Source organism: Bacillus sp. FSL W7-1346, assembly GCF_038593335.1.
GTDB lineage: Bacteria > Bacillota > Bacilli > Bacillales > Bacillaceae > Bacillus > Bacillus altitudinis.
Genome location: NZ_CP151988.1, coordinates 1959810 through 2017357, shown reverse-complemented (window position 1 = coordinate 2017357; position 57548 = coordinate 1959810). Strand labels below are relative to the sequence as shown.

The following is a 57548-nucleotide window of genomic DNA, read 5'->3' as shown; positions in this document are numbered from 1 at the left end:
GAATCAGCTCGCTAAAACATTTTTAAAAGAAAAAATTCAAACGATTGTTTTTGCTAGAAGTAGGGTAAGAGTTGAAGTCATCCTAAGTCATATTCAAGAACTAGTGAAAAAAGAAATTGGTCCTAAATCGATCCGTGGTTATCGCGGGGGCTATTTGCCGAAAGAGCGGCGCATGATTGAAAAAGGCTTAAGGGAAGGAGACATTCTCGGTGTTGTCAGCACAAACGCACTAGAATTAGGAGTAGATATTGGACAGCTAAAAGTCTGTATCATGACCGGATATCCTGGCAGTGTAGCGAGTACGTGGCAGCAGGCTGGACGAGCTGGAAGGCGTCATGAGGAAGCACTCATTATCATGGTCGCAAGTTCATCGCCACTTGACCAATATATTGTCAGGCACCCTGAATACTTCTTTAACAGACCACCTGAATCGGCAAGAATCAATCCTGAGAACCTTATCATCCTAGTCGATCATCTAAAATGTGCGTCCTACGAGCTACCGTTTCGAGAAGATGAACAGTTTGGCAGTATGGAAGTAGAAGAAATCTTGCAATACTTACATGAAGAAGGGGTTCTTCATTTCAGCGGGAACCGTTATTATTGGTCAGATCAATCGTTCCCGGCTCATGGCATCAGTCTGAGATCTGCAAGTCAGGAAAATGTCGTCATTGTCGATCAATCCGATGTAGCGAACGTTCGAATTATTGGGGAGATGGATCGATTCAGTGCGATGACCTTACTTCATGATGAAGCGATTTATTTACATGAAGGGGTTCAGTATCAAGTGGAAAAGCTAGATTATGAGCATCTTAAGGCTTATGTGAAACAAGTCGATGTAGAATATTATACAGATGCGAATTTAGCAGTTCAGCTCAAGGTGCTTGAAATTGATCAAACAACAGAGAAAGCGGCGGTATCTGTTCACTACGGTGATGTGACCGTCAATGCAATGCCGACCATTTTCAAAAAAATTCGATTATCAACTGGGGAAAATATTGGTTCCGGCCCGATTCACTTACCTGAAGAAGAGATTCATACGAGTGCTGCTTGGTTTGAATTACATGAAGCAGAGCGGACATTTGAAGAAAAAACACTTGAACAGCTCTTGCTCGGTATTGCCAATGTTCTTCAGCATATTGTTCCGGCGTTTGTCATGTGTGACCGTTCAGACATTCATGTTATTTCTCAAATAAAGGCAGCCCATACGGGGAAACCGACCGTATTTTTATATGATCATTACCCAGGTGGAATCGGTTTAAGTAAAGAGGTGCAGGCTCGCTTTGATGAAATTGCCCGTGCAGCCACTCAGCTGATTGAGCGATGCAGCTGCGAGAACGGCTGTCCATCTTGTATTGGCATGGAAATGAAAGAGATTGATGGAAAAAGCAGGATCATTCAATTGATGGCAGGATTTTAAGGGAAGGGGGAATAGACGTACTCATGTCATTAAAAGGAAAATTAAACAGAATGAAAAAACACCTGTCGCACAATCAGTCAGATGAAAAGCGTGTGGCAGTAAAAGAGGGACAAACGCACACTGTGACGGCTGAAACCATTCCATTTCTAAAAGAGTGGGGGGAATTAAGTGCAGCTCCTTACTACTTTGAAGACTCTTTCTGCCTCATTCGGGAAGTGACCTATCCACTTGACCATCAGCATGGGCGATATTCATTTGCAGAACTGCCGGAGATGGTGAGTGCATGGAACAAAAGTGAGATTCAGCATTCTCTTTCTGCAAAAGGCTACAAGCCTCACGAGCTATTTTTCTTCGATACAGAAACAACAGGACTATCTGGCGGAACGGGAAATATGATTTTTCTGCTTGGGCATGCGAGAGTTTATTCAGATAAAGTGGTGGTAAAACAACATCTGCTCACGAATCCAGGAAATGAAGCGGCACTTTACAAAAGCTTTCTTAGTGAGGTGGATGTCGAATCACTTGTGACATATAATGGGAAATCATTCGACTGGCCTCAAGTCAAAACGAGGCATACATTATTACGTGATCAAATACCTGCTCTACCTGAATTTGGTCATTTTGACCTTCTCCATGGGTCAAGGAGATTGTGGAAACATAAATATGAGCGTATGGCTCTTTCGGTTGTAGAAAAAGAGGAACTGCACGTCAATCGAGAGGGAGATACACCGGGGTTCCTCGCACCAATGATCTATTTTCACTTTTTAAAGGAACAAAACCCGAAACTGATTGAAGGAATTTTGACTCACAATGAACTTGATGTCTTATCGTTAATCAGTCTCTACATTCATTTGTCTAAAAAAATCTTATCCAAAGATGCGGTGAAGGAAGACGATGAGAAATATGCATTAGCTAAGTGGCATCTTGCTCACCGTGATGTGCAGGAAGCAACAAAGCACCTGCAAGAATTAACGGGAGCAGCGTTTGAGCATGCGGATCAAGCAGCTTATGATCTATCATTACAGTACAAGCGGTTAAAACAATGGGATAAAGCGGCATGCATATGGAGGCGTCTATTTGAATCAAGTGATGTTCATTTAAGATTAAAAGCGGGTGTAGAGCTAGCAAAGTATGAAGAACACCGCCAAAAAGATCCAAAAGCAGCCCTTTCCATTACCCAAACATTGTTATCACAACCGTCTTTAAGTGAACGAGACATTGTGGAACTTGACAAGCGAGAAAAGCGGCTCTTAAGAAAAGCTGGGCAATGAAATTATTGCCTGGGAAAGCGCAAAAAATGACAACGTTCGGCTCTCGGCCGAAAATAAAAATTGTTTAGCACTTTTATTGTAGAAAAGTCACGAATCCTGTAAAATAACGTTAGATATTGAATGAGGAGCGTAGAGCATGTATAAGGGTCTTTTCTACTTGTTTTTTCTTGTTGTCATATTGGTCGCGTTTGTGTTTTCAAACTATAAAGATGTTTTTCTTGCAAACTTTTAAAATAGGTTAATGCATTAGTACATGTACACCTCTTGATTCATACATTGTTAATGTAAGAAAATCAAGGAGAGGGGAATGCTACATGTACCATCATCATCATTGCAATCCAAATGTTACACAGCCAATTGTACATCCAACGAATCACTGCTGTACGCATAGTGAGTCAACTACAATTGTGCCGCACATCCACCCGCAGCATGTAACAAATGTTCATCACCAAAATTTCCAACATGTTCACTACTTCCCGCATACGTTTTCTCAGGTGGACCCGGCAACACATCAACACTTTAACTGCGGTGGACCTTGCTGTAACAGATAAAGTGAAATGGGACTTTTATAAGTCCCTTTTTTTAAAAGCAGGTGAAAAAATGAAAATTATTGCTGTCACAGGGTACAAGCCATTTGAGCTTGGGATCTTCAAACAAGACGAGCCTGCACTTCAATACATAAAAGCGGAACTTCGGAAAAGGCTGACGGCACTCATTGAAGACGGGCTGGAATGGGTGCTCATTTCAGGTCAGTTAGGTGCAGAAATATGGACAGCTGAAGTGGTCTTTGAGCTTCAAGAGGAGTTTCCAGATTTAAAACTTGCTGTCATTACACCATTTTATGAGCAGGAAGAGCGCTGGAATGAACAAAATAAAGAGCTGTATGAAGGCGTTCTTGCACAAGCTGATTTTGTAGAAAGTGTCACGCATAGACCGTATGAAAGTCCGGCACAATTTAAACAAAAGAACCGCTTTTTTATTGAAAAAACGGACGGCCTTCTCGTCTTATATGATCCCGAGCACGAAGGCTCGCCAAAATATATGATCAAAGAAGCTGAAACCTATACCGACTACCCAATAATGTATATCACAATGGATGATTTAAGAGCACAGGTTGAGGCGGAAGATCCGTTTTTTGACTAAAAGCAAGAGAAAATTTGACAACGTCACTTATTTCTGAAAAAATATACTATGAATTCACGATATGAGGTGAAAAAGATGCTTGCTGATAAAGTAAAGCTTTCTGCGAAAGAAATTTTAGAAAAAGAATTTAAAACAGGTGTCCGAGGGTATAAACAAGAAGAAGTCGATAAATTTCTAGATATGGTCATTAAAGACTATGAGACATTCCATCAAGAAATTGAAAAACTCCAACAAGAAAACCTTCACTTGTCAAAACAGCTTGAAGAAGCGGTTGAGCAAGGGAAAAGACAGCCTGCACAGTCCAATACAACAAACTTTGATATTTTAAAAAGACTATCTAATCTTGAGAAACACGTTTTCGGCAGCAAACTTTATGATTGAGTAATACCAAAAAAGCTTGTGTCAGATGACATTGTCGTTTATAATAACGCATGTTGATTAACGTTCGGGTAATCGCTGTAATGCTTTGACATTGCAGAGGAAAGTCCATGCTCGCACGGTGCTGAGATGCCCGTAGTGTTCGTGCCTGGCGAAAAAATAAGCCAGGGCAGCCTGGGAAAGGCTGACGGCAGGAAAAATGCCTACGTCCTTTTAGGATATGGCAAAGTATCCTTGAAAGTGCCACAGTGACGAAGTCTCACTAGAAATGGTGAGAGTGGAACGCGGTAAACCCCTCGAGCGAGAAACCCAAACTTGGTAGGGGAACTTTCTCAAAGGAACCAAACGGAGAGAAGGACAGAGAATTCTGTAGATAGATGATTACCACCTGAGTACGAGGCTTTTGCCGTTTGTAGTACGATGGAACAAAACATGGCTTACAGAACGTTATATCCGTTATCATAAACATGATGAAATCAAAGCTCTCCTATTTCTACATATGGAGAGCTTTTATCTTGATTAAGAAAAGAACGAGAAAACAGGTGATAAACAAATGAAAACCTATACACTCATCGCAACAGCGCCAATGGGAATTGAAGCGATTGTTGCAAAAGAAGTAAGAGACCTCGGGTATGAGTGCACTGTAGATAACGGAAAAGTTATTTTTCAAGGAGATGCGCTTGCCATCTGCCGTGCGAATCTATGGCTGCGTACAGCAGACCGAATCAAGGTCCAAGTTGCTGAATTTTCGGCTAGAACATTTGACGAGCTTTTTGAGCAGACAAAAGCCATTGACTGGGCCGCATTTTTACCGAAAAATAGTACATTCCCTGTCATTGGTAAATCTGTTAAATCTCAGCTTGCCAGTGTGCCGGATTGTCAGCGTATCGTCAAAAAGGCTATCGCGCAAAAACTTAGATCATCTTACAACATACAGTCTGAATGGCTAGAAGAGACGGGTCCTGAATACAAAATCGAGGTAGCACTATTAAAAGATAAAGTATTGCTGACGCTCGATACGTCTGGTGTGGGTCTTCATAAACGTGGATACCGTGCAGATCAAGGAGGCGCGCCGATTAAAGAAACCCTTGCAGCGGCGCTTGTCTTATTAACGAACTGGACACCTGACCGTCCGTTTGTCGATCCTTTTTGCGGATCAGGCACAATTGCTATTGAAGCAGCGATGATTGGACAAAATATTGCCCCTGGATTTAACCGTGAGTTCGCATCTGAATCATGGGAATGGATCGGTGAGGACGTTTGGAACAAAGCACGCCTTGAAGTAGAAGAAAAGGCGAACTATGATCAGCCGCTTCACATTATCGCGAGCGATATCGATCATCGTATGGTAGAGATTGCGAAACTGAACGCAGAAGAAGCTGGACTTAGTGAACTGATTCAATTTAAGCAAATGCAAGTGAAAGACTTCCAAACAAAAGAAGAGTATGGTGTAATTGTCGGAAATCCGCCTTACGGTGAACGTCTCAGCGATAAGCCAGCTGTGGAAAAAATGTATCAAGGCATGGGCGAAGCATTGAAGAACCTAGATACGTGGTCCATTTACATTTTAACGTCACATGAAAAATTCGAAGAGTGTTTCGGAAGAAAAGCGACGAAAAAGAGAAAACTGTTTAATGGATTTATTAAAACAGATTATTATCAATACTGGGGAAAACGCCGACCTAGAAGAGAAACAACTGAATCATAATAAATGTCCACACCACGAGAAGGTGTGGATTTTTTATGCTAAAAAGGTATAAGTCTTCTCGGGACGGAATAAACTGAACTTGATTTTAAAAAAAGAGGTGTCTTCATGATTCATTATGATCAATTTCAGTTAATTCAAAAAGCACTCGCTTCAACAGCCCGAGAAATAGAAGGGATTGAAACAGGACAATCTGCTAAACTTACGGCAGCCATCGAGGACTTAGCAATGGCTCAAAACTACATAGACCATTCAGAGCACGCGTTTTTAATGAAGGAAAGCTACCAGCATCGCCTGCGCTCTTAAAAAAAGATTGTCATACCCCAGCATAAATGGTACTATTGAATGTCTGAATGATTCAAAAGTTGGGGGTTGAAGCAGGTGACAGCGTCTCGTTTGCCTTTTTCATTAACAAAAGAACATAATTTTTACGAAGAACTGGGCAACTGGATTGGTGATGTGTTTTATGACATTTTGCCAGAAAAGGGCTTTGATCTTCGAGATGAACAAATATTCATGGCTTTTCAGTTAGAAAGAGCCTTTAAAGAAAAAAGTGTGATGTTTGCCGAAGCTGGGGTAGGCACAGGCAAAACAATCGTTTACCTTTTATTTGCGGTCACATATGCAAGATATACAGGGAAACCTGCGATCATTGCATGTGCAGACGAAACGTTAATTGAACAGCTCGTCAAACAAGAAGGTGATATCTATAAAATTGCCAATCACCTTGATATTCAAATAGATGCGAGATTAAGTAAATCGCATGATCAATATTTGTGCTTAAAGAAACTAGAGAAAACGATGCAACGTGAAGATGATGAGAAGTGGCTCGACATTTATGAATCGCTTCCTTCATTTGTTCATGAATCTCATGGGATGCAGACATTTTATCCGTACGGTGATCGAAAAGAGTATCCAGAATTAACAAATGATGAGTGGTCAAGAATTGGTTATGACTCTTTTCAGGACTGCTTAACGTGCGACATGCGGCACCGCTGTGGCTTGAATTTATCAAGAGACCATTACCGAAAAGCCACAGACCTCATCATTTGTTCTCATGACTTTTACATGGAGCATGTATGGACAAAGGAGTCACGTAAACGTGAAGGACAGCTGCCGCTCCTTCCTGAGCATAGCTCTGTTGTATTTGATGAAGGACATCTTCTTGAATTTGCAGCACAAAAAGCGCTAACATACCGAGTGAAGCAATCAACACTAGAGACGTTTTTGGAACGTCTTTTGCAAAATGATATTCGTGAAGAGTTTGCAGAACTTGTTGAAGATGCACTTGCAACAAACGATCAGTTCTTTTACCTCTTAAAAACGAATGCCAAAGAAATCAAAGGATCACACCGTCTTGAAATTGGTCGTGTAGATGAGGTGAAGCGTTCAGCAAGTGAATTATGTGATTTGCTTGAGAAGATTGGAGAAGCGCTCGTATTTGAATCAGAGATGTACACAATTGATCAATATGAATTGTCTGTTGTGGAAGAGTACATTGAACAGATGGCGTATTCTCTGTCGCTTTATCAGAAAAATGCCATTAGCTGGCTGGAGAAGCAGGAATTAGATACAACCTTTGTCGTCATGCCAAAAACGGTAGCAGAGGTGCTTGGTGAAAAGGTATTTTCACAAAAAATCCCTTATATTTTCTCATCTGCTACGTTGTCTGAAAATCAATCATTTGATTATTTAGCTGAAAGCCTTGGGATCAAAGATTATTTATCCATGAGTGTGGCTTCGCCGTATGATTATGAGGAGCAAATGCAAATGTATTTCCACGGAATTCAGCAGCCAATGACAGAGTCAGATGTAAAAGGTCAGCACGTGCTGGCTCAGGTAAAAGAAAATGGCGGTCGATCTCTTATTTTATTCCCTTCATTTGATGAACTGCATGTATTTAGAAAGCAGCTCGATGCATCAAATGAATCACTGCCTTTCCATGTGTATTTTGAAGGAGACGAGGAGATCAGTACCATTGTTCAAAAGTTCCAAGCGGATGAAACATCTGTGTTATGTTCCGTTCACCTGTGGGAAGGGCTGGATATTCCAGGACAGTCTCTAACAAATGTGGTTATTTGGGGACTTCCATATCCACCGCATGACCCAGTATTTGAAGCAAAACGGAATGAAGCGAAAGATGCATTTACTGAAGTGGACCTTCCATACATGCTGCTTCGTCTAAGGCAGGGCATTGGGAGACTGATTCGGACAAGCCAAGATGCTGGCAGCATTCATATTTACTTTGGCAGTCAGAAAGATATTGAGCTACAAAGTAAAATTGAATCCGTTCTTCCAGTGAAGCCAGTGATCTCTTAATGATAGAAAACCATTCAATAAGAGGAGGATACGATCAGCGTATCCTCCTTTTTCATTGACAAAAGAACATTTATTGAAGTAGCCTTGAAACGTACATACATATTTTATTGATTGGGGGAACGAACGCATGAGTCTTGAATCAAAAGAGAAAGCGTTTTATCAATTACTAGGAAAAATCGCCCATTATACAGAGGCGCTTCATTTACTTTATTGGGACTCTCGAACACAAGCGCCTAAAAAAAGTGCTGATTTCAGAGCAGAAACCATCGGTCAATTATCCAGCGATATCTTTAATATGAAGACTTCTGATGAAATGAGAAATCTTCTTGATGCATTAAATAAAGAGAAAGAAAAGCTTTCAAAAGACACGCAGAAGGCACTCGAATTATCGCAAAAAGAATATGATGAAAACAGCAAAATTCCAAAAGAAGAATTTAAAGAATACTCCATTCTACAATCAAAAGCAGAACATGTTTGGGTAGAAGCAAGGGAGAAATCAGATTTTTCACTCTTTGCACCCTATTTAAAACAGCTGATTGATTTTAACAAGCGTTTCATCCAGTACTGGGGCGTGAAAAAAACACCATATGATGTGCTGCTCAATAATTATGAGCCGGATATGACGGTTGAACAACTCGATCAAAAATTCGGTGCACTTCGAGACGCCATCGTTCCTCTCGTGAAAAAAATTGAAGCTTCACCAAATAAACCGGATACTTCGTTTTTATCGAAAAGCTTCCCGATCGACAAACAAAAAGAGCTGAGTCTCTTTTTCTTAAAAGAGTTAGGGTATGACTTTGACGCAGGACGACTTGATACAACGGTTCATCCATTTGCTGTGACATTAAGCAGAGGGGATGTACGTGTGACGACGCGTTATGATGAGTACGATTTTCGCATGGCGATCTTTGGCACCATTCATGAATGCGGCCATGCCATTTATGAACAAAATATTGATGAGGCACTGAGCGGAACGCTCTTATGTGACGGCACATCAATGGGTATTCATGAATCACAGTCTCTTTTCTTTGAGAACTTTATCGGCAGACATGAAGATTTCTGGAAAACGTATTATCAAAAGCTGCAAGAGGCATCTCCTGAACAATTTAAAGATGTCACTTTAGAAGAATTTGTGCATGCGGTGAATGAATCGAAGCCGACTTACATTCGAATTGAAGCAGATGAACTCACGTATCCGCTTCACATTATTATTCGCTATGAGATTGAAAAAGCCATTTTCAATGAAGATGTAGCCGTTGAAGATCTGCCAGCGTTATGGAATGAAAAATATAAAGCATATCTGGGCATTACGCCGCCTAACGATGCGCTTGGTATTTTGCAGGATGTTCACTGGTCTGATGGTAGTTTTGGTTATTTCCCTTCATATGCACTTGGTTATATGTATGCGGCGCAATTAAAGCAGCAAATGATCAAAGATTTACCAAATTTTGATGAACTGATTCAAAATGGGTCTTTTGCACCGATAAAAGAATGGCTAACTGAACATGTCCATCAGCATGGAAAACGGAAAAAGCCATCTGAAATCATTCAAGACGCAACTGGTGAAGAATTAAATGTTCAATACTTAATTGATTATTTAACAGATAAGTACACGAAACTGTATTTATCATAAATGAAAGGCACCCTTTGATCAAAAGGGTGCTTTTTTGCTGCTTGAATATTCTAAAAACGAACGTTTAAAGCTTAATGATTATTTAAGTTCGGTATTTTTCTAGAAAAGTGCTTTCCAAGCGTCTGAAATCTTGTTATAATTTGAACACTATAACACTCATATAATCGCGTGATAATGGCACGCAAGTTTCTACCGGACACCGATACCGTCCGACTATGAGTGAGCAAAATGAAACAGCTTTTGTATGAGCTGAAGATCCCGTGGATCGTTTTCGCATTGCTTGCTCCTTAATGGACAGCAATGCTTTTTTTATGCAAAAAAATGAAAGTTGCTAATATGCTGGGAGGAAGAATGATGGAATTGTTACGTCAAAAGATCGAGAACGAAGGAATCGTTCTGTCAAATCAAGTGCTAAAGGTAGATGCTTTTTTAAATCATCAAATTGACCCTGTGTTAATGCATGAGATCGGTCAAGAGTTTGCTAGATTATTTAAGCATGATGGAATTACTAAAATTATCACAATCGAATCTTCTGGTATTGCACCTGCTGTCATGGCTGGACTTGCCCTTCATGTGCCAGTTGTTTTTGCCCGAAAGCGGCAATCACTGACTTTAACGGATAACCTTTTGACAGCAAGTGTGTATTCTTTTACCAAAAAAGTAGAAAGTACGATTGCTGTCTCTAACACGCACCTTAGTGAGGATGATTGTGTGTTAATTATCGACGACTTTTTAGCAAATGGAGAAGCCGCTAAGGGACTAGCTGCAATCGCAAAGCAAGCGAAAGCAAAAGTAGCTGGTTTTGGAATTGTTATCGAGAAATCATTCCAGCCTGGAAGAAAAGAACTTGTGCAAATGGGCTATAGAGTCGAGTCACTCGCACGTATCGAATCGCTCGAGGAAGGAAAAGTCACGTTTGTACGCGAGGTACAATCATGAGTGCCGCTAAAAAAGCCAAAACCCTTTCGCTAGGGATACAGCATGTACTGGCGATGTATGCAGGTGCGGTTCTTGTCCCGCTCATTGTTGGAGATGCGCTTGGGCTCACGCCAGCCCAGCTGACGTACTTAATTTCGGCAGATATTTTCATGTGCGGTGCCGCCACACTGCTTCAAGTATGGAAAAACCGCTTTTTTGGCATCGGTTTGCCTGTTGTACTAGGCTGTACATTTACTGCGGTATCTCCTATGATTGCGATTGGCTCTAAATATGGAATTTCGTCTATATATGGAAGTATTATCGCCGCAGGGTGTATTGTCATTGCTCTTTCATTTTTCTTTGGAAAGCTTGTGAAATTCTTCCCGCCCGTTGTCACAGGTTCCGTCGTCACGATCATTGGAATTACCTTAATTCCGGTCGCCATGAACAATATGGCAGGTGGTGAAGGAAGTGCAGACTATGGTTCTTTTGAGAATCTTGGACTTGCTTTTCTAGTGTTGTTTATTATTGTCCTTCTCTATCGATTTACAAAGGGATTCATGAAAGCCATTGCCATCTTAATCGGCATTCTACTTGGGACAGCAGTAGCTGCTTTCTTAGGGAAGGTGGAGACAGCAGAAGTGGCGAATGCACAAGTTTTCCGCATCATTGAGCCTTTTTACTTTGGGCTGCCTACTTTTGAATTTGCACCAATCATGACAATGACATTAGTTGCCATTGTGTCATTAGTCGAATCAACGGGTGTATACTTTGCGCTCGGAGATTTAACGAATCGTTCATTAAAAGAGAAGGATTTAGCAAAGGGATATCGTGCAGAGGGAATTGCCGTTTTATTAGGCGGTATCTTCAACGCTTTTCCATACACAGCCTACTCCCAAAACGTTGGATTGATCCAATTAACAGGCGTGAAGAAAAATCAGGTCATTGTGGTGACAGGTGTATTATTAATGGTATTTGGCCTTTTTCCTAAAATCGCGGCATTTACAACGATTATTCCAAAATCCGTTCTAGGCGGTGCAATGGTCGCCATGTTTGGAATGGTCATTGCGTACGGGATTAAAATGCTCTCACGCGTCGATTTTGCCAAACAGGAAAACTTGCTCATTGTCGCATGCTCAGTTGGCATCGGGCTCGGAGTAACGGTTGTGCCGCAAATGTTTGAGCATTTGCCAGAATCAATTAAATTGTTAACAAGTAACGGAATTGTCGCCGGAAGCTTTACCGCTATTTTGCTTCATATTATTTATCACATGATTCCTTTTAAAAAAGAAACAGAGCAGGAGCTAATGGAAGAACCTAAGCAATCTGTTATGTAATCACTTCTCTTTGGAGAGCTGAAAGCCCGCATCCTTTGGATACGGGCTTATTGTGATTAGTGCTATTAATGTTGTACCGGAGGCATTGTTTCGTTAATGACTGCAAATGTATAGCCCCTTGCTTTTAGTTGTGTAATCAGGCTATCTAAATAGTTCGTGGTAGAGGGTTGATCATGCATTAAAATCACTTTTGGTTCCCATGGTTTATTTTTCTCAAACATTTGCAGTTGATTCAATACCTCTTGAACATATTGTGAGTTTTTATATCTCCAGTCAAGGCTATCAATCGTCCAATCCCAGTAAATGAAGCCATATTGGTTTAAGCGTACTTTTTGATCATATGTTAAATTTGGAACACTGCCATAAGGTGTTCTCACAAGACGGGTGTAAACGCCTGTAACAGAAGCAAGAATGAGCTGAGCTTCTCTCATTTCATTTGCGGGAGACTCACTGTTCTGATAAAAGCGGTTTATATCATGCGTCATGCCATGAAGCCCTAATTGATGTCCTTCTTGATAAAGTCTTTTCACAGTTGCTTGGTGAGCTTGGATTTGCGGTCCAAGCATGAAGAATGTCGCCTTCACTTGATGTGCTTTTAAGATATTTAACAGCTGATTTGATGTAGCAGAAGGGCCATCATCAAATGTTAAAAAGACCGTTTTATTCGTTGTCTGTTGGTTTGGATTGGTCTTAAATTGTTGATCCAATGTTCTTGCAGAATGATCTTTTGCTTTCAGACTGATACTTGTGTCTCGGAAGTCACTGCTAGTAACAATTGTTGCTTGCCCATTTGTCGCCTGCAAATGGGGCTTAGACATATCCCAGATAAAAAAGAGAAACAGTGTAAGAAGCACTAAACCAATTATCTTCGAGAGAAATATCGTGTTGTAGGGTGTTTGTTTTTTGGACACCTTTTTCATGACAATCACTCCAATCAATTAAATTTTGTGCCGAATCATGTAGTAGATTCTGTCTTTTTTCACTGTTTTTCATGGTGCTCATATTGATTAAGTGTACAGGAAAAAAACCCCTTTTCATATAAAATCATCAAATAAATTAGCATTTTATGGTTATTTATTTGTGTTGATCAGAAAAAAAGGTGATCCATTCATGTTTAAATGAAAGGTGGGGTTTGTCTACGGTTCTTCTCATTTGAGAGGTGTTTTTTTGCATAAAGCTATGTTAAATAACTCTATTAATAATCGGTTGAAGGGATTTTTGTTCTTTAGATATAAAACTAAGATGAGAGTGAATGGTTAAGAATCGTATTGAATGACATCAACCAAGAAATAGATCTAAACGAATAGGATGATTGTTGAAATCTGTCTGCTCTCTCCATATGGGACCTATGATAAAGTTGGTTTATTAACATTCTCCAAATGGGTGTTAAAAGGTGGGATAAGTAAATGTTGGGATTACCAAGAGGGGAAGTTTTTTTAGTGCCTTGGTCTATGGAGTGGAAAAACGAATATGAAAAAGAAAAGCGCCAGATAATAGCTGATATTGGTCCATACACAATCAATGTACATCATATTGGAAGTACGGCAGTAAAAGGTTTAAGCGCTAAGCCAATTATTGATATTGCAATTGAAATAGAACATTTTTTTGATGGAGAAAAATGTGTAATAGCGTTGGAAGGACTCGGTTACTCATATAAAGGAACAGACGTATTACCTGAAAGACACTACTTTAATAAAGGAGAAACACGAACACATCAAATCCATATGTATCAAAGACATAATAAGTATTTACTTGAACAGTTAAATTTCAGAGATTACTTGAGAAATAATGAGCAAGCTAGAAGTGAGTACCAACAGCTTAAACTTAAATTATCAAGATTACATGGAAATGACAAACACAAATACGCACATGAAAAAACTGCTTTTATTAAGTCAATCCTCGAAAAGATTTAGGTGAGGGTTTGCTCTTAAGATGTTCATAAGGGAGGTCATGTCACAGAGGAACTCCCAATTAACGGAGTTCTTTTTTTTCATTAAATCACCGAACATAAATTGCATAAAAAAAGCAGGTTCGCTTGGCTTGGAACGAACCTGTGAAGGAGGAAAACTACATCATGTTTTCACCTATATTATCCAATATTTATCAATTGTCGTCAAGACAAAAAGTTAGACGGAGGAAAATATTTTGACTGAATTGTGTCGTTTTGGCATGTATATCCTTTTTTTGATTGGGGATATTAACCGAAAAAAGAGGTGAAGCCGATGGCATACATTCTTTCAGTTGGAACAAGTCTGCCAAAACATCATGTGGATCAGCAAGCAGCTGCTCAATTTGCAAGGTCTCAATTTAAACGATCGTTTAAAGATATTGATCGGCTATTAAAAGCTTTTAATAATGGCGAAATAGAGAGCAGACAGTTTGTACAGCCTATTGATTGGTATCAAGAACATCACTCTTTTGAAGAGAAAAACAACCTCTATATCGAAAAAGCATTGGCACATGCGAAAGAAGCCGTTTTTCACTGTCTGCATGAAACAGCGTTCCTTACAAAGCCAGTTCCTTTTGATGAGATTGATGCTTTGTTTTTCATCTCCAGTACAGGGTTATCAACGCCAAGTCTTGATGCAAAGCTGATGAATGTTCTTCCATTTTCTCCTTATACGAAACGAGTGCCAATTTGGGGGTTAGGCTGCGGGGGCGGGGCGGCAGGCTTATCCCGAGCTTATGAATACATCAGGGCGTATCCAGAAGCGAAAGTGCTCGTTGTTGCCTGCGAGCTTTGCAGCCTCACTTTTCAGCCGCAAGATCAATCAAAAAGCAATTTAATTGGAACCTCGCTGTTCGGTGACGGGACTGCGGCCGTTCTTTTAACTGGAGAAAAGGCCGCCTCTAAGTATACGCGGTTAAAAACGGTTCCTAAAGTGCTTGGCACGCAGTCAGTGACCATGAAAGATTCTGAGGATGTGATGGGATGGGATTTTACCGCCGACGGATTTCGAGTCATCTTCTCACGTGACATTCCGTCCATCATTTCTGGCTGGTTAAAAGAGCAAGTGGATCACTTTTTACATCAACTAGGGTTTTCAACAGAGGATGTATCCGTATTTCTTGCTCACCCTGGAGGAAAAAAAGTGATTGATGCCTATCTTGAAAGCCTATCTTTACAAGAGCATCAGCTATTTTCTTCAAAAGAGGTTCTGAAACAGCATGGAAACATGTCCTCTGCCACCGTTTTATATGTCATGAAGCATTTTCTTGAACATCAGTCACTAGATGCAGGACAGGTGGGGCTTTGCGGAGCACTTGGTCCAGGCTTTTCATCAGAATTATTGCTCATGAAATGGGAGGGGCTCTCGTGATGATTTTCTGGATAGTGATTGGCATTTTCATTTGTCAGCGCCTCATTGAAGTGCTTGTGGCGAAAAGAAATGAAAAGAAGGTGAAGGCGATCGGAGCAATTGAATTTGGTGCAAGCCATTATCCTTATATGGTCGCTATGCATGCAGCTTTTTTCCTCTCGCTTATTGGAGAGACATGGCTGCTGCATCGTCAACCGTCTCGTTTTTTCCTATTGCTGCTTGTGTTCCTTCTTGCTACCCAGGTGATTCGGTACTGGGCACTATGTTCACTTGGGACGTATTGGAATACAAAAATCTTAGTCGTTCCAAATGCGATGATTGTGAAAAAGGGGCCGTATCGCTGGTTAAAGCATCCTAACTATGTGGTGGTGGCGATTGAACTGATGTTCATTCCGCTGCTATTTAACGCATTTATTACTGCCATTTTGTTTACGTGTTTAAATGGATGGATGATGATGGTCAGAATACAAACAGAAGAAAAAGCACTGAATCAGTATTTATTAAATTAATATTGAAAATCATTATCAATTGTGCTACACTTTCATTAATGATAAACATTCTCAATCATGAAGGATGGACGGTGATCACATGACAATGATTTTCTTACTCGGTACGGTCTGTGTATACAGCTTATTGATTGGCTTCGTATTAAAAGGTGTTTCAAAAAAATCTGCTTCCTGATTGCAGTCCATTGCGACTGATCGGGCAGCAGATTTTTTTATTTCCTCAGATCAGAAGAAAAATCTCTTTATTTTGTGTAAAATGGTACACATACATAACTGACTTTTCTAAAAACAAAGGGGTTTATCGTCATGAAAGACTTGTCTATTCGAGATTCGCTCGTTCAAACTACAGGTGCTTTATATCAAAGCCTTCTGAAAAGGGATGATCACGAGCGCGCAGCCAAACTTGCATCTATTATGAAAAAGGAAGCTGAAGAAGAAGTATATATCGCATTTACCGGCCACTATTCTGCTGGTAAGTCATCACTAGTGAATCATCTTCTTCATGATCACATCCTGCCCACAAGCCCAATTCCAACGAGTGCAAACTTGGTTGTTGTCAGGAAAGGGGTCAGTGAAGTTCAGCTCCATACGTCTGATGGACGCTTTGCAAAAATGAGCGGTTCTTATGATAAAGAAGCGGTGCAGCGTTTTTGTAAAGATGGGGAACAAATTGAGATGGTGGAAATTAGCGGTGATTATAGTGGACTTGAAGAAAAAGTGGCACTCATTGATACGCCGGGAATTGATTCAACGGATCATGCGCACTTTTTATCCGCTGCTTCGATTCTTCATCAAGCGGATGCTCTTTTTTATGTCGTTCATTATAACCATGTCCATTCTGAAGAAAACATTCGCTTCATTCGCTCGATTAAAGAGAAAGTGCCTAATCTTTATTTCATCGTCAATCAAGTGGATCGGCATGATGAACAAGAGACAACTTTTGAAAACTACAAAAAACAAGTCGTTGAGATGCTTTTAAAAGAAGGCATTGAAGAAGAACATCTATATTTTACTTCTGTGACGGATGAGGCACACCCAAAAAACGAAATGATCCGTTTAGTGAAGAAGCTACAAGAATTACAAACCATGCCTAAAGCATCACTTCGAGCCTATACAGAGCAGAAAATCGAACATGTTTTAAAAGAACATATAGACTCGTTAAAAGAAGAACTGCATGAAGAGGACCTTGATAAGCACCTTCAAGAAAAAAGGAATGAAGTGAAAGAACTAGAAGAGAAACGCCGATTTATTGAAAATGGTGCAAAGCAGGTAGAAGATGAAGTGTCTTCTGAAGTAGAGAACATCTTAAAAAATGCAAACCTCACGCCATTTAAGATGCGAGAGCTTGCAAGTGACTATATCGAATCAAAAGCACCTGGCTTTAAAGTGGGTTTACTTTTTGCCAAAAATAAAACCGAGCAGGAAAAGGAAAAAAGGGCAAGTGATTTCTTAGCAGATGTAAAAAAGAGAATGAAAGCGGAAGTTGACTGGCACATTGCCGAGCTCTTCAAAAAAGAAATAAAACAGCATCAGCTTGGGGAAGCGTTATTAGACAAAGCCATGGCATTTGAGACACCTATTGAAGAATCCCTGCTTGAAAAGGTCATTCACCAAGGGGCAACTTTTTCTAACGAATACGTTCTTCAATATGCAAAAGATGCTGGTGAAGCATTGAAAAGACAGGCAAAACAGCAAGCGCTTCAATTGATTGAACAGATGATTGAGACCTTGAAAGACCAGCTCAAGAATGAACAAGAGAAGCAAGAGGAAAAATGGAAACAAGCGAAACAAGATCTTCAGAGGCTTGAGGGGTACAACGAAAAAAATGAAAAAATAAGACTAGATATTCAGCATTTATGGGATATTTGGCAAAACGGAACGGATGAGCATATCCCAGGCGACTGGTTTTATGCGAAAAAGCAATGGATGCAGCACGACCAGCTGGAGAAGAATCGCGCATCAATTCATGTTGAAGAGAGCGATCAAGCTACTGAACGGACAGAGCGCGATCAATACCGCCAATCGCAGCATTTAACAACAGCACAATCGATTGCACAATTTAAAGAGCTTTCCCGCATTTTATCGCCTTTAGATATTCTAAAGTCTCAAAGAGATTCCTTTGAAAAACGAACAGAACGGCTGCAGGCAAAAGAATTTACACTCGCTTTATTTGGCGCTTTTAGTTCTGGAAAATCTTCTTTTGCCAATGCGCTTGTTGGACGGAAGGTGTTACCATCATCTCCTACGCCAACAACTGCAACAATTAACAAACTGACACGACCTACGGAAGATCATCCTCATGAAAGTGTCAAAGTGGTGTTTAAAACCAAGCAGGACATTCTAGAGGAACTCGATCAGATTCTTGGATTTTCGATCACAACAGAAAAAGGAGATTCGTTTAAGGCAAAGCTGGAAAGAGTACTGAAAAAACGGCAGCTCGAACAGGATCACCGAATCATTGTAGAACATTTTCTACAAGCCTATGCCAAGTTTCATGATGACATTGACAACCAAACCAATTTACATGTCACACTTCAAGAATTAAAGCCTTATGTAGCGGAAGAATCTGTTTCTTGTGTGGTGAAGGAAGTGACGGTGTATTTAAGTACACCTTTGACAGATAAAGGACTGACGATTGTCGATACACCAGGTGCAAGCAGTATGAATAAGCGTCATACAGAAATCGCCTTCCAGTATATGAAGGATGCAGACGCCCTTCTTTATTTAACGTATTATCAGCACTCTTTCTCAAAAGCTGATCGCTCATTTTTACGGAAGCTTGGACTCGTAAAAGATTCCTTTAGCATGGATAAAATGTTCTTTATCATCAATGCAGCTGATTTGGCTAAGGATCAAGCAGAGCTTGAAACCGTATTTGACTATGTACGAAGCGAGCTCACAAAAGAAGGCATCCGCAATCCAAACCTGCATCATGTGTCTAGTAAGGAAGAGATCGAAGGGAAAGAGCCGACATCTTATAATCAATATGCAACACTGAGAAAACAGCTCGACTATTTTATTGAGGAAGAATTAACGAAAGATGCCATTGAACTTTTGCATTTTGAAGCTAATACATTATGTACAACGGTCGATAGACTACGTGCGACCTTGCATCAATCAGAAGATGAGAAAGAAGCTGAAAAGAAAAACATCAAGACATCCTATGAAGCCATTCTCGAAAAAATGCAAGACGTGAAACGGTCTAAGCTTGTGACCGAAAGCGTAAAAAAAGACGTGCATGAACAGCTCTATCATATTGTACAGCGGCTTTCATTATTTGCGAATGATCTATTAAAGTCGGCTTTTTATCCTGGCATATCTCAAGGGAATTTTGGTCAGCAGTTAAAAATGGCACTTGAGAAAGCGTTAAAGGAGTATGAATTTGAATTTGTGCAGGAGCTCAAGGCACTTGATATCCGAATGGAATCGTTTATCCACCATTATTTCCAAGAGGAGTGGGAAAAAGGGATGCAGGCTGCATGTGCGGAAGATCCTTACTTTTCTCTCAGCCTGTCAGCCCCTGAGGAGAAAAATGCTGAGCTAAAACAAATTGAAGTCGAAGCAGAGATTGCACCATTTGAGCCGCTTTTAAAGAAACAAAAATCAGCGAAAGCCTTTTTTGAACAAAATGAAAAGGCTACGTTTATTGAAGCCATTCGAGATGTTCTACATCAAATGACAACACGTTGGGCAGATAACGAAAAAGAAGAGTTGCTGAGCAGATATGAACAGCTAGTGAAGACCTATACGGAAAGGTACGAACAAGATGCTCTCCAACAGCTCAATGAGCAAAAACAGACATTTATGACGAGCCTTACAACAGATGCTGAAAAACAGGCGATCATTGAACAAGTTTATGAACAAACAAATGAATGGAAGAACCAGTTGAAAACGATATGATTCATGATAGACTATATAAAAAAGAAAGCAGTTGATAGACGATGACGAGCGTACACGAAGAAATTTCTGCACATTCACAGAAACAACATGCCCACATCCAATCTTTTCTTGCACTTGAACAAAAAAGAGAGCAGGCGATTGAATCGGCTGTGAAAAAATGTGAACACAATGAACCATTTTCAACAGATGAGATCAACGCCATTACGTCTAAAATGAATGAGCTTGCCCGAGGCGGAATTGTTCCGCTGCGTAAACACGTGACGATTGAGATGGTGGAGGAATACACCCAGCGTAAACAGAAGTAAAGAGTAATTTTCTCATTTTTGGTCATCTTAACAAATGAACCAGAAAGGGGAATGATCATGGCAAAAAAGCAAAACGTAAAGCAGCAGGAGGAGCGCATGCCGAAGGAAAAAGACATGCCATCCTACGCAGAAGCGGAAACGAAAAAAATGCAATATGGTAAAAAGTAATCGGGCTGCCTCTTCTTTATCAAAAGAAGAAGGCGCCTTTTTTATGTTCGTCTCGATGTTCTATGATAGAATAGGAGTATTGTTTATAAAAAGGGAGTTTAGATGAATGAATAAACACGTATTACTTGTAGATGGAATGGCACTTCTTTTTAGGTCGTTTTATGCGACGGCTGTCCATCGCAATTTTATGATAAATGATCGTGGTGTGCCGACAAATGGAGTGAATGGTTATTTGAAGCATTTGTTAACAGCTGTCCAAACATTTGAGCCGACTCATATCGTATGCTGCTGGGATATGGGGAGCCAGACATACCGGAACGAATTGTTTCAAGATTATAAAGCCAATCGAGGCGAGGCGCCTGTTGAGCTTATCCCGCAGTTTGATTTAGCAAAAGAGGCGACAGCAGAACTTGGGATCATGAACATTGGTGTGAAAGGTTTTGAAGCAGATGATTGTATTGGAACGCTTGCATCTATCTATCAAAACGAAGCACATGTGACCGTCTTAACAGGAGATAAAGATTTGCTGCAGATCTTGAATGAACAAGTGACCGTGGCTTTAATGCAAAAAGGCATCGGGAATTATAAGCATTATACAAAAGCCCTTTTTGAAGAGGAAATGGGTATATCTCCAAAGGCACTGATTGATATGAAAGCGCTGATGGGTGATACTAGCGATAATTACCCTGGTGTAAAAGGAATCGGCGAAAAAACAGCATTGAAATTTATTCAAACGTATGAAACGATTGATCGACTGTTAGAAAATGTTCATGCATTAACGGCAGCTCAGCAAAAGAAAATGCAAGCAGGATTAGAAGATCTGAAGCTATCTCGTATACTGGCAGAAATTAAATGTGATGTACCACTCAGCTGTCCGATTGACGAAACAAAAATAAAAATGGACCCAGAGCGGGCAGCGGCAATGCTTCGCTTGCATCAAATCAAAGGGATCGAACCAATGGTTAACCGCTTAAGTCAATTAGGAATCAGTTAAGGTTAGAAAAAAAGAAAGGACTAAAATCAAGTTCATTTTAGCCCTTTGTGTTGCTTTTTTTCGCCTTATTTTCTAATTGCGATATTGGCTGTTTATCTTTTGTTTGCGCATCACCTTGAGGAGTCGTTCCGTTTGTGACACGGCCTCTGTTCTCTTTATCCAATTCGTATCACCTCACCCATTAGCATAACCAAAAGAAAAGCGATTCATCCTTTTGAAAGGTGAATCGCTTTTCTAGCGAGCTGATCAGCCACTTGATTTTCCTTGCTCGGAATCCACTTAATGAAAAATAAATCAAATTCGCTTTGAAGCTGCAGCATTTCTTCGATGAAATGACGAAAAGATGGATTTTTAGCAAATCCTGCATTGGCTGCACGATCCACTACTTGTGAATCTGTGCGGAAAGAAACGGTCCGGAATCCTTTTTCTACGCATATTTTCATGCCTTCAATGAGCGCAGAAAACTCTGCTTCATGATTGCTCATGATGCCAAGAGGAATGGAGAAAGACTCAGCTTTTCCGTCATATTTCAAGAAAATGCCGATGCCAGATGGACCTGGGTTTCCGGCACTAGCACCGTCAATATATATTTCAGCTGGCAATTTATTTCCCCCTTTCATCAATCGGAACCATTTTTTTCGCCGCATAGGCATAAGGTGTGCCAATGGCAGCGACGATAAATTTAATCACATAAGTCGTGATGAAAATTTCGATCCATATATGGAATGGGTAGGTCCCAAGAAAGGCAATAGTTGTGAAAACGAGTGTATCAAGCAGCTGGCTAATCATTGTACTCCCCGCATTTCGCAGCCAGAGCGCACCATCTGAAGGAAATATCCGGCGAATAAACGAATATACATAAACATCTAACATTTGACTGATGATATAAGCAGCAAGGCTACCAAGAGCGACCCTTGGCATAAAGCCAAATATCGTTTCTAATGATGATTGGGAAATGTCAGATGGAGCGGGATGGAAAAGCAAAGCCTCCTGCATGACAACAGTTAATGTTAAAAGGGTGGCAAAGCCAATCCAGACAGCTTTTTTCGCTTCGGTTTGTCCATATTTTTCATTGAGGACGTCCGTTGCAAAGAACACACTGCCGTATAAAATGTTGCCAAGTGTTGCCGTTAAGCCAAATAATTCAACGGTTTTGACCACTTGTAAATTGGCAGCAACTGTTGCAAAACCAATCCAGACAAAAAGCCCCATCTTGCCAAATCCTTTATAAAATAGAAGAACAATGATAAAATTAATGATCGCAAATAAGATCCAAATACCTTCATTAAACAAGTGACATGAACTTCCTTTCTAAATGTAAAATGTAACTTTTTGATTATAGCATAACGAACGTTTACCTTAAAAGTATGGGAAGGCGATGTGATCAATGAAACTAAGAGCGCACTATACAATGAAAGTGAAATCGATTGGGTCCATTGCTTTTTTCCAAGAAGATTGGATGGAGCTCAAAGAGGCCTTGCTTTTAGCAAAACATATAGACAAAAAAGAACCGCAGTCACTTTTATCTTTTGAAGATGAAAAGGGTGCGATGTGGTCGACGAAAGAACTTGAAAAGCTAAACGAAGAACTTAGGCTTGAACCCGATCAGCTTCAGGTCTATTTTGATGCGAGTTTTCGCAAAGAAACAGGTGATGCTGGGCTTGGAATTGTCGTGTATTATCAGCTCGGACAGGATGCATACCGGTTAAGGAAGAATCAGCCTTTTCAGAGCACCACGAACAATGAGGCGGAGTATGCGGCTTTATTTGAAGCGGTAAAAGCTTTAAAAGAACTGGGAGCCAGCAGAAACTCTGTTACGATTAGAGGAGATTCTCTTGTTGTAATGAATCAGCTCAAAGGGGAATGGCCTTGTTATGATGATATACATAACAAATGGCTCGACCGAATTGAGGCTGCGATCAAAGAGCTGAAGCTCACGCCAACATATGAAGTCATCGATCGTAAACAAAATGCAGAAGCAGATCAGCTTGCCAGACAGATACTTGCAGACGTCCCCATCGAAAGTAAGTTGAAATTAGAAGCAGACGGAGCTGAATAAAGTGGATAAAAAAACAGCAGTAAAAGAATTAACAGATCTTCAAGACACGTATTGTTCAGATTGTTTGATTAAGAAGCACTTTCGTAAAGAATTTGGTAAAAAATACGCCCACTCCTTTTGTATACAGCAATGCACGGTAGGAGAGAAGATCAAACAATACGGGAATGAATTACTCAAAAAATAAGCGTACACTCCGGTTTTCCTCTAGATGTATCATATGCTCACGAAAAAAAACGAATAGAATGTGTAAAAAAAGAACATATTCTGAAAAATGAGCCGATATAACTATAGAAAGTTTTGGTTGAGTTACTTTTTGACTAAGTGACGGATAATAGAGGAAAAGGGGAAGGCCGGCATGGATAATAAGGATTTTGAAACGGTATTACATCGGACATTTCAAGAGGTGTACAGTGATCTAGAGCAACTGGTAGATGTAGCAAAGAAGGGAAGACCTTTTCTCGAAAAAGATATCTCTGAAATTGAACAAAGATTAAAGCAAAATATTTTAGCGATTGAAATTCAGCTGAAAATCAAATAAGAGAGGCATACGCCTCTCTTTATTTTGTCGTTTCATCATTGATTGAGTTGATTAGATTTTTGTTACGTTTGCAGCTTGAGGTCCACGATTACCTTCAACGATTTCAAAAGAAACTTCTTGTCCTTCTTCTAGAGATTTGTAACCGTCACCTTCGATAGCTGTGAAGTGAACGAATACGTCGTCTCCGCCTTCAACTTCAATGAAGCCGAAACCTTTTTCATTATTGAACCATTTTACTTTACCGTTTTGCATATTGCTTTTTCCTCCTAGTACTGTAGCACACCTTTTGGCATACTAAAAAAAATTTTTCATCACCTAACGACTTAAGAAGTTGTTAAATGATGGTTCCACTATACACCATCAAAAGTAAAGCGTCAAGCAGACAAGCCAAATTTTGAGCAGAATGTTTGATTTTTTTGTTTTTTTAGTGAATGACATTTATCTATAAAACGTCCTAATCTCATGAAACCTAACGTATAACTTGTCCGTATATAGTAAAAATACAGAAAGAGGTGCGTCATGAATCGTTACACAATTGAGGAGTTTGTTCAGAATACGCAGCAAGAAGACAAAGGGGAAGGGGTCTTTGAACTTGAAACACCAAGATTGTTAGAAATTAATTTAACGGATACCATTTGGGCAAAAACAGGCTCCATGGTTTCATATCGCGGGAAAATAAAGTTTGAACGTGAAGGTGTGTTTGAACACGGTGTGTCAAAGATGTTCAAAAAAATGTTATCAGGAGAAGGAACCTCTTTGATGAAGGCCACAGGTGATGGAAAATTATATGTAGCAGACCAAGGGAAAAAAATCTCGATTCTTCGATTGGCTCAAGGGGAGTCTATTTTCGTTAATGGAAACGACTTGCTCGCATTTGAACCGTCTGTTCGGTGGGATATTAAATTAATGAAAAAGGTGTCTGGCATGCTTGCAGGCGGATTATTTAATGTCAAACTTGAAGGACCAGGTCTTGTGGCAATCACAAGTCATTACGAACCGCTGACGCTGATTGTTCAGCCAGGTGATTCTGTTTATACAGATCCGAATGCGACGGTCGCATGGTCAGGAGATTTGCAGACTGAATTTGTGACAGATGTATCGTTCAAAACGTTTATTGGCAGGGGAAGCGGAGAGTCCATTCAAATGAAGTTTAGCGGAAGTGGCTTTGTTGTTGTTCAGCCGTTTGAAGAAGTATATACAACGAATGGAAATCAAGGTTAAAAGAAAAAAGGTGTCCGTCATTGACGGACACCTTTTTATGATGATGCTTGAGCATACGATTTGTTGCTCATGATCAGATCTGATTGTTCGACGATATCTTCTAAAATGGTTTGAGAAGATTGTTTTAAGTGTAATTTTTTGATGTTTTGTTTCATGGATTCTAACTTTTCTTCGTCTTGCAGCAAGTTGGTGACAGATTCTAAAATGTCTTCGTGTCTGTTGATGACAATGGCAGCGCCGTAATCTTCAAAGAAAAGAGCATTTTCTTTTTCTTGTCCTGGAACAGGTTTGTAAAGAATAACTGGGACACCAATTGCTGTTGCTTCTGTTAATGTAATCCCGCCCGGTTTTGTAATCATACAGTCCGTTACTCTGAACAATTCATCAATTTGTTCCACATATCCAAGCGCCTTCAATTGATTTGGGTGTGCTTGTTCAAGTTCGCTAAGCGATTGCTTCAGCGCTGCATTCTTACCGCACACAACAACAATTTGTACTTCACTGTCAAGAAGAAGTGCTTCACACAGTTCCTTCACATTTTTTAGTACACCATGGGCACCCGCCATAATGAGAAGGACTTTTTTGTCTGATGATAATCCATATTTTTTATAGATGATCGATTTAGGCACGTCTACTTCAAATTGTGGTCTAATCGGAATGCCTGTTACCTTGACATCGCTTGGATGTGTGCCGATTTCTACTAGCTTTTGTTTCACATAATCGGTTGCAACATAGTATCGGTCAATGTTTTCATGTACCCAAATTTTATGAAGACAAAAGTCTGTCATCACATTAAATGTTGGAATGACTTTACCTGTTTTGTTTCGGTATTCAGGTACAACAATCATCGGGAATGTAATGATGATGATATCCGGATTGTGTAATTGAATTAATTCATCAAGACGCTTATTTCCCATCTTTAAATAAATGTTAAATTTGCGTTTATTGTAAATTTTATCTACACCGTAATAAAACAAGCGATAAAATTGTTTCCCAATGGAGAAGCTCTTTAAATATAAATATTGAGTCACTTCGGACACAATGGGATTTGATTCTTGATACAAATTAGAAACTATCACATGTTCAAACCCTTGGGATTTGCATTCATCATACAGTGTTTTTGCAACCTGCATATGTCCATTTCCATAATTTGCGGTCAAGATTAATATTTTTTTATTGGTATTCAAGAATATTCACCTCAAATGTAATCAACAACAACAAAACTTCGTACGAAAACTATAAATCTCATAGGTCTACATATACATAAAGATAACATATAAACAGCGAGAGCATATCATTCGTTACGAAAGAATTAAACTAATTTTAAAAAACAAACAAACTAAATTGATAATGGAAGACAGAGCCATTTGTATTTTAACACATTTTAAGCATTTATCATCAGACTACAGTCTATTTTATTCCCACACATATGGTGTTTCTTGATAAACATAGTAATTAAGCCAATTCATAAACAGCAAAGTAGCATGGGCTTTCCAGCGGTTCACTGGAACTAATGTGTCTCCATCTTCTATGAAATAGTGGACGGGTTTTTTGACTGTATCATGTTTCAACAAATCTCTTTCATATTCCTGCTTCAATGTATCTGTATCGTATTCAGGATGTCCAGTTAAAAATACTTGTTTATCATCATCTGAAACAATTAAACAAACACCAGCTTCCTCAGACGTGCTCAATATTTTTAGATTCGGCGTGTTTTTTAATTGTTCTGTATTAATATCTGTATGCCTAGAATGTGGGACATAGTATACTTCATCGAAACCTCTTACTAATCTTTCTTTTTTCTCTTTGACAAGATGTTCAAAGACACCGAATTTTTTCTCTGGAAGCTTGATTTTTTCAATGCCATAATGATGATAAAGACCAGCCTGTGCCCCCCAGCATATATGGAGAGTAGACGTCACATTCGTTTTACTCCAGTCCAAAATGTCCTGCAGTTCTTTCCAATAGGAAACTTCTTCGAAAGCTAAATGCTCAATTGGTGCACCTGTAATGATCATGCCATCAAATTTTTTATGGCGAATCGAGTCAAAGGTCGTATAAAATTCATCTAGATGCTCTCTCGATGTATTCTTCGGTGTATGTGTACTTGGAATCAAAAATGTAAAATACACTTGCAAAGGAGAATTTCCGAGCATTCTCAGCAGCTGCGTTTCAGTTTGTATTTTTTTTGGCATTAAGTTTAAGATCACGATATTCAAAGGACGGATATCTTGTTTGAATGCCCTTGTCTCATCCATGACGAAAATGTTTTCGCTCTCTAGTATTTGTTTTGCCGGCAGATGAACTGGTATGTTAATAGGCAACTCGCCACCCCCTGAACCAAAGCTAATTTCACTTCATTATAGGAACTTTCTGGCGATATTTCAATGTTTCAATTATGTTACAATGAAAAATAGAGCAAAAAAGAAAGCTGTTTCTGTCAAAAAAGGAGGCCCATTAATTATGATCACAAAGCATTTATCAGATATTGACATTGCCCAAAAGGCAAAGCTGAGACCGATTCAAGACATCGCAGCAAAATTACAAATACATGACGAAGAATTAGAATGCTATGGTTTCACAAAAGCGAAAATATCTTTGACTATTTTTGACCGTTTAAAGGAACAAAAAGAAGGAAGTGTGATTCTTGTGACTTCGATCAACCCAACGCCAGCAGGTGAGGGGAAGTCCACCGTAACAGTTGGCCTCGGTCAAGCCTTCGAGAAAATTGGGAAAAAAGCGATCATTGCCATGCGTGAACCTTCACTAGGTCCCACAATGGGTATTAAAGGCGGTGCAGCTGGCGGCGGATATTCACAGGTGTTGCCTATGGAAGAAATTAATCTTCATTTCACAGGGGATTTTCATGCGATTACATCTGCACATAACGCTTTATCTGCTTTTATTGATAATCATATCCATCACGGAAATGAGCTTGGAATCGACGCACGCCGAATTGTATGGAAACGAGTGTTAGATTTAAACGATCGTGCTCTAAGACAAGTGGTCGTAGGACTTGGCGGTCAATTAAATGGGTACCCTAGAGAAGATGGATTTGATATTACGGTTGCATCCGAAATGATGGCCATCCTCTGTTTAGCAGACGACTTAAACGATCTAAAAAAACGTCTTTCTTCTATTGTTGTTGCCTACAATCAAGAAGGTGAACCGGTCACAGTTGGAAATCTAGGATATGAAGGCGTATTAACCTTGCTATTAAAAGATGCGCTGAAACCAAACCTTGTTCAAACGATTGAAGGAACTCCAGCCCTTGTTCATGGTGGTCCTTTTGCCAATATTGCACATGGATGCAATAGTTTAATTGCCACAAAAATGGCGGCAAAACTAGCAGATTACGTCGTAACAGAAGCGGGATTTGGTGCAGACCTCGGCGCGGAAAAATTTCTTCACATCAAAACAAGAGCCGGTGATTTTAAACCAGGCGCTGTTGTCATTGTAGCAACTGTCAGGGCGCTAAAAATGCATGGCGGAATGCAGAAAACAGAGCTCAAGGAAGCAAATGCACAGGCTGTATTAGAAGGTATACATAATTTAGAGAAGCATATTGAAACAGTGCAAGCCTTCGGTCTACCATACATCGTTGCAGTGAACCGTTTTATTACCGATACAAAAGAAGAAATTCAAGCAATAGAAAACTGGTGCGAAACGAATGGACATCCAGTCAAAGCCGTCAATGTATGGGAAGAAGGGGGAGCTGGCGGCGTAGCACTTGCCGAAGAGCTCACGACACTCATTGAAAAGAATGAAAACAGCTTTTCTTATTTATATGAGGAGCAAGATTCCATTGAAGAAAAGTTGTCAAAAGTCGCCAAAGTGGTTTATGGTGCAGACGGCGTCAACCTTACATCAAAAGCAAGAAAGCAGCTAGCTGCAATTGAGAAAAATGGCTGGGCCCATTTGCCGGTTTGTATGGCAAAAACGCAATATTCACTATCGGATGATCCGGCTTTAATCGGCAGACCAAAAGGCTTCACCGTTACGATTCGAGAGTTAAAACCATCTGTAGGAGCAGGTTTTATCGTTGCACTAACAGGAAGCATTCTGACCATGCCAGGTCTCCCTAAAAAACCTGCGGCACTTGAGATGGATTTATTAGAAGACGGCAGTGTGACTGGACTCTTTTAGCAGAAAGCATAAAAAGCGATTTTCTAAAAGAAGCATGTTACGATAGGAAAAAGTGAATCCTAGGAGGCTATGAGATGTCAATTTATGATATTCAGGTCAAGACCATTAACGGTCAGGAAAAATCAATGGCAGATTACAAAGGGAAAGTACTGATCATCGTGAACACAGCGAGCAAATGTGGACTGACCCCTCAATTTAAACAATTACAAGAGTTATACGATCAATATCATGAAAAGGGCCTTGAAATTTTAGGATTTCCGTGCAATCAATTTATGAATCAAGAGCCAGAAGGGGAAGAAGCAATTCAAGAATTCTGTTCGTTAAACTATGGTGTGACCTTCCCGATGTTTGCAAAAGTAGATGTCAATGGTGACAATGCGCATCCGCTTTTCAAATACTTAACGAGTCATGCGAAAGGTGTGCTTGGTACAAAAACGGTGAAATGGAATTTTACAAAATTTATCGTTGACCAAAACGGAGAAGTGACTGAACGATTTTCTCCTAAAACACCACCGAAAGAATTAGAAAGCTCCATTATCGCTCTTTTGGAGAAATAAGCATGAATTTGAGTAAGCAGCAAGAACAATTGGAGGCAGCTGCCTCCTTTGTTTCAAAACAGCTAAAGAATGAACCGACTGGACACGATGAAGCTCATATCAATCGTGTGCGCCAGCTTGCCGTCCATATTGCACAACAGGAGGGCGGGTCGCTTTTTGTCATTGAAATGGCAGCGATTATCCATGATGTCATTGATGACAAGCTGTCTAGTGAATGGAAGCTTTCACCGCATGATCTCAAGCAGCAGCTCCTTTTGTGGGAAGTGGACACGCAAGATATTCGCTATATCATGGATATTATTACAACGATGTCTTTTCGTCACCGGCATATGCAGCATAAGCCAGTGACATTAGAAGGGGCCATTGTTCAAGATGCAGATCGGCTAGATGCGATAGGTGCAACTGGGATTGCAAGGGTGTTTACATATGCAGGTGCAAAAGGGGAGCCTCACTATACAGAGGGTGCTCACCAAGGCACAGTACTTTTGCATATGCAAGAAAAGCTGCTTCAATTAAAAAACTTGATGAACACACGTGCTGGAAAGCAGCTGGCTCATGAGCGGCATGAGTTTATGTGTCTATTTATTAAGACATGGAAAGAAGAATGCGGCCTTACAGATGAGTAGGGTCTTTATGTGTGTAAGGAGGATGTATAGATGAAAATAACTGCCATAGAACCAACGCCAAGCCCGAATACAATGAAAGTCATTTTGACAGAAGCGCTTGCAGGCGGTAAAAGCAATAACTACAAAAAAGATCAAAAAGACGAAGCGCCAGAGATGATCAAGCGCATTTTAACCATTGAAGGTGTAAAAGGTGTTTACCATGTAGCCGATTTCTTAGCGGTTGAGCGTAATGCGAAATTTGACTGGCAAGGTATTTTACAGCAAGTCAGAGAAGCCTTTGGACAAGAAACAGAAGGTCTTCAGGGAGAATCGCAGTCAGGTGATGACACATTTGGAGAAGTCAAAGTGTTTGTTCAAATGTTTAATGGGATTCCGATGCAGGTGAAGCTGACAGACGGTGAAAGAGAAGAACGATTTGGAATGCCTGAACGTTTCCAGGCAGCGATTTTAAAGCTAAGAAGCAGTTCAGATAATGTTGTATTTGAACGTGTGTGGAAAGAACATGGCGTACGTTTTGGAGAATTTGCTGATATCGGTCAAGAAGTCACAGAAGAGCTGCAAGCTGCATATGACGACGAGCGTTTATCCCGTTTAACAGAGGCAGTGAAGGAAGGTCAAGAGGCTGTAGATAAACAAGTGAACCGAAAAGCATATGATGTGACAGAAGAGATGCTGCGTGATGAAGATTGGAAGAAACGTTTTGCTCATTTAGAGCAAATGCAGCCAGAGAAAAAAGATATACCTGTTTTAATGAAAGCGATGGAGGACCCAAAAACATCGATTCGCAGACAAGCTGTTGTGAATGCTGGCATGATTGAAGATCCAGACATTTTGCCTATTTTGTATAAAGGGCTTGAAGATAAAACAGTGACGGTTAGAAGAACTGCTGGAGATTGTATTTCAGATCTTGGTGATCCTAGTGCGATTGAAGCGATGATCCAAGCCTTAAAGGACCCAAGTAAGCTTGTCCGCTGGCGTGCGGCCATGTTCCTTTATGAAGAAGGTGACGAAACAGCACTCGAAGCTTTAAAAGAAGCGGAGCAGGACCCTGAATTTGAAGTCAGTCTTCAAGTGAAAATGGCCATCGAACGAATTGAGCACGGAGAAGAAGCAAAAGGCTCTGTGTGGAAGCAAATGACAGAAAGTAGAAAAAATGCATCAGAATCATAAGACGATGAGACAGCTGCCAATAAAAGGCAGCTTGTTTTCTGAAAAGGGCTTTTTTATTGGCAGAAAAATTTTTTTAGAAAAATTATTTTGAATATTGTTGAAATATGAGAAAAAACTCTATATAGTAGTACCAATATAGAATATTGGAGGTCAGATTTTATGACACAATCCTTGCTGAGCACTTGCTTCAGCAGAGAAATCAGTCACTATCTATTATAGGTGGCTAAATAAACAGAAAATTTGTAAAATAAAATCAACTCAAAATCATACAGTCAACAAGACTAGTAGTATAGGAGGCTTTTTAAACAGATGGCAGAACTTCGCAGTAATATGATTAAACAAGGAATTGACAGAGCACCTCACCGAAGCTTACTAAGAGCAGCTGGGGTAAAAGATGAGGATTTTGGCAAGCCGTTTATTGCCGTATGTAATTCCTATATTGATATTGTCCCAGGGCATGTCCATCTTCAGGAATTCGGAAAAATTGTGAAAGAAGCCATTCGTGAAGCTGGCGGTGTTCCATTTGAATTCAATACAATCGGGGTAGATGATGGTATTGCGATGGGGCATATTGGGATGAGATATTCATTGCCAAGCCGTGAAATCATTGCTGATTCAGTAGAGACCGTGGTGTCTGCACACTGGTTTGATGGCATGGTTTGTATTCCAAACTGTGATAAAATCACGCCAGGTATGATGATGGCTGCCATGCGTGTGAATATCCCAACTGTATTTGTCAGTGGTGGACCGATGGAAGCTGGGAGAACAAGTGACGGCAGAAAAATTTCGCTTTCTTCTGTCTTTGAAGGCGTAGGCGCATACCAATCAGGGAAAATTAATGAAGAGGAATTAAACGAATTAGAGCAGTTTGGCTGTCCAACATGCGGATCTTGCTCTGGTATGTTTACAGCAAACTCAATGAACTGTCTAGCAGAGGCGCTTGGGATTGCTCTTCCTGGAAATGGAACCATTTTGGCGACTTCACCAGAACGAAGAGAATTTGCGAAGAAGTCAGCAAAACAATTGATGGAGCTAATCAAAAAAGACATTAAACCACGTGATATTGTCACGGAAAAAGCGATTGATAACGCATTTGCTTTAGATATGGCACTTGGTGGTTCAACCAATACAGTTCTTCATACATTGGCGATTGCAAACGAAGCAGGCGTTGAATATTCACTTGAGCGTATCAATGAAGTCGCAGAACGAGTGCCGCATTTATCTAAACTTGCTCCAGCTTCAGATGTATATATTGAAGATTTACATGAAGCTGGCGGAGTGACCGCTGCACTAAATGAATTGTCCAAAAAAGAGGGGGCTCTTCATTTAGATACCATGACCGTCACAGCGAAAACGTTAGGCGAGAACATTGCAGGTCATGAGGTAAAAGATTATAACGTCATTTATCCAATTGACAAGCCATTTACTGAAAAGGGCGGCTTAGCCGTTTTATTTGGAAACCTTGCGCCAGATGGAGCAATCATTAAAACAGGCGGTGTACAAGACGGCATCACACGTCATGAAGGACCTGCGATCGTATTTGAATCCCAAGAGGAAGCACTTGAAGGAATCATTAATCGAAAAGTAGAAGCAGGACATGTTGTCATTATTCGTTATGAAGGACCTAAAGGCGGTCCAGGTATGCCTGAAATGCTAGCACCAACTTCACAAATTGTTGGAATGGGACTTGGTCCAAAGGTTGCTTTAATTACAGACGGACGATTCTCCGGTGCTTCTCGCGGATTGTCTATTGGACACGTCTCTCCAGAGGCAGCAGAAGGCGGCCCGCTTGCCTTTGTTGAAAATGGTGATCATGTCGTTGTTGATATCGAAAAACGCATTTTAAGCGTAGATGTCCCGGAAGAAGAATGGGAAAAAAGAAAAGCAAACTGGAAAGGCTTTGAGCCAAAAGTAAAAACAGGTTACCTTGCCAGATACTCAAAACTTGTGACATCAGCCAATACAGGCGGAATCATGAAAATTTAATGTGAAATTGATCATTTGAAAATTGGCTCTCTCTATAGTATCCTTTATTCACAACATAAGGATTATAGAGGGGGCTTTTTTATGTCAATGGCATATGAAGAATATATGCGTCAGCTCGTCGTACCAATGCGCCAAGAACTGACAAGTGCAGGGTTTCAAGAATTGACGACTGAAGAAGAAGTAGAAAAAACGATGCAGGAAGCAGAAGGAACAACATTTGTTGTCGTCAATTCCGTATGCGGATGTGCTGCCGGTTTAGCACGCCCTGCTGCTACTCAAGCTGTCATGAAAGCAGAAAAAGCACCAGATCGAATGGTGACGGTCTTTGCTGGTCAGGACCGGGAAGCAACGGCTAAAATGAGAGAATACTTCACAGGTGAGGAGCCATCTTCTCCATCTATGGCACTTTTAAAAGGAAATGAACTCGTTCATTTTATCCCGCGTGACGAAATTGAAGGTCATGAAATGGAAGATATTATGAAGAACGTCTTATCTGCATTTGAAAAACATTGCTAATACAAATGTTGAAATGTCCTGTGATCCATCAGGGCATTTTTTCTTGATTATGATGGAGGAACGTCATGCTCATTACAACAAGCTTTAGAGCAAATGAACAAACAATTGAAACGGCAAAGGCCCTTGCAAAGGACTTGCATGGTGAGTATATCGAGCGGCGCAAACAATCTGTCAAACAGCTTGCGATCAAGCGGGGGGATGTACTGGTTGTTGGGAAAGAACGATTTGAATGGTATCAGCCAAATGGTGAAAAGTTCTTTTTCCATCCAAGCTCAGCGATGTTTAGGGTGAAGCGGGTTCTGCGAGGGGAAAAAGATCCATTAATAGAAGCAGCACAATTAAAGCCGGGCGATTCCTTTTTAGATTGTACGCTTGGCTTAGGATCTGATGCGATTACCGCAAGCTGCGCTACAGGAGCCAATGGAAAAGTGTCCGGTATTGAAAAAAATCCAATGACGGCATTGCTTGTTCGAGAAGGACTCAGCACATGGGAAACGGGTGTGAAAGAGACAGACGAAGCGATGAAACGGATATCTGTCATCAGCGGGGATAGTATTGAGCAGTTAAAGAAGCTCCCTGATCGATCCTATGATATCGTCTATTTTGATCCAATGTTTGAAGAAACCATACAAGAGTCTGCTAGTATGATGCCGCTTCGTCATGCAGCTGAGCATCATTTTGACCATGAAACCGCTGTGAAAGAAGCAATGAGAGTGGCTAGAAAAAGAGTGGTTTTAAAAGATCATTGGAAAAGCACACGATTTACCACTGATTCCTATCAATTTCAGGTGATGAAACGTAAAACCGCCCATTTCCATTACGGATATATCTCAATAGAAGAAGACAAATCAACAAAACTTTAATCACTCTTAACAATTAAAAAAGCCCTATTTCAGGGCTTTTAATCGGTGATCTCCATATAGACAAAATAAAATAACGTCAGCAAGGAAGCTGTGATGAAAAACCCTTCAAGCATATCCATTCCTCCCAAATTTTAGTCGTCGTTACTGTCATTGTAAACGTTTTATCATGAAAAAGAAAGTCTCAACTCAATGACCAAATTGAATGACTGAAAATTCATTATATGCTAGAATAGCAGTATGATAACTTATGGAAGGAATTAGATATCATGAAAATGTGGATGAGAAAAACGCTTGTTGCACTCTTTACGATTGCGACTTTTGGTTTAATCTCTCCTCCATCGGCTTTGATGACAGACAAGCCATCTGAACTTTCTTCATCTGATAAAGCACCTTATACAGCAGTTTATGATACATCAGATGATACGCGCAGCTGGGAATTATCGCAAGAAGACAACAAAGAGCGGGTAGACCCCTTTGAGCAATATAAGCAAGAGGTTCTATCAAGTGCAGAAAACCAATCCTTTCTCAAATTTGGTCGTAAAATCACACCTGTCATTGAGGACGAGTATAGAGAAGAGATTCAACCAAAAATTGAACAAGTGTTAACCGACTTTTTAACAAATTTCAAAGATGACGAAAAATTTCAAGATGTTGTTTTAACTGATCAGCCTTCAAGCGGAAATGGGGAAAAAATCTTCCACATTTATAATAGAAAGACTGGAGAAGATTTGCTTCGTTTTCATGTCAGGAGAGATCAGCCGCCTCATAGCGGATATTGGTTTAACTTTCACTACCATACAGCAGAAGATGGATTCCAGACGCATCATGAACTCGGTAATATTTACTGGGATAAAAACACCCCGCCGAGCTGGATGAGCCACTAGAAGGAGATGTCATGCCAATTGAAAAAGTATACAATGAACGAAATGGTTCGTATTACAAAACAGATGTTAAACGAGCGTGGAGTGAAAATAGAAGATATTGCACACATTGTGCTGAAACTCCAAGAGAAATACAACCCAAATCTTCCACTTAGTGTCTGCATTGAAAATGTTGAAAAAGTGCTGAATAAAAGGGAAATTGTCCACGCAGTTTTGACAGGACTTGCGCTTGATCAGCTGGCAGAAAAAAAGCTTTTGCCAGAACCTTTGCAGCATTTAGTTGAAACAGATGAACCGCTATATGGAATTGATGAGATTATTCCGCTTTCCATTGTCAATGTATATGGATCAATCGGTTTGACCAACTTCGGTTATCTAGACAAAGAGAAATTTGGTATTATTAGAGAATTAGATGAAGGTCGTCCTGGTGAAGTACACACTTTCCTTGATGACCTTGTCGCTGCGCTTGCCGCCGCCGCCGCAAGTCGCATAGCTCACTCTCACCAAGATATTAAGGACGAAGAGCAGGATCGAGTGAATCAAGCATAAAAAAGAAAAACATGTCTGCTCATCATGCAGACATGTTTTTTTGGTTTCAACAAAAGCAGAAATAAGGTAAACTACAACAAGAACATAAATAAAGGATGAAAAAAATGAAACAATACAAAGAGTTATGCCGTCATGTATTACAGCACGGGGATGAAAAAGGTGACAGAACAGGAACGGGCACTATCAGCACGTTCGGTTACCAAATGAGATTTGATTTACAGGAAGGGTTTCCTTTATTAACAACAAAGAAATTACACCTGAAATCAATCATTCATGAGTTACTGTGGTTTTTAAAAGGTGATACAAATGTCAAATATCTTCAAGAAAATGGTGTCCGTATTTGGAATGAATGGGCAGATGAAAATGGAGAGCTAGGGCGTGTGTATGGTGCGCAGTGGAGATCATGGGCGAGTGGAGACGGAGAGACAGTAGATCAGATCAGTAAGCTGATCCATGATATTGAGAATCATCCTAATTCGAGAAGATTGATTGTCAGTGCGTGGAATCCAGGAGAAATTGATCAGATGGCGCTGCCTCCTTGTCATTGCTTGTTTCAATTTTATGTATCAAACGGTAAATTATCGTGCCAGCTCTATCAACGTTCGGCAGATATCTTTTTAGGTGTGCCTTTTAATATTGCTTCGTATGCACTTCTAACGATGATGATTGCCAAAGTGACAAACCTTGAGCCAGGAGAGTTTATTCATACGCTAGGAGATGCTCATATTTATCAAAATCATCTTCCGCAGGTCAAAATGCAGTTAGAGCGTGAGGAGCGCACACTTCCGCAGCTTCGCATCACTAGAGATGTCAAAAGTATTTTTGATTTTACGTTTGATGATTTTGTGCTTGAGAACTATGATCCACATCCGCATATTAAAGGAGAAGTCAGTGTATGATTTCCATGATAGTGGCGACAGGAAAAGACAGAGTCATTGGCAAAGATAATCAAATGCCTTGGCATTTACCCGCTGATTTAGCGTATTTTAAAAAAGTCACAAGTGGCCATACCATTGTCATGGGCAGAAAAACGTTTGAATCAATTGGACGAGCACTGCCTAACCGCCGGAATATCGTGTTGACCACAAGTTCTTCTTTTCAAGCTGAAGGATGCGAGGTAGTCCATTCAATCGATGATATTTTAACCATTGCGAAGACTGAGGAAGAATTATTGATCATTGGCGGGTCTAAGCTGTATGAGGAAATGATGCCATACGCAGATCGTCTATATATCACGCACATTCATCATTCATTTGAAGGCGACCGTTTCTTCCCTTATTACGATGAAGATGATTGGACGGTTGTATCACGTGAAAAAGGCCATCGTGACGAAAAGAACCCCTACAATTATGAATTTGTCGTCTATGACAGAAAAGAAGGATAAGTGAGTAGGAGGAGTACGGTTGTTTCGTTATTGGTTTTTAACGATTTATGTTGTTGTATCCTTTTTAAAAAGTATAAGGCATTTGTATGATCATGAATTAACGGATCCACGCATTTCCTATACGAAACGAATGCATCTCATCCATGAGCATGCAAAAAGGTTTGCCAGAGGGTGTATTGATCAATCAGGATCGGTCATGACCATTCATCAGCAAAAAAAGCTGCCAGATGGCCCTGTTATTTATGTCACAGAAGCACATCATCCAGTGACGACGACATTGCTGATTGGTCACTTAGAGAAGCCATTTGCTTTTATGGCAAAACCGCATCTGTTTCGCTATCCCATCTTAAAACAATGGTTGAAGAAGATGGCGGTGATCAAGCAGAATCAATCTGATGAGGCGTTATTAGAAGAAGCAAGAGAAAGAGTTCTATCTGGCCAGAGTCTGTTGCTTTCTGAACAGTATCGTGTCATGGCAGAAACGCTTGCTGAAGAATGTAACTGCTCACTTGTTCCGGTTGAAACAAGCGGCACAGACCGTCTTTTAACAGGGAAGATCGTCAAAAGACTTCGTCCAGTTAATGTCGATATCCATATAAAAGCACCGGTCAAGATGAGTGATTACGCACAAAAGCGCGCATAGCAAAAACCAGCATCCGAATGTGGATGCTGGTTTTTTGATCATGCTGGGATGTTGACGCAATAAAATAGAATGCAGAAGAACATGGATGCACTTCCACCGAGAACAAAGCTGTGCCAAATCGCATGATGATAGGGAATTTTCCGCCAAATATAAAAGATCGTTCCGACTGAATACAAAATACCGCCTAATAGTAAGAGGCTGAATCCAGCTCCTGTTAATTGAATGTACAGAGGTTTAATTGCGATGATAATCATCCAGCCCATTAATAAATAAACAAGGGTGGATACAATGATAAACCGTTTGACGAAAAAGATTTTAAAAACGATACCGCCTGCAGCAAGCGCCCATACGATTGCAAGAAGAGTATAGCCAAGTGCGCCTTTTAATGGGCCAAGCAAAAATGGCGTATATGTACCAGCAATCAATACATAAATCGCAGAGTGGTCAAGGATTTCAAATACATCTTTTGTTTTTTTGTGCCGAATGCTATGAAGCAAAGTAGAGCTTAAATAAAGCAGCAGCATCGACGCGCCAAATATCGAAAAGCTAATAATGTCAGTGACAGTGCCGTATTGAACAGCGAATAAAACGAGAAAAACAATGGCGGGAATGGATAAAATGACGCCAATGCCATGTGTAATCGCGTTGGCAATTTCTTCTTTTACAGTAAACAATGGATGTCCTCCTTTATTGAACCGGTATATAACCATCAAGCGACTTCAGAAATGAGAGACCTTCAAGTGTAATCTTCGTTCCAGCTCTGCCTTTCCCTTTCGTCACATAGGCTTTTTTCTCAAGATCATCTAATCGACTCCTGACTTGTTGAGGGGTCAGCGGGATGTCGCCTTGTTTGCTTAACTCAGACAAGATACGTCTGCTGGCTGCTTCTCCTTTTTCATTTAGAGACTTAATGGCTTCGAGTAAGAAAACAAATTCTTGTTTCTCCATAAGCGTGAGCTGGTGTTCTTCTTTTTTACCTTTACCAGCTGTTTGTTGAGGTAATAATACAAAAGGTGGCAAGTGATGCAAGAAAACTGTTTGCCCTTCGAGGATCGCGGCTGCATAATGAACGATATTTTTGAGCTCCTGGACATTCCCTTCAAACGAATATTGCTGTAAGACTTCCCACACACTTGAGTCGATGTCAGGCGTCATGTTCAGTTCCTGAAAGAAAGCAGCGGTTAAAATAGGAATATCTGTTTTTCGATCTTCTAAGGGCGGGAGAGGGATATGAAGCACATTGAGCCGATAAAACAGCTCAGGTAAAAAACTGGACGAAACGCTCATCGCCTCTAATGATAAAGACGAAGAAGCAATGATTTTTGTTGCAGGAGAAACGTCGAGAAAACGAATGACCTGATGCTGCATAGGAATACTAAGTGCGCTGACTTCGTCTAAATAAATCACATGATTTGCCGCATGAGTAAATGCTTCCTGCAAAGTCTCTTCATCTACAATGGGGCAGTAGATATGTTTCATCGAAGCCTGCGAAGCAAATGAATGGGCCATTTCTTGTGCAAAGCGTGATTTGCCTGTTCCAATTTCTCCTGTGATCAACACAGGCTGATCGTTTTTCGTGAATTGTTTTGCCAAATGAATGGCGTGTTTTATATCTTGGTGTTCTCCATATATATTAGCAAACGGATGTGTGGTCATCGAGCGATTCCTTTCTTTTGGTTCTAATTGGTTTTATTATAACACCCAATTAGAACAAATGTATAGAAAAACGAAAAAGTTCATGAAATTTATCTCCGATCCATGATCTATTGGTTTATTTTTTGAATATTCATGTTATAATGACAAATTAAATAAGGTTAAAGAGAAAGGATCTTGTACATGAAACCGTTGCTCAAAGAAAACACGCTAATTCAAGTGAAAGACATCTTAAAAGCCCATCAAAATTTGAAGGATGTAGTGATTCATACACCACTTCAAAAAAATGAGCGACTTTCTGAACGATATGAATGTAATGTCTACTTAAAAAGAGAGGACCTGCAGGTTGTTCGTTCTTTTAAATTAAGAGGCGCTTTTAATAAAATGAGCCAGTTGCCAAAAGAAAAACTAGAAAACGGCATTGTTTGTGCCAGTGCAGGAAATCACGCACAAGGCGTTGCCTATTCTTGCAAATATTTAGGTATCCACGGGAAAATTTTTATGCCTGCTACCACACCAAGGCAAAAAGTATCTCAAGTGGAGCTTTTCGGAAAAGAATATGTTGACATTATCTTAACCGGAGATACCTTTGATGATTCGTATCATGAAGCAGTCAAATGCGGAGATAAGGAAAAGCGGGAATTTATCCATCCATTTGATGATTTAGATGTCATGGCAGGACAAGGAACAACTGCTGTAGAAATATTAAATGATATCGAAGTGGAGCCTCACTTTTTATTTGCAAGTGTTGGGGGCGGAGGTTTGTTATCTGGCGTTGGCACGTATATGAAAAATATCGCACCAGAAACAGAAATTATTGCAGTCGAGCCACTTGGTGCTGCCTCACTTCATGCTTCCCACGAGAAAGGGGAGGTTGTCACACTTGATTCAATAGATAAGTTTGTAGATGGAGCAGCGGTTCAGCGGATTGGCGAAAAGACGTTTACATCGCTTCAGTCTGTTGTCGATAAGATTAGTCTTGTACCAGAAGGAAAAGTATGTACAACCATTTTAGAGCTGTATAATCAATGTGCCATTGTAGCTGAGCCAGCGGGTGCTTTACCGATCGCAGCTTTAGATGCACATCGTGAGGAGATTAAAGGGAAAAATGTCGTTTGTATTGTCAGTGGAGGCAATAATGACATTGGCCGAATGCAAGAAATCAAGGAACGCTCCATGATTTATGAAGGACTCCAGCATTATTTCATCGTTAATTTTCCGCAAAGAGCAGGTGCTCTCAGGGAATTTTTAGATGAAGTGTTAGGGCCAAATGATGATATCTCACGCTTTGAATATACGAAAAAGAATAACCGAAGCAAAGGACCAGCGCTTGTTGGGATCGAATTGAAAGAAAGAGATGACTATGCAGCGCTGATTGACCGAATGAATAAAAAAGGCTTCCACTATGTTGAAGTGAATAAAGATCAAGATTTATTCCACCTATTTATTTAGGCTTAACAGATAATTGGAAAAGAGGATTGATCGTTTGTGCTGCTCAAAACAATATGTTTTAGACGGATGGATGGAGCTCAGATCAAGGTAACAGAAGTCCCTGTTTTAAAGGGAGATGAATCCTATGGTTTCATGCTCACCTTTAGACTTGAAGCTTTCTTGAAAAAAGTCTATGTATCTAAGGGAAAGAGGCATGTGTACTCTTTCAGGGAGGATGTGAAACGTAACGTCAAGTGGAGCACATATGAACAGATCTACCAAGAGCCTACACTAAAACACAATGCGTAAATTGGAATCTTTGCCAAAGAGAGTGAGCGGCCATTTTCAAATGGGGGCTACTCATCTTGGCAAGGATTTTTTACATGAAAAGAAGAAAATGTGACAATTTCAAAAACGTTCTGACAGTTGTTTTCAAGTATGCACGAAATAAGGTAATATCATATGTAAAGACTAAGACAGCAAGGATGAGACGATAGTGAAACAAATTAAAATTGTAACAGATTCAACTGTGGACCTTCCGCAAGAAAAAATCAATGATCTTTCCATTCATGTCATTCCGCTCAATATCTCCATTTCTGGGGTTGATTATATTGACCGAGTGAACATACAACCAGATGAATTTATTGAAAAAATGGAGGCCGCTGAGGAACTGCCGAAAACGTCTCAACCTGCGATCGGTCAATTCGTCGAATTATATGAAAAACTGACGGCAGATGGAAGCGAAGTCATTAGTATCCATTTAACTGGTGGGATGAGTGGTACGGTTCAAACTGCTGAAAGCGCTTCTAAAATGGTGGACGGGAATATCACTGTCATCGATTCGAATTTTATTTCCTATGGTTTAGGGTTTCAAGTCACCAAAGCAGCAGAGCTTGCAAAAAAAGGGGCAAGCCGTGATGACATCCTCAAAGAAATGGACAAAATTCGTCTTAAAACAAAGCTATTTGTCACAATCGATACATTAGAAAATCTCGTGAAAGGTGGACGAATTGGAAGAGGAAAGGCGCTGATCGGTTCACTTCTTCATATTAAACCAATTGCCAGCTTAACAGACGGCATATACACACCAGAAGCGAATGTGAGAAGTTACTCCGCTCTTGTCCGCTATTTGACAAAACAGTATGTACAGGCGGTGAAAGGGAAAACCGTTCAGGCCGTTGGGATTGCACATGCAGACGCATTAGAACTTGCAGAAAAGCTTAAAGCAGCACTGCTTGATCATACACCTGATGCACTAGTTGACATCGCTTATACAACACCGATTATTTCCTGTCATACTGGTAAGGGCGCTATAGGCTTTACTTTTTATACCGATTGATTGAAAAGGGGATGTAATGGTCATGTATACAAAAAGGGGAGCCTTATTTGGTGCGCTTACGATTATAAGCGTGCTTCTTTTAGTCTCATGTTCAAATGGACAAATCAAGGATGCATTAAATTATCAAATCCAGCCGTTTGAGTATCAAAACCAGGATGGTCAAAAGGTGTCGCTCGACGATTTAAAGGGGAAAGTCTGGGTGGCAGATTTTATTTTCACAAGCTGTGAAACGATTTGCCCGCCGATGACCGCACATATGACAGAGCTACAAAAACGGTTAAAAGAAGAAAAATTGGATGCGCACATCATTTCATTTAGCGTCGATCCAGAGGTGGATTCACCGAAAAAGCTAAAGGAATTTGCAAAAGCATATCCATTATCCTTTAAAAATTGGGATTTTCTCACTGGTTACTCGCAGTCAGCAATTGAAAAATTTGCAATGAAAAGCTTTAAGACGATTGTGAAAAAACCTGAAGACGAAGACCAAGTGATACATCAATCTCTGTTTTTCCTCGTTGATCAAGAAGGAAAAGTGATGAAAAACTATGATGGTGTTCAAAATACGCCATATGATGAAATCATCAAGGACATCAAAACACTGAATCGAAGCTAGCATAAGGATGTTCAAATGAGCGAAAACATGATACACTTTTTTAATCAGAAAAAGGAGGGACATCATCGTTTGAAGGCTCGTTTGATTTTGATTGTGATGTCTCTAGCTTTTGTTCTTTCTGCATGTTCCGCGCAAGAGGCTGGCATAAAGGATAAACTAGAAGACACACAAAACGTAAAAGAACATATTACGATCGCAGCGGTTGGAGATTCCTTAACAGAAGGAATCGGAGATCAAAATAAAAAAGGGTATGCCGGCATCACCCGTGACAAGATAGAAGCGGTGGACGGTGTACAGTCTGTTACATTAAAAAACTATGCCATTAAAGGCAGTAGAACGGTAGATTTATTAAAAAGATTAAAAGAAAAAAAAGTGCAGGATGGACTGAAAGACGCTGATTATATTTTCTTTACGATCGGCGGAAATGACTTAATGCATGTCGTCCGTCAAAATGTGCTCAACTTGACATTTGCTCCTTTTCAAAAAGAGCAAGGTCCTTTTGAAGAGCGTTTTAAGACCATTCTTGCTCAATTAAGAGAGCATAATGACCATGCAAAGATCATGTATGTCAGTATGTACAATCCTTTTAAGTTCAGTTTGTCTGAGCTGAGAGATATTGATGAGGTCGTCAAAGACTGGAATGCTGCTGCCGAAAAAGAACTAAAAAAAGACGGCAATGCTGATATGATCGATGTAGCAGATTTATTTGAAAATGATCAAGATGAAAAATTACTGTCAGATGATGATTTCCACCCAAACCAAAAGGGGTACTCTCTTATGGCAAATCGTTTATTCTCAGAAGTGAAAAAAGAAGGACTGCCGAAGGAATAGGGTGAAAAGATGAAAAAATGGAAGAGTTTATTTTTTATTTTACTGTCAATTAATCTATTGATTGTTCTTGTATGCGGTATTTTTATGCTGCTGCCGAGCGATCAATCCGCTTCGAAAAAAGAAGTGAACAGCGAGTATGCTTTTAACATTTCTAGTTCAAAAGAATCGCTCACCAGCTTTGTCAATGATTATTTAAAAAACCAAGGATCAAGCGATATGCCCGACTTTCATGTTGCGATTGACCAAGATGTGAAAGTAACAGGTGCAATCAAAGCTTTTTCTTCAACGATTAATGCAAATGTATCATTTACACCATCTGTTGAAGATAATGGGGATGTTCTGCTGAAAGTAGATGACTTTTCAATTGGACAATTAAGCATCCCAATCAGTTTTGTTTTAAGCTACATGGGTCAATTCTATGAACTGCCTGATTTCGTTCATGTGAAACCAGACCAAAAAACGGTGGAAGTGCGCCTTTCAGAAATGCCGCTGACGAATGATATGTATGTCAAAGCGAACAAAATTGATCTTGAGAATGATGAAATTGAATTCTCATATTATCATCCAAAGCAATAGAACGTGTAAGTCAGGAGTGAAACGATGAAGCGAGTCTATCAATATTTTAGTTTACTGTCGCTCTTATTTGCTGCATACTTTGGCATGACAGCTGCCTCTCATTTAAAAGCAGAAAATATCGACCAGTTTTACTTAAATATCGCCTATTGTGCATTATTTTTAGGTACCATGATTCTTGCTTTTGATTTTCAAAAACAAGAAAAAGCTGAAGATGTCTCGTAAAGAGCCTTTTCCATTTGGAAAGGCTCTTTTTACATTTGGTGAGACAAGACGACTTTTGCCATTAGCTCTGGCTCTCCGTTTGCAAATCCATGAAGTAAAATAAGATAGGCCCGCTTTGTTTGCAGGTGAACTTTCGGAATATCTAGCAGTACACTTTGAGTACCGGCAGCTTTTAATTCAAAGTGATACTTATTCGGAGAGAAGTGGTGGGTTTGGGTGCCGTTTACATATCCGAGCTCCTTTGATAACATGCCTTGATCTCGTTCATATATATCAATGAAAGGGAGGTCTGGTGACAGCTGGATAAACGTGAGTGCTGATAGCTCATCTTGCTTAATCAGCGAGTCTTGCTTTTCTGTGAGCAACGCAAAGCCGGTACGAGCTCCTGTGATACATAGCGTGTAAGTCTCGTTTCCATTAATCATCATACGAGAAGAAAGAATTTTTTCTTTTGTAGCCAGCTTGAATACTTCTATCTCATAAACACCCTCATCCCATTCCATATAAGCAGACAGCTGACCGTATGGTAGCTTTTTTTGGATTGGCTGTTGATTTACAAATACAGCAAGCTCACTTAAATCCGGTGCAGCGTGAAATAATCGAATAACAGCTTTGGAAATGGTGTTTCTCGGATGGTATGGGGGAAAGGTAGCTAATGGACGATATAGAAATTGATTCATCTCGTAGAGCTGCTGCACGTCTTTATCCCTTCTTTCTCTGCAATGTGTTTTTTGTAGCGTATGCAAGAAAGGGACGATCTGTATAGGCAAAAGAAACATAGAAAAAAGCCTGACAAAAAGTGTCAGGCTCTCGTATTAAGAAGGAGATGAATATTGATGATATTCAGCCAACTTAATGAACGTTTTTTCATCCTCAATTAATCCGCAAACGCCGCACTGGACTTTGATTTTCGGTCCTTGATAGTTCATGTGAAAAGGAGAAAGCTGATCTCCTTCATATGTTTCGACAATAGCTCCAGTTGCTGGATCAAGTTTTACAGGTTCTGAATGCTGCTCGATGAGATTAAAACGCGTTCTGTTGGTTTTGCAGTTCGGACAAAGATATGGACTTGTCATGGTTCATTCCACCTTTTTATCCGTAGCATGTCCTCCACGCTAAAATCTATGCTTAATCCTTTTGACTTTTATCCAGCTTTTTAAATAATTTGATCATCGTTTTCAGTTCTTCATCCTCAAATGATTCAAATCGTTCCATGAAGTATTCTGTTTTCTTTTTCTCAAAATGCTCAGTAATTTCCTTACCCTTATCGGTTAAGTGGATTTTGATGATGCGTCGATCCTCTTTTGAACGGATACGAGTGATCCAGCCTTTTTCTACAAGTGTGTCGGTTACAGCTGTAATATGGCTTGCTGATACACCGAGAATTGAGGCGAATTCCGTTACTTTTTTTGCGCCTTGTTCACGCAGCAGATTTAAAATGAGAAATTCATTCCGAGATAATTCGTTTTCAAGCAGGCTGTTAATTTCATAACGTATTTGCTTAAATACGGTTCTCAGTAAAGTATCCATTTCATACATCATTTGTTTTCTTTGTTCCAATCATTAAACCCCCATTATATTTTAAGATACGACAGAAAGCTTTCTTTTGTTTTTAGGTATACAAGTCGTATCATTTTCATTATTTTTTATCATGTTATAATATGATGATACCATTTTTTAAATGAAGGGGGCACTAATATGTCTGAAAAACAAGAATTAGCCACATTTGCTGGAGGCTGTTTCTGGTGTATGGTTAAACCTTTTGATGAACAGCCAGGCATTATCAAAGTTGAATCAGGGTATACTGGCGGACATACAGTGAATCCAACCTATGAGGAAGTATGTACAAATACGACAGGCCATAGAGAAGCCGTTCAAATTACCTTTGATCCAGACATTTTTCCGTATGAGAAGCTATTAGAACTATATTGGCAGCAAATAGACCCAACAGATGATGGAGGACAATTTGGTGATAGAGGAGAGTCCTACCGTACAGGGATTTATGTTCACAATGAAAAACAAAGGCAACTTGCAGAAACATCAAAAGAGCAGCTGAGCCAAAGTGGAGTTTTCCAAAAGCCAATCGTGACAGAAATTTTAAAGGCTAGTCCTTTTTATCCTGCTGAGGAATATCATCAGCATTATTATAAAAAGAACAAAATGCACTACGAACGATACCATGTCGGTTCGGGCAGAGCAGGTTTTATTCAATCTCATTGGAGTGATAAATAATGGCTAACGAAAAAGAGCAGCGCATCAAAGAATTAAACCGAATGCAGTACGAAGTGACGCAAAATAATGGAACTGAGCCGCCATTTCAAAATGAATTTTGGGACCATAAGGAAGAGGGCATTTATGTAGATATCATTTCAGGCAAACCATTGTTTTCTTCTTTAGATAAATTTGATGCCCATTGCGGCTGGCCAAGTTTTACAAAACCGATTGAAGATCAAGAGGTAGAAGAGAAAGTAGATACGAGCCATGGCATGGTGCGGACTGAAGTTCGCAGCAAGACGGCCGACTCTCACCTTGGTCATGTATTTCCTGACGGCCCAGGGCCAAACGGTCTTCGGTATTGTATTAATTCTGCCGCTTTAAAGTTTATCCCGAAGGATGATCTTGAAAAAGAAGGCTATGGTCATTTGAAACACATCTTTCAATAATTGATTTAAAAAATCGTCACATGGAAGTCAGCTGCTTCCGTGTGACGATTTTTTTATTTTTTATGGTGGGTATGATGTAATTGTTCAATGATGTGAAACAGTTTCTCTTTTGTAATGAGCGGTGCTTCGTTCGATGTGTAATGGGTCAAATGGACTTTTTGAAAATGAGGGTGAAGATGTGGTCTTGGTAAAATGGCGTAAAATTGTTCATGTTCAAACAGTGCATCTGCCTCGTGAGGGAATGTGAGCTCCTCGTGAAGTTTTTCTCCAGGTCTTTTGCCGACAACGAGAATATCAGGAGAAGGAACGTTGATCTGACCGGCATATTCATGAAATGCTTTCAATAGATCAGCCAGCTGTAATGACTCCATCTTGAGAATAAACGTTTCGCCGCCTTTCATCATGATAGCTGCTTCAAGCGTGAGAGATACAGCTTCTTCGATAGACATAAAAAAGCGTGTCATCTTAGGATCAGTTACAGTTAGAGGTTGTTCATTTAACAACTGTTGAAGCATGATGGGGATGACGGAACCTCTTGATCCAAGCACATTGCCAAACCGGACAGAGCAAAACCTCGTTTTCTGATTTGAAATACTTTCATTCGCTTGAAAAAACAATTTTTCTGAAATTAATTTTGTAGCTCCCATGGCATTTGTCGGAGAAACCGCTTTGTCGGTTGAAATGTTGACAACATGACTGACTTCATGTTCAAGTGCTGCTTCGATGACATGCTGTCCGCCGATGATGTTGGTTTGGACAGCTTCAAACGGATTATCTTCGCAGGTGGGTACTTGTTTGAGTGCAGCTGCATGGAAGATGATATCTACCCCTTTGACAAGCTGCCTGACGCGGCTTGCATCCCTCACATCTCCAAGTGCAAATACAACCTCTGGATGCGCCGCATATTCATTTTTCATCATGTATTGTTTACTGTCATCTTTACTGAAGACAATGACCTTTTTAGGAGAGCAGGCTGTTAATTTTTTCACAATCTGCCGGCCAATCGAACCCGTACCGCCTGTGACCAAGATGATTTTGTCACGAAAAAAGGTCTTCAAACTCGTTTCTATTTGTTTGGACATATCTAATCCCCCAACTCTCATTTCTCTACTTTGCATCATATGTGAAAGAGAGGAAGACGTTTGAGGAAAAGAACCACTTCATGCATAAATTAGGTGAACCAATTATAACCATCTGCTTGACGACTTAATAGAATATGTAGAGATAGAAGATTAAGTAGAATAGCGAGGCACCTGAAGACTTCAGTACGGCGATCAGTTCAGCTCTCAGAATGTATTCACTGATACTGAGCTGCGCGAGGGGAGAAGATCATACATGTATAGGGGAAATCGTATTTTAGCCATGATCCCAGCTTTTAGCAGCAAGCAGGGGCATCATGCTGAACACATTCGCGTATTGGCGGAGCGGCCGCTAATCTATTGGACCATTCAGCCATTATTACAAATGATTGAATTAGATGAAGTCATCGTATCTTCAGAGGATGTGAATACTCAAATCATTTCGTCCCACTATGGAGCAAATGTCATTGAACTGCCAAGCACACATGTGACGGAACAAACACCTTCTTTAGTAGCTGTGAAGCATGCACTTGCTTATTTAGAACGAGAGGGAAAGACGTTTGATATTGTTTTGTATTTGCATCCAGCATCACCACTAAGGCAGACGGCAGATATTGAGAACTGCTTGCAGCTTCTAGTAGAGGGAGGATATGATTGTGCGGCTTCTTTTACAGAGGCGTTAGAAAATCCAAATGAAACTTGGACACTTCATGACACCAATGAAGCCAGCCTGTATAAGGACAATCATTATTTTTTTGTACCAACTCAGGAGCACCCTTATACGTATGGACGTTTAAATGGAGCTGTCTATGCGTTTCATGTTCCATATGCAAAAGAATGCATTCATTCCTTTTTAGAAGGATCTGTTGGTGCATATATGATGGATCATGCGCAATCGCTTGTTGTGAAAAGTGAGGAAGATCGGAAAAAGGCAGAGAAGATTTTATTGGCTCGACAAGATGCAGAAGGAACGGCATAAGATGATGGCAATTAGAAAAAGCGCCCGGTCATAGGGCGCTTTTGACTATTTCATAAAGTCTGTATGGCAGCGTATCAAATGTGTTCCAGCGAACGACTTGCTCGTAATTGTTCTCTGCAACCGATTGTCTTTGCTGAGGGTTTGTTACATAGTGCTCGACCTGCTCAATCAAATCGTTTTCATGTGTGTAAAAAGCGAAGCTTGAAAATGCCTGTGACGGTTGTAGATCTGTCAACTGAAAGCCTCCGCTTGCAGCGATATCAAATGCTCTGTTGTTAAGACTCATATTTTGAACATTGGCTTTGTTTTGATTATAGGCAAATTGCGCGGGCCTGTGCGGATTCAGAACAATGGCTGATGTTTGATAGATGTCTGCCATCTGCTCGGGACTCAGCCAGTGGGTCATCAGTGAGAGATCACGATATTGTCTGCGTGATTTATTCAACACGCGATGCCACTCTTTTCCTGCTACGAGAATGCGCCATTTGTTTTGATGTAAGAGTGTATCGATGGCTTTGATACGGTTTGGATAAGGGTAGCCAATGAGTGCAATGTCATAAATGCACGATTCATGTGGTGATTCTTTTTTCTGAAATACGTGTGTATTGGTTGGAATGGGAAAGTAGTGCGCGTGATCAGCGCCCATTTGTTTGTAAAATGACAAAGCACCTTCGTCAATCGTTAAGATCAGCTGTGCATCACTTACGCATGCAGCTGACACATCTATATAAAAAGGGTCTTCTGTCATCCACAGTACAACGGGGATCTTTTCTTGTTTGAATTGATGAAGCAGTTCTGTTGGAATATGATCACCGATCATCATGAAAACAAAATCCGGAGAAAATGTCCGGATTTTGTGCATATAAGCGGGTAGAGTTTCCCTTTCCACCTTGATGCATGAAAAGGGGGAATCAATGAAGCTATCTTCTATCCATTGATCAAACATCCGATAGATTCCACCGTAGCCAGAGCTGATATAAAGAAGCTTCATGATGGCCCTCTCACATTAAGATGTGAACGTAACACTTTCTACTTTATCTACATCTAATAGAGTCGTTGCAGAGCCTGTAGGTGTCACAGAGCTTTCTTGTGTGACGAAAACAACACCTGTTGAAGCATCGAATGATACGAATTGAACGGGTCCGATTAAGTCACCTGAGTCCATGACAATGCTAATGACTGTTCCAGGTGCAAGTCTTGCAAAAATCCATCTTGCTGGTTGAGATACGTCGAGTGTTGTAGCAGAATCTGAAGGTGATGCTTCAGCTGCTACCTCACTAAATAAATCGTTCAATTTTTCTTCCACTTGAACTCCTCCTTCTTCGAGATTAACTGTTAACGCATGACTAAGCGGTTTGAAAAACAGCTTTAACAGCTCTTTTTTTAATTCGGCACGCTTTTCGCTCATGTTTTCCCCATCCTTTCTTCATCCATTCAAACACACCACTATGTATATGCCGTTCTCTTTTTTTGGTATAAGCAGAATGCTCATTCCTTGTTCTTTTTTCATTTAATGACTTCACACATTTTTGAAAAATGTTTTCAAATGCTGATGCTAAATGAAGTGATCCTCATACTCTAGTAAAGATCAAACGAGAAGAAAGAGGGAATCTGAATGGAATTTGAACAACTATTAAATGGCTGGAACGAAGAATTACTAGAAACAGAAGGAATACTTGAAGTTGTGTTGATTATACTTCTTCTTCATCTTTTAGAAGAAAGTGAGGAAGGGAGTGCGTCAGAGATTAAAGAATTGCTACGCCCATGGCTTGAGCTCGGCATTCCGCTGCCGCGTGTTCATTTAGTCAATGGAGATGTGCTGCAAAACGTGGTTGTCGCACAATTGTTTGACTCAGTAGCAGTCTTTAAAAATGCGACAAATCAGCTAAGAGTAAGTGTTCCTTATGTGAACATTGTCAGCTGGGGGGCTTTTTAATCTATTTAAAAAAGGATAATGGTCATGAAAGTATCAGTGATATTAACAAGCTACAACAAACCTGATTTCATTGAACGTGTGCTAAAGAGTGTGGTAGAACAAACGTATCAGCATTGGGAGCTTTTGATCATGGATGATGGCTCTGAACAAGAAACGATCCAAAAGATGCAGCCTTATTTAGTGGATAAGCGCATTCAATTGTATTCTCATCAAATTCATCCTGCAAACCGGCTGAAGACTGTACGTTATGCAACGCTAATTAATGAAGCATTAACACGTATAACAGGTGAGCTGGTTTGTTATGTAACTGATGATACAGTCTACAGAAAAGATCGTTTAGAGAAAATGGTCGAGGTTTTTCAATCGAAGCCTCACATAGATATCGTCTATTCCTCGCAACGTGTCGTGCATGTGAATCAGCATTTGGTGGAAACGGCGAGCTTCGTTCGAGAAGCAGATCAAGTGTTGGAGCATGCATCCTTTCAAGTCGACCATTGCTCTGTTATGCATAGAAGCCGGCTGCTTTCGTTTATTCATGAAAAATACGGACAATACTGGGCCGACGAACCAAAACATTGGCATCATGCTGACTCTGTGTTTTGGATGAGACTGAATCATTTTGCTGCGTTCTTTCCATTACAAGAAGTACTAGATACCACATATAAAACGCCACAATCATTCCATCATATGTTTTCGAGTATGCCCTACGATTTAATTGACGGAACTGTGATTGAAAGAGATGGCGATTATTATCAAATCGCTCACGGATGTCTTCATCAAATTGACAAGCGCTGGGTGAATGAAAAGAACAGGCGTGCGATTCGTGTTCCTTCCTTATGTACGATGAAATATGAAATGAACGAGCCGCTGACAGTCCCAAATTATACAGTCGTCACCGCAGATAACGGCAGAACATTTTATTATATTGAACATCAAACAAAAAGACGGTTTGCTTCAAAACGTGATGTGCAATATTTTCAGTTTCACCAAAAGGAGATATACACGGTCACAAAACACCAGCTGGAGACGTTTAAGGATGGCAAGATCATTCAATTATCTCCTATATTCAGCCCGCCAAATAGACGGCTGTTTAAATGGAAACAAGATGTCTATTTATTTGTGCATGATACCTTTTGCCGAATTGTCCCTGAGGTAGTGAAAATATTTGCGTTTTACCATCAGCCAATCAAACTACAACCTTCTCAATTTGCATTTTTTCAAGAAGGAAAGCCAATTGTGCCGCTGTATATGGAGTCACTTCAGGAATTTGACTTGTCTCTTTATCAGATGTCAGGACGAAAGCACTCCTCCTAAGAGGGGTGCTTTTTTTCGAATTGACGAAAAAAGCAGGAGATCGACAGGAAAAAGCGAAACGTGAAAAGGATAGGGGAACACGTTGAATATCATCAAGCCGCTGGAAATTGGGCAAAACGTGCCGGATTTTCGGCATAGAAAGTGAGGGGGAAATAGTGGGGAAGGTTGTCGAAAGAGCGGATTGGTTTGAATTAATTTTAGAAGCCATCGATGAAGCGATTCACGTTGTAGACGATCAAGGGGTCACCATCTTTTATAATCATAATGCAGCGAAGTTCGACTGTTTAGCGAAAGAAGAGGTGATTGGCAAGTACATACTGGATGTGTATCCTTCATTAACTGAAAAGACAAGTACACTCATGCATGTACTTAGAACAGGAAAACCCATTTATCATTCTTTGCAAACCTATTTGAATAAAAATGGAGAAAAAATTGAGACCGTCAACACCACACTGCCGATTATAGAAGGCAGCAAGTTAATTGGGGCGGTAGAAGTAGCGAAGGATGTGTCGAAGCTGTCAGCGCTTTCGAATCGTTTAGATCAAAAAAAACGAACGGATGGTGCCGCGGAGACCACTCAAATGCTCGATTTTTCTTCATTTTTAACAAATGATCCACACTTAAAAGAGATGCTGGAGAAAGCGAAAAAAGCTGCTGCATATCCTTCATCGGTTATGGTCTTCGGGGAAACTGGGACAGGAAAAGAGGTACTCGTACAAGCGATTGTTCATGCATCTGATCGGAAGGATCAAGTCTTTATCCCGCAAAACTGCGCTGCTCTTCCAGAATCGCTGCTTGAAAGTCTTTTATTCGGGTCTGTCAAAGGAAGTTATACGGGCGCAATAGATCGCAAGGGGCTGTTTGAATTAGCAGATGGTGGTACGCTTTTTCTTGATGAGCTGCAAGCGATGCCGCTTACGCTTCAAACAAAATTACTGCGTGTGTTAGAGGATGGTGTTGTCCGCCGGATAGGTGATGCAAAGGCGGTTCAAGTAAATGTCAGAGTGATTACTGCCCTCAATATCGACCCATTTGAAGCCGTTAAAAAACAAATGTTAAGAGAAGACTTATTTTATAGACTGCATGTGTCATCATTTCATATCCCGCCGCTTCGCACAAGGAAGCATGATATCCAGTTGTTATCCCGCCACTTTATTCAAACGTATCATCAGCAATTTTCTAAAAACGTCAACCGCCTTTCAGAAGAAACTGTCCAAGTATTTATGGCCCATCAGTGGCCAGGGAATGTCAGAGAATTAAAACATACGATCGAGCATGCCGTCTTGATGATGCCAAAGGAAGCAGAAGAAATCACCCCAGCATATCTCCCTGCCCATTTGCGGACGCATCAGATAGAAAGTCATCCGCCAGAGTCCTCATTAAAAAGTCAAGTGACGTCATTTGAACAAACGCTGATTCAAGAAGCTTTAAGACAGCACGCAGGGAATATTAAGCAAACGGCAGCCGCTTTAAAAATTCCTCGACAAACATTGCAGTATAAACTAAAAAAATATACAGATGCCGAAAAGTAGGCACTTCAAACAGGTGAATGTGACGGAAAAGCTCCTTTTCTAAAGAATAGGGGCATTTTCCCATGTTGGCACATAACTTGCATAGTATAAAGTGAATGCTGATAGGGGGAATGGATATGAATCAAAAACTGTATCAACCTGCGCGACATTGGAAGGACATTGAACTTTGGAAGGACGTACCCGAGGAAAAGTGGAACGACTGGATTTGGCAGCTGACGCATACGGTCAAAACGCTAGAAGATTTAGAAAAAGTCGTGAACTTAACAGAAGAGGAAAAAGAAGGGGTGAAGATTTCCACGAAAACCATTCCACTCAACATAACACCCTACTATGCCTCACTGATGAATCCAGACGATCCAAGATGCCCAATTCGTATGCAGTCTGTACCAATTGCAGAGGAGCTTCATAAAACAAAATATGACCTCGAAGATCCGCTCCATGAAGATGAGGATTCACCTGTTCCAGGTTTAACGCACCGCTACCCAGATCGTGTGCTGTTTCTTGTCACAAATCAGTGCTCCATGTACTGCCGCTATTGTACGAGAAGGCGCTTTTCCGGTCAGATCGGGATGGGCGTGCCGAAAAAGCAATTAGATGCCGCCATTGGATATATTAGAGAAACCCCTGAAGTGCGGGATGTGTTAATTTCAGGCGGTGACGGGCTGTTAATTAATGATCAAGTGCTTGAATACATTTTGAAAAACTTACGAGACATTCCTCACGTTGAAATCATTCGAATTGGAACACGTGCACCGGTCGTGTTTCCGCAGCGAATTACAGATGAATTGTGTGAGATTTTAAAAAAATATCATCCTGTTTGGCTGAACACTCACTTTAATACAAGCATTGAAATCACAAAAGAAGCGAAAGAAGCGTGTGAGCGCCTTGTCAATGCTGGCGTCCCTGTTGGTAATCAGGCGGTGATCCTAGCAGGAATTAACGACAGTGTTCCAATTATGAAGAAGCTGATGCATGATCTCGTCATGATTCGCGTCAGACCTTATTATATTTATCAATGTGATTTATCTGAGGGGATCGGCCACTTTAGAACACCGGTTTCAAAAGGCCTTGAAATCATTGAAGGCTTAAGAGGACATACGAGTGGTTATGCCGTGCCAAGCTTTGTTGTAGATGCACCAGGCGGAGGAGGTAAGATCACCTTACAGCCAAATTATTTATTATCTCAAAGCCCAGAGAAAGTGGTCCTGCGTAACTTTGAAGGTGTGATCACCTCTTATCCGGAGCCAGAACATTACGTCGCCGGCCAAGCAGATGCGTATTTTAATGAAATCTATGAAGAAAAGAAAGAACCCGCCATTGGCATAACTGCTCTATTTGAGGATGAAGCAAGATCCTTTACGCCTGAAAATTTAAGCCGAATGAAACGAAGAGAGTCTTATGAAACGAATCCTGCACATGATACGCTCAAAAACAAACGTGAAAAACGAGATGAATTAAAAGAGAAGAAATATCAAGCCCAGCTCAAAAAAGAACAAACCGTAAAGGAGGAGAAATAACGTTGCTGACATGTGATTGGTGTGAGGAGAAGAAAGCGAACGCAGGACAGACCACAGTCTATTGGGAACTCATCACGGGCACACAATCGATTGAGATTTTGGAAACGCCTTCGATTTCTTGCACGCATTGCGGGATGACGTATCAGAAGGATGAGACAGTAAAAGAGATAGAAGATCAATTAATTTTAGTCGATCAAACAAAACTTCCAGAAAAAATCTTATATGAAGAATTAATGAGCATGGAGCGGTTATTAAAGCGTAATTACTTTGATTTTTCTTCATAAGTTGTACCTCCGCCTATACAAGTCATCAAATTCCTGTATAATATAACAACAAAATAGAGTGTCGCGGAGGGAAAAACAGGTGAAGTCGTTTTACCATTATTTAATGAAGTATAGACATCCAAAACCGAAGGATGAAATCAGTCATTTTGCAAATGCTGCTTATGAAGATCACAGCTTTCCTAAAGCATCCACTGATTATCATGAGCTATGTGCCTATTTAGAGTTAAATGGGGACTATTTAAGCTCCATGACGACATTTGATGAGGCTTTTGAGCAATACGAAGTAGAAGTCAAAAAAAAATAACACACACACAACCGCTTGTTCCGTATGGAAGAAGCGGTTTTTTCATGAAGAAATAAAATGGCGTTTTGCATGGTGTGGTTGCCCATGCAGAATTCCTTGCGCCGGCATACGATACGTTAAGACCAAAAGTCGGGCAAGGGGGAGACAGAATGAAGGCGAAAGCACCAAAATATAAAGTAGGGGATATTGTCGTCGTTGTCATGTACGGCACAGTTGGAACGATAACAAAAGTCCATCAAATTGACCAACATTATCTATATGAGGTCAATCATAATGAGGTGCTTTATTTTGAAACATCACTCCAGCTTTACGATGAGTACGACGGGGTGATTGTAGATACAGAAAAGCTGGACATTGAATATGAGTTCCTCATTGGCGATGTTGTATATGTAAAGGATTACGGGAAAGAGCTATTTAAAATCATTGGCCATCGGACTGAGATATGGCGCTACCTTGAAGATGGCTGGGAAGATGTCATTTATGAACTGACAAGGTTAAAAGACGGAGAATGGCTGGAAACAGAAGAAGAAGACTTGACGCTTGTCCTAAGAAAATATGAGATGGATCAGTTTGTTCATCAGCTTCTTTTTGTGCATTACGTTGGAGAAACCTCAAAAGAAATAGAGGAAGATATGGTGCAAACCGCTCTATTACAGTTAGAAGAGAAACAAGAAAGCGAAGCATCACTAGAATTTCTCGCTGTATCTATAGTGGATGAGCTTCTTGATATTTACAATGATTATAAAATTCTCTATGAATTTTTCAAAGACCCAGAATATAAGGATATGATGGACTTTATTTTGGAAAGTTTAAACGAGCATT

General features: G+C 40.3%; 66 protein-coding genes, 1 other RNA gene and 1 riboswitch (2 of these 68 cut by a window edge). Of the genes, 52 read left to right on the top strand and 15 right to left on the bottom strand.

What is annotated here, in order from left to right; all coding sequences use genetic code 11:
• The 12 genes from NST09_RS10265 to pbuX form a co-directional block, all read left to right on the top strand.
• Window positions 1-1417: the 3' portion of a DEAD/DEAH box helicase gene (locus NST09_RS10265; protein WP_046343826.1), read on the top strand. The gene continues 830 nt to the left of window position 1, outside the view; the window shows 1417 of its 2247 coding nt (coding positions 831-2247); the start codon falls outside the window, past its left edge; it ends in the stop codon at window positions 1415-1417.
• Window positions 1418-1440: 23 nt separating this feature from the next.
• On the top strand, window positions 1441-2688 hold the full coding sequence (locus NST09_RS10260; RefSeq protein WP_046343825.1) for a ribonuclease H-like domain-containing protein: 1248 nt from the start codon (window positions 1441-1443) through the stop codon (window positions 2686-2688).
• Between the two features lie 314 nt (window positions 2689-3002).
• A complete protein-coding gene (cotD, locus tag NST09_RS10255) occupies window positions 3003-3239 on the top strand; it encodes a spore coat protein CotD (RefSeq protein ID WP_072368252.1) in 237 nt (78 codons plus the stop codon).
• A 49-nt stretch (window positions 3240-3288) separates the two neighbouring features.
• Window positions 3289-3831, top strand: a complete 543-nt coding sequence (locus NST09_RS10250; protein ID WP_202394241.1) for a DUF1273 domain-containing protein — start codon at window positions 3289-3291, stop codon at window positions 3829-3831.
• A gap of 75 nt (window positions 3832-3906) precedes the next feature.
• Window positions 3907-4212 (top strand): cell division regulator GpsB, encoded by a 306-nt coding sequence (gpsB, locus tag NST09_RS10245; RefSeq protein WP_008344631.1) that lies wholly within the window; start codon window positions 3907-3909, stop codon window positions 4210-4212.
• Window positions 4213-4272: 60 nt separating this feature from the next.
• An RNA gene (rnpB, locus tag NST09_RS10240) (RNase P RNA component class B) lies at window positions 4273-4654 on the top strand.
• A 108-nt stretch (window positions 4655-4762) separates the two neighbouring features.
• Window positions 4763-5917: a class I SAM-dependent RNA methyltransferase gene (locus tag NST09_RS10235; protein ID WP_017359722.1), complete on the top strand. Its 1155-nt coding sequence runs from the start codon at window positions 4763-4765 to the stop codon at window positions 5915-5917.
• 105 nt (window positions 5918-6022) lie between these two features.
• Complete coding sequence (locus tag NST09_RS10230) at window positions 6023-6220, top strand: hypothetical protein (protein ID WP_025207527.1); 198 nt, start codon at window positions 6023-6025, stop codon at window positions 6218-6220.
• Between the two features lie 75 nt (window positions 6221-6295).
• The gene (locus tag NST09_RS10225; protein ID WP_017367482.1) at window positions 6296-8233 is read left to right on the top strand and encodes an ATP-dependent DNA helicase; all 1938 of its coding nucleotides are present in this window, start codon (window positions 6296-6298) and stop codon (window positions 8231-8233) included.
• A gap of 127 nt (window positions 8234-8360) precedes the next feature.
• Window positions 8361-9866, top strand: a complete 1506-nt coding sequence (locus tag NST09_RS10220) for a carboxypeptidase M32 (RefSeq protein WP_269379374.1) — start codon at window positions 8361-8363, stop codon at window positions 9864-9866.
• Between the two features lie 136 nt (window positions 9867-10002).
• A riboswitch (purine riboswitch) is annotated at window positions 10003-10102 on the top strand.
• A 118-nt stretch (window positions 10103-10220) separates the two neighbouring features.
• Window positions 10221-10805: a xanthine phosphoribosyltransferase gene (gene xpt, locus NST09_RS10215; RefSeq protein WP_008346333.1), complete on the top strand. Its 585-nt coding sequence runs from the start codon at window positions 10221-10223 to the stop codon at window positions 10803-10805.
• Window positions 10802-12121, top strand: a complete 1320-nt coding sequence (gene pbuX, locus NST09_RS10210; RefSeq protein WP_007500846.1) for a xanthine permease PbuX — start codon at window positions 10802-10804, stop codon at window positions 12119-12121. The genes xpt and pbuX overlap by 4 nt, the downstream gene beginning before the upstream one ends.
• Window positions 12122-12186: 65 nt before the next feature.
• Here pbuX and NST09_RS10205 read toward each other — a convergent pair whose 3' ends face one another.
• Entirely contained in the window at window positions 12187-13041 is an 855-nt protein-coding gene (locus NST09_RS10205) for a polysaccharide deacetylase family protein (RefSeq protein WP_074041981.1), read from the bottom strand.
• A gap of 486 nt (window positions 13042-13527) precedes the next feature.
• Here NST09_RS10205 and NST09_RS10200 point away from each other — a divergent pair, with 486 nt between their 5' ends.
• The 7 genes from NST09_RS10200 to NST09_RS10170 all read left to right on the top strand — a co-directional run bounded on the left by NST09_RS10200 (window position 13528) and on the right by NST09_RS10170 (window position 21314).
• Window positions 13528-14034 (top strand): GrpB family protein, encoded by a 507-nt coding sequence (locus NST09_RS10200; RefSeq protein ID WP_098680800.1) that lies wholly within the window; start codon window positions 13528-13530, stop codon window positions 14032-14034.
• Window positions 14035-14343: 309 nt separating this feature from the next.
• Window positions 14344-15441 carry a 3-oxoacyl-[acyl-carrier-protein] synthase III C-terminal domain-containing protein gene (locus tag NST09_RS10195; RefSeq protein WP_017359717.1) on the top strand — a complete coding sequence of 366 codons (1098 nt, stop codon included), beginning with the start codon at window positions 14344-14346 and terminating at the stop codon, window positions 15439-15441.
• A complete protein-coding gene (locus NST09_RS10190) occupies window positions 15441-15950 on the top strand; it encodes an isoprenylcysteine carboxylmethyltransferase family protein (RefSeq protein ID WP_017359716.1) in 510 nt (169 codons plus the stop codon). Before NST09_RS10195 ends, NST09_RS10190 begins: the two co-directional genes overlap by 1 nt.
• A 64-nt stretch (window positions 15951-16014) precedes the next feature.
• Window positions 16015-16122 (top strand): Fur-regulated basic protein FbpC, encoded by a 108-nt coding sequence (fbpC, locus tag NST09_RS10185; protein ID WP_306172627.1) that lies wholly within the window; start codon window positions 16015-16017, stop codon window positions 16120-16122.
• 131 nt (window positions 16123-16253) lie between these two features.
• The gene (locus tag NST09_RS10180; RefSeq protein ID WP_342492990.1) at window positions 16254-19847 is read left to right on the top strand and encodes a dynamin family protein; all 3594 of its coding nucleotides are present in this window, start codon (window positions 16254-16256) and stop codon (window positions 19845-19847) included.
• A 41-nt stretch (window positions 19848-19888) separates the two neighbouring features.
• Window positions 19889-20152 (top strand): YpbS family protein, encoded by a 264-nt coding sequence (locus NST09_RS10175; protein ID WP_008346351.1) that lies wholly within the window; start codon window positions 19889-19891, stop codon window positions 20150-20152.
• A 274-nt stretch (window positions 20153-20426) separates the two neighbouring features.
• Window positions 20427-21314, top strand: a complete 888-nt coding sequence (locus NST09_RS10170) for a 5'-3' exonuclease (RefSeq protein WP_342492989.1) — start codon at window positions 20427-20429, stop codon at window positions 21312-21314.
• Between the two features lie 37 nt (window positions 21315-21351).
• On the opposite strand, the gene NST09_RS10165 is transcribed toward NST09_RS10170, so the two are convergent.
• From NST09_RS10165 to NST09_RS10155, 3 genes are read right to left on the bottom strand one after another with little or no spacing between them, the layout of a single operon-like run.
• The gene (locus NST09_RS10165; RefSeq protein ID WP_008346357.1) at window positions 21352-21477 is read right to left on the bottom strand and encodes a hypothetical protein; all 126 of its coding nucleotides are present in this window, start codon (window positions 21475-21477) and stop codon (window positions 21352-21354) included.
• 43 nt (window positions 21478-21520) lie between these two features.
• Window positions 21521-21916, bottom strand: a complete 396-nt coding sequence (locus NST09_RS10160; protein WP_217815878.1) for a reverse transcriptase-like protein — start codon at window positions 21914-21916, stop codon at window positions 21521-21523.
• 1 nt (window position 21917) lies between these two features.
• Window positions 21918-22607, bottom strand: coding sequence for a queuosine precursor transporter (locus NST09_RS10155; protein WP_007500834.1), 690 nt, complete (start codon window positions 22605-22607; stop codon window positions 21918-21920).
• 94 nt (window positions 22608-22701) lie between these two features.
• Between NST09_RS10155 and NST09_RS10150 the strand changes: the two genes are divergently transcribed.
• From NST09_RS10150 to NST09_RS10140, 3 genes are all read left to right on the top strand, one after another.
• The gene (locus NST09_RS10150) at window positions 22702-23373 is read left to right on the top strand and encodes a ribonuclease H family protein (protein WP_007500833.1); all 672 of its coding nucleotides are present in this window, start codon (window positions 22702-22704) and stop codon (window positions 23371-23373) included.
• 1 nt (window position 23374) lies between these two features.
• On the top strand, window positions 23375-23557 hold the full coding sequence (locus tag NST09_RS10145; protein WP_008346366.1) for a zinc-finger domain-containing protein: 183 nt from the start codon (window positions 23375-23377) through the stop codon (window positions 23555-23557).
• A 171-nt stretch (window positions 23558-23728) separates the two neighbouring features.
• Window positions 23729-23911, top strand: a complete 183-nt coding sequence (locus NST09_RS10140; RefSeq protein WP_008346368.1) for a hypothetical protein — start codon at window positions 23729-23731, stop codon at window positions 23909-23911.
• A gap of 51 nt (window positions 23912-23962) precedes the next feature.
• Here the strand turns inward: NST09_RS10140 and cspD are convergent, their stop codons facing one another.
• Window positions 23963-24163, bottom strand: a complete 201-nt coding sequence (gene cspD / locus NST09_RS10135) for a cold-shock protein CspD (RefSeq protein WP_003215784.1) — start codon at window positions 24161-24163, stop codon at window positions 23963-23965.
• Window positions 24164-24430: 267 nt separating this feature from the next.
• Here cspD and NST09_RS10130 point away from each other — a divergent pair, with 267 nt between their 5' ends.
• Window positions 24431-25132 (top strand): AIM24 family protein, encoded by a 702-nt coding sequence (locus NST09_RS10130; protein ID WP_007500832.1) that lies wholly within the window; start codon window positions 24431-24433, stop codon window positions 25130-25132.
• Window positions 25133-25167: 35 nt separating this feature from the next.
• Here the strand turns inward: NST09_RS10130 and NST09_RS10125 are convergent, their stop codons facing one another.
• A complete protein-coding gene (locus NST09_RS10125; protein WP_342492988.1) occupies window positions 25168-26319 on the bottom strand; it encodes a diglucosyl diacylglycerol synthase in 1152 nt (383 codons plus the stop codon).
• A gap of 228 nt (window positions 26320-26547) precedes the next feature.
• A complete protein-coding gene (gene metA / locus NST09_RS10120; protein ID WP_079919897.1) occupies window positions 26548-27456 on the bottom strand; it encodes a homoserine O-succinyltransferase in 909 nt (302 codons plus the stop codon).
• A gap of 139 nt (window positions 27457-27595) precedes the next feature.
• Between metA and NST09_RS10115 the strand changes: the two genes are divergently transcribed.
• The 12 genes from NST09_RS10115 to NST09_RS10060 all read left to right on the top strand — a co-directional run bounded on the left by NST09_RS10115 (window position 27596) and on the right by NST09_RS10060 (window position 38453).
• The gene (locus NST09_RS10115; RefSeq protein WP_202734382.1) at window positions 27596-29278 is read left to right on the top strand and encodes a formate--tetrahydrofolate ligase; all 1683 of its coding nucleotides are present in this window, start codon (window positions 27596-27598) and stop codon (window positions 29276-29278) included.
• Window positions 29279-29352: 74 nt separating this feature from the next.
• Window positions 29353-29835: a glutathione peroxidase gene (locus tag NST09_RS10110; protein WP_007500827.1), complete on the top strand. Its 483-nt coding sequence runs from the start codon at window positions 29353-29355 to the stop codon at window positions 29833-29835.
• Window positions 29836-29837: 2 nt separating this feature from the next.
• Window positions 29838-30461: an HD domain-containing protein gene (locus NST09_RS10105; RefSeq protein ID WP_025207517.1), complete on the top strand. Its 624-nt coding sequence runs from the start codon at window positions 29838-29840 to the stop codon at window positions 30459-30461.
• Between the two features lie 30 nt (window positions 30462-30491).
• Window positions 30492-31631, top strand: a complete 1140-nt coding sequence (locus NST09_RS10100) for a conserved virulence factor C family protein (RefSeq protein WP_025207516.1) — start codon at window positions 30492-30494, stop codon at window positions 31629-31631.
• Between the two features lie 309 nt (window positions 31632-31940).
• Window positions 31941-33617 carry a dihydroxy-acid dehydratase gene (gene ilvD, locus NST09_RS10095; RefSeq protein WP_007500822.1) on the top strand — a complete coding sequence of 559 codons (1677 nt, stop codon included), beginning with the start codon at window positions 31941-31943 and terminating at the stop codon, window positions 33615-33617.
• Between the two features lie 81 nt (window positions 33618-33698).
• Entirely contained in the window at window positions 33699-34133 is a 435-nt protein-coding gene (locus tag NST09_RS10090) for a BrxA/BrxB family bacilliredoxin (RefSeq protein WP_008346384.1), read from the top strand.
• Window positions 34134-34198: 65 nt separating this feature from the next.
• Window positions 34199-34996 carry a class I SAM-dependent methyltransferase gene (locus NST09_RS10085; protein ID WP_342492987.1) on the top strand — a complete coding sequence of 266 codons (798 nt, stop codon included), beginning with the start codon at window positions 34199-34201 and terminating at the stop codon, window positions 34994-34996.
• A gap of 266 nt (window positions 34997-35262) precedes the next feature.
• Complete coding sequence (locus tag NST09_RS10080) at window positions 35263-35880, top strand: YpjP family protein (RefSeq protein ID WP_007500816.1); 618 nt, start codon at window positions 35263-35265, stop codon at window positions 35878-35880.
• Window positions 35881-35898: 18 nt separating this feature from the next.
• Window positions 35899-36426: a phosphatidylglycerophosphatase A gene (locus tag NST09_RS10075; protein ID WP_008346387.1), complete on the top strand. Its 528-nt coding sequence runs from the start codon at window positions 35899-35901 to the stop codon at window positions 36424-36426.
• Between the two features lie 104 nt (window positions 36427-36530).
• Window positions 36531-37325 (top strand): thymidylate synthase, encoded by a 795-nt coding sequence (locus NST09_RS10070; protein ID WP_017367468.1) that lies wholly within the window; start codon window positions 36531-36533, stop codon window positions 37323-37325.
• Window positions 37322-37810 carry a type 3 dihydrofolate reductase gene (gene folA, locus NST09_RS10065; protein WP_007500805.1) on the top strand — a complete coding sequence of 163 codons (489 nt, stop codon included), beginning with the start codon at window positions 37322-37324 and terminating at the stop codon, window positions 37808-37810. Before NST09_RS10070 ends, folA begins: the two co-directional genes overlap by 4 nt.
• A 19-nt stretch (window positions 37811-37829) precedes the next feature.
• Window positions 37830-38453: a 1-acyl-sn-glycerol-3-phosphate acyltransferase gene (locus tag NST09_RS10060; RefSeq protein ID WP_342492986.1), complete on the top strand. Its 624-nt coding sequence runs from the start codon at window positions 37830-37832 to the stop codon at window positions 38451-38453.
• A gap of 38 nt (window positions 38454-38491) precedes the next feature.
• On the opposite strand, the gene NST09_RS10055 is transcribed toward NST09_RS10060, so the two are convergent.
• Window positions 38492-39127 (bottom strand): hemolysin III family protein, encoded by a 636-nt coding sequence (locus NST09_RS10055; protein WP_008346394.1) that lies wholly within the window; start codon window positions 39125-39127, stop codon window positions 38492-38494.
• Window positions 39128-39140: 13 nt separating this feature from the next.
• A complete protein-coding gene (locus tag NST09_RS10050; protein ID WP_342492985.1) occupies window positions 39141-40109 on the bottom strand; it encodes a sigma 54-interacting transcriptional regulator in 969 nt (322 codons plus the stop codon).
• Window positions 40110-40289: 180 nt separating this feature from the next.
• On the opposite strand from NST09_RS10050, the gene ilvA reads away from it, so the two are divergent.
• From ilvA to ypmT, 7 genes are all read left to right on the top strand, one after another.
• Window positions 40290-41558: a threonine ammonia-lyase IlvA gene (ilvA, locus tag NST09_RS10045; protein ID WP_008346398.1), complete on the top strand. Its 1269-nt coding sequence runs from the start codon at window positions 40290-40292 to the stop codon at window positions 41556-41558.
• A 36-nt stretch (window positions 41559-41594) separates the two neighbouring features.
• Complete coding sequence (locus NST09_RS10040) at window positions 41595-41846, top strand: YpmP family protein (protein WP_008346400.1); 252 nt, start codon at window positions 41595-41597, stop codon at window positions 41844-41846.
• A 187-nt stretch (window positions 41847-42033) separates the two neighbouring features.
• Window positions 42034-42876, top strand: coding sequence for a DegV family protein (locus NST09_RS10035; RefSeq protein ID WP_342492984.1), 843 nt, complete (start codon window positions 42034-42036; stop codon window positions 42874-42876).
• Window positions 42877-42898: 22 nt separating this feature from the next.
• Window positions 42899-43489: a cytochrome c oxidase assembly protein gene (locus NST09_RS10030; RefSeq protein ID WP_007500791.1), complete on the top strand. Its 591-nt coding sequence runs from the start codon at window positions 42899-42901 to the stop codon at window positions 43487-43489.
• 69 nt (window positions 43490-43558) lie between these two features.
• Window positions 43559-44320: an SGNH/GDSL hydrolase family protein gene (locus tag NST09_RS10025; RefSeq protein WP_342492983.1), complete on the top strand. Its 762-nt coding sequence runs from the start codon at window positions 43559-43561 to the stop codon at window positions 44318-44320.
• A gap of 9 nt (window positions 44321-44329) precedes the next feature.
• A complete protein-coding gene (locus NST09_RS10020) occupies window positions 44330-44896 on the top strand; it encodes a YpmS family protein (protein ID WP_024718556.1) in 567 nt (188 codons plus the stop codon).
• Window positions 44897-44920: 24 nt separating this feature from the next.
• The gene (gene ypmT, locus NST09_RS10015; RefSeq protein ID WP_008346409.1) at window positions 44921-45118 is read left to right on the top strand and encodes a protein YpmT; all 198 of its coding nucleotides are present in this window, start codon (window positions 44921-44923) and stop codon (window positions 45116-45118) included.
• Between the two features lie 29 nt (window positions 45119-45147).
• Here ypmT and NST09_RS10010 read toward each other — a convergent pair whose 3' ends face one another.
• The 3 genes from NST09_RS10010 to NST09_RS10000 all read right to left on the bottom strand — a co-directional run bounded on the left by NST09_RS10010 (window position 45148) and on the right by NST09_RS10000 (window position 46678).
• Complete coding sequence (locus NST09_RS10010) at window positions 45148-45816, bottom strand: DUF4397 domain-containing protein (RefSeq protein WP_039963952.1); 669 nt, start codon at window positions 45814-45816, stop codon at window positions 45148-45150.
• A 117-nt stretch (window positions 45817-45933) separates the two neighbouring features.
• Window positions 45934-46194 (bottom strand): hypothetical protein, encoded by a 261-nt coding sequence (locus NST09_RS10005; protein ID WP_008346413.1) that lies wholly within the window; start codon window positions 46192-46194, stop codon window positions 45934-45936.
• A gap of 52 nt (window positions 46195-46246) precedes the next feature.
• Entirely contained in the window at window positions 46247-46678 is a 432-nt protein-coding gene (locus NST09_RS10000) for a MarR family transcriptional regulator (protein WP_041091282.1), read from the bottom strand.
• Between the two features lie 138 nt (window positions 46679-46816).
• Here NST09_RS10000 and msrA point away from each other — a divergent pair, with 138 nt between their 5' ends.
• Together msrA and msrB are read left to right on the top strand one after the other, a co-directional pair.
• Window positions 46817-47350, top strand: coding sequence for a peptide-methionine (S)-S-oxide reductase MsrA (gene msrA, locus NST09_RS09995; protein WP_116307026.1), 534 nt, complete (start codon window positions 46817-46819; stop codon window positions 47348-47350).
• Window positions 47350-47781 carry a peptide-methionine (R)-S-oxide reductase MsrB gene (gene msrB, locus NST09_RS09990; RefSeq protein WP_007500777.1) on the top strand — a complete coding sequence of 144 codons (432 nt, stop codon included), beginning with the start codon at window positions 47350-47352 and terminating at the stop codon, window positions 47779-47781. The genes msrA and msrB overlap by 1 nt, the downstream gene beginning before the upstream one ends.
• Before the next feature lie 53 nt (window positions 47782-47834).
• Here msrB and NST09_RS09985 read toward each other — a convergent pair whose 3' ends face one another.
• Window positions 47835-48863 (bottom strand): SDR family NAD(P)-dependent oxidoreductase, encoded by a 1029-nt coding sequence (locus NST09_RS09985; protein ID WP_017359692.1) that lies wholly within the window; start codon window positions 48861-48863, stop codon window positions 47835-47837.
• Between the two features lie 253 nt (window positions 48864-49116).
• Between NST09_RS09985 and NST09_RS09980 the strand changes: the two genes are divergently transcribed.
• Window positions 49117-49839, top strand: coding sequence for an N-acylneuraminate cytidylyltransferase (locus NST09_RS09980; protein ID WP_017367462.1), 723 nt, complete (start codon window positions 49117-49119; stop codon window positions 49837-49839).
• 28 nt (window positions 49840-49867) lie between these two features.
• Here the strand turns inward: NST09_RS09980 and NST09_RS09975 are convergent, their stop codons facing one another.
• Together NST09_RS09975 and NST09_RS09970 are read right to left on the bottom strand one after the other, a co-directional pair.
• Window positions 49868-50662 carry a DUF3880 domain-containing protein gene (locus NST09_RS09975; protein WP_342492982.1) on the bottom strand — a complete coding sequence of 265 codons (795 nt, stop codon included), beginning with the start codon at window positions 50660-50662 and terminating at the stop codon, window positions 49868-49870.
• Window positions 50663-50845: 183 nt separating this feature from the next.
• Entirely contained in the window at window positions 50846-51247 is a 402-nt protein-coding gene (locus NST09_RS09970; RefSeq protein WP_007500770.1) for a hypothetical protein, read from the bottom strand.
• Window positions 51248-51454: 207 nt separating this feature from the next.
• Here NST09_RS09970 and cgeC point away from each other — a divergent pair, with 207 nt between their 5' ends.
• The 7 genes from cgeC to NST09_RS09935 all read left to right on the top strand — a co-directional run.
• The gene (gene cgeC / locus NST09_RS09965) at window positions 51455-51775 is read left to right on the top strand and encodes a spore maturation protein CgeC (protein WP_342492981.1); all 321 of its coding nucleotides are present in this window, start codon (window positions 51455-51457) and stop codon (window positions 51773-51775) included.
• 18 nt (window positions 51776-51793) lie between these two features.
• On the top strand, window positions 51794-53089 hold the full coding sequence (locus NST09_RS09960; protein ID WP_017367460.1) for a glycosyltransferase family A protein: 1296 nt from the start codon (window positions 51794-51796) through the stop codon (window positions 53087-53089).
• A 155-nt stretch (window positions 53090-53244) separates the two neighbouring features.
• A complete protein-coding gene (locus NST09_RS09955) occupies window positions 53245-54621 on the top strand; it encodes a sigma 54-interacting transcriptional regulator (RefSeq protein ID WP_159145764.1) in 1377 nt (458 codons plus the stop codon).
• 116 nt (window positions 54622-54737) lie between these two features.
• Entirely contained in the window at window positions 54738-56138 is a 1401-nt protein-coding gene (ablA, locus tag NST09_RS09950) for a lysine 2,3-aminomutase (RefSeq protein WP_342492980.1), read from the top strand.
• 2 nt (window positions 56139-56140) lie between these two features.
• Complete coding sequence (locus tag NST09_RS09945) at window positions 56141-56422, top strand: YokU family protein (protein ID WP_008346437.1); 282 nt, start codon at window positions 56141-56143, stop codon at window positions 56420-56422.
• Window positions 56423-56501: 79 nt separating this feature from the next.
• Window positions 56502-56726 carry a YozE family protein gene (locus tag NST09_RS09940; protein WP_003215834.1) on the top strand — a complete coding sequence of 75 codons (225 nt, stop codon included), beginning with the start codon at window positions 56502-56504 and terminating at the stop codon, window positions 56724-56726.
• Window positions 56727-56875: 149 nt separating this feature from the next.
• On the top strand, window positions 56876-57548 hold the 5' portion of the coding sequence (locus tag NST09_RS09935) for a hypothetical protein (protein ID WP_008346441.1). Its footprint extends 8 nt past the window's final position; the window shows 673 of its 681 coding nt (coding positions 1-673); the start codon lies at window positions 56876-56878; the stop codon falls past the right edge of the window.

Bases quoted from the DNA above. Each gene is read 5' to 3' on its own strand.
- NST09_RS10130 (WP_007500832.1), top strand. From the start codon at position 24,431: ATGAATCGTTACACAATTGAGGAGTTTGTTCAGAATACGCAGCAAGAA.
- NST09_RS10150 (WP_007500833.1), top strand. From the start codon at position 22,702: ATGAAACTAAGAGCGCACTATACAATGAAAGTGAAATCGATTGGGTCC.
- NST09_RS10115 (WP_202734382.1), top strand. From the start codon at position 27,596: ATGATCACAAAGCATTTATCAGATATTGACATTGCCCAAAAGGCAAAG.
- NST09_RS09960 (WP_017367460.1), top strand. From the start codon at position 51,794: ATGGTCATGAAAGTATCAGTGATATTAACAAGCTACAACAAACCTGAT.
- msrB (WP_007500777.1), top strand. From the start codon at position 47,350: ATGGCTAACGAAAAAGAGCAGCGCATCAAAGAATTAAACCGAATGCAG.
- ilvD (WP_007500822.1), top strand. From the start codon at position 31,941: ATGGCAGAACTTCGCAGTAATATGATTAAACAAGGAATTGACAGAGCA.
- NST09_RS10200 (WP_098680800.1), top strand. From the start codon at position 13,528: ATGTTGGGATTACCAAGAGGGGAAGTTTTTTTAGTGCCTTGGTCTATG.
- NST09_RS10090 (WP_008346384.1), top strand. From the start codon at position 33,699: ATGTCAATGGCATATGAAGAATATATGCGTCAGCTCGTCGTACCAATG.
- NST09_RS10250 (WP_202394241.1), top strand. From the start codon at position 3,289: ATGAAAATTATTGCTGTCACAGGGTACAAGCCATTTGAGCTTGGGATC.
- NST09_RS10140 (WP_008346368.1), top strand. From the start codon at position 23,729: ATGGATAATAAGGATTTTGAAACGGTATTACATCGGACATTTCAAGAG.
- NST09_RS10050 (WP_342492985.1), bottom strand. From the start codon at position 40,109: ATGACCACACATCCGTTTGCTAATATATATGGAGAACACCAAGATATA.
- gpsB (WP_008344631.1), top strand. From the start codon at position 3,907: ATGCTTGCTGATAAAGTAAAGCTTTCTGCGAAAGAAATTTTAGAAAAA.
- NST09_RS10030 (WP_007500791.1), top strand. From the start codon at position 42,899: ATGTATACAAAAAGGGGAGCCTTATTTGGTGCGCTTACGATTATAAGC.
- NST09_RS10110 (WP_007500827.1), top strand. From the start codon at position 29,353: ATGTCAATTTATGATATTCAGGTCAAGACCATTAACGGTCAGGAAAAA.
- ypmT (WP_008346409.1), top strand. From the start codon at position 44,921: ATGAAGCGAGTCTATCAATATTTTAGTTTACTGTCGCTCTTATTTGCT.
- NST09_RS10170 (WP_342492989.1), top strand. From the start codon at position 20,427: ATGAATAAACACGTATTACTTGTAGATGGAATGGCACTTCTTTTTAGG.
- NST09_RS10260 (WP_046343825.1), top strand. From the start codon at position 1,441: ATGTCATTAAAAGGAAAATTAAACAGAATGAAAAAACACCTGTCGCAC.
- NST09_RS10190 (WP_017359716.1), top strand. From the start codon at position 15,441: ATGATTTTCTGGATAGTGATTGGCATTTTCATTTGTCAGCGCCTCATT.
- NST09_RS10195 (WP_017359717.1), top strand. From the start codon at position 14,344: ATGGCATACATTCTTTCAGTTGGAACAAGTCTGCCAAAACATCATGTG.
- NST09_RS10175 (WP_008346351.1), top strand. From the start codon at position 19,889: ATGACGAGCGTACACGAAGAAATTTCTGCACATTCACAGAAACAACAT.
- xpt (WP_008346333.1), top strand. From the start codon at position 10,221: ATGGAATTGTTACGTCAAAAGATCGAGAACGAAGGAATCGTTCTGTCA.
- NST09_RS10205 (WP_074041981.1), bottom strand. From the start codon at position 13,041: ATGAAAAAGGTGTCCAAAAAACAAACACCCTACAACACGATATTTCTC.
- folA (WP_007500805.1), top strand. From the start codon at position 37,322: ATGATTTCCATGATAGTGGCGACAGGAAAAGACAGAGTCATTGGCAAA.
- NST09_RS10070 (WP_017367468.1), top strand. From the start codon at position 36,531: ATGAAACAATACAAAGAGTTATGCCGTCATGTATTACAGCACGGGGAT.
- NST09_RS10020 (WP_024718556.1), top strand. From the start codon at position 44,330: ATGAAAAAATGGAAGAGTTTATTTTTTATTTTACTGTCAATTAATCTA.
- cgeC (WP_342492981.1), top strand. From the start codon at position 51,455: ATGGAATTTGAACAACTATTAAATGGCTGGAACGAAGAATTACTAGAA.
- NST09_RS09970 (WP_007500770.1), bottom strand. From the start codon at position 51,247: ATGAGCGAAAAGCGTGCCGAATTAAAAAAAGAGCTGTTAAAGCTGTTT.
- NST09_RS10230 (WP_025207527.1), top strand. From the start codon at position 6,023: ATGATTCATTATGATCAATTTCAGTTAATTCAAAAAGCACTCGCTTCA.
- NST09_RS10105 (WP_025207517.1), top strand. From the start codon at position 29,838: ATGAATTTGAGTAAGCAGCAAGAACAATTGGAGGCAGCTGCCTCCTTT.
- NST09_RS10220 (WP_269379374.1), top strand. From the start codon at position 8,361: ATGAGTCTTGAATCAAAAGAGAAAGCGTTTTATCAATTACTAGGAAAA.
- fbpC (WP_306172627.1), top strand. From the start codon at position 16,015: ATGGACGGTGATCACATGACAATGATTTTCTTACTCGGTACGGTCTGT.
- NST09_RS10085 (WP_342492987.1), top strand. From the start codon at position 34,199: ATGCTCATTACAACAAGCTTTAGAGCAAATGAACAAACAATTGAAACG.
- NST09_RS10005 (WP_008346413.1), bottom strand. From the start codon at position 46,194: ATGACAAGTCCATATCTTTGTCCGAACTGCAAAACCAACAGAACGCGT.
- NST09_RS10080 (WP_007500816.1), top strand. From the start codon at position 35,263: ATGAAAATGTGGATGAGAAAAACGCTTGTTGCACTCTTTACGATTGCG.
- cotD (WP_072368252.1), top strand. From the start codon at position 3,003: ATGTACCATCATCATCATTGCAATCCAAATGTTACACAGCCAATTGTA.
- ablA (WP_342492980.1), top strand. From the start codon at position 54,738: ATGAATCAAAAACTGTATCAACCTGCGCGACATTGGAAGGACATTGAA.
- NST09_RS09975 (WP_342492982.1), bottom strand. From the start codon at position 50,662: ATGATGATCGGTGATCATATTCCAACAGAACTGCTTCATCAATTCAAA.
- cspD (WP_003215784.1), bottom strand. From the start codon at position 24,163: ATGCAAAACGGTAAAGTAAAATGGTTCAATAATGAAAAAGGTTTCGGC.
- ilvA (WP_008346398.1), top strand. From the start codon at position 40,290: ATGAAACCGTTGCTCAAAGAAAACACGCTAATTCAAGTGAAAGACATC.
- NST09_RS10235 (WP_017359722.1), top strand. From the start codon at position 4,763: ATGAAAACCTATACACTCATCGCAACAGCGCCAATGGGAATTGAAGCG.
- msrA (WP_116307026.1), top strand. From the start codon at position 46,817: ATGTCTGAAAAACAAGAATTAGCCACATTTGCTGGAGGCTGTTTCTGG.
- NST09_RS10180 (WP_342492990.1), top strand. From the start codon at position 16,254: ATGAAAGACTTGTCTATTCGAGATTCGCTCGTTCAAACTACAGGTGCT.
- NST09_RS09985 (WP_017359692.1), bottom strand. From the start codon at position 48,863: ATGTCCAAACAAATAGAAACGAGTTTGAAGACCTTTTTTCGTGACAAA.
- pbuX (WP_007500846.1), top strand. From the start codon at position 10,802: ATGAGTGCCGCTAAAAAAGCCAAAACCCTTTCGCTAGGGATACAGCAT.
- NST09_RS10100 (WP_025207516.1), top strand. From the start codon at position 30,492: ATGAAAATAACTGCCATAGAACCAACGCCAAGCCCGAATACAATGAAA.
- NST09_RS09980 (WP_017367462.1), top strand. From the start codon at position 49,117: ATGTATAGGGGAAATCGTATTTTAGCCATGATCCCAGCTTTTAGCAGC.